Annotated in this window: 50 protein-coding genes, 1 tRNA gene and 1 pseudogene (1 of these 52 only partly in view); 22 read left to right on the top strand and 30 right to left on the bottom strand. The window is 65.8% G+C overall.

The features are described 5' to 3' along the window. Nucleotides 1–278, bottom strand: the start of a protein-coding gene (locus AC3WOS_RS17540) for a porin (protein WP_492717307.1). Its footprint begins 757 nt before the window's first position; only the first 278 of its 1035 coding nucleotides appear in the window; the start codon lies at nucleotides 276–278; the stop codon falls past the left edge of the window. Nucleotides 279–478: 200 nt separating this feature from the next. Between AC3WOS_RS17540 and pdxR the strand changes: the two genes are divergently transcribed. Together pdxR and AC3WOS_RS17530 are read left to right on the top strand one after the other, a co-directional pair. Further along, the gene (gene pdxR, locus AC3WOS_RS17535; RefSeq protein ID WP_492717306.1) at nucleotides 479–1858 is read left to right on the top strand and encodes a MocR-like pyridoxine biosynthesis transcription factor PdxR; all 1380 of its coding nucleotides are present in this window, start codon (nucleotides 479–481) and stop codon (nucleotides 1856–1858) included. Nucleotides 1859–1980: 122 nt separating this feature from the next. Next, entirely contained in the window at nucleotides 1981–3321 is a 1341-nt protein-coding gene (locus AC3WOS_RS17530) for an NHL repeat-containing protein (protein ID WP_492717305.1), read from the top strand. Nucleotides 3322–3352: 31 nt separating this feature from the next. Here AC3WOS_RS17530 and AC3WOS_RS17525 read toward each other — a convergent pair whose 3' ends face one another. Beyond that, complete coding sequence (locus tag AC3WOS_RS17525) at nucleotides 3353–3898, bottom strand: DNA-deoxyinosine glycosylase (RefSeq protein ID WP_492717332.1); 546 nt, start codon at nucleotides 3896–3898, stop codon at nucleotides 3353–3355. A 237-nt stretch (nucleotides 3899–4135) separates the two neighbouring features. Here AC3WOS_RS17525 and AC3WOS_RS17520 point away from each other — a divergent pair, with 237 nt between their 5' ends. Continuing rightward, nucleotides 4136–4573 carry an Mpo1 family 2-hydroxy fatty acid dioxygenase gene (locus tag AC3WOS_RS17520; RefSeq protein ID WP_492717304.1) on the top strand — a complete coding sequence of 146 codons (438 nt, stop codon included), beginning with the start codon at nucleotides 4136–4138 and terminating at the stop codon, nucleotides 4571–4573. A gap of 1 nt (nucleotide 4574) precedes the next feature. On the opposite strand, the gene AC3WOS_RS17515 is transcribed toward AC3WOS_RS17520, so the two are convergent. Continuing rightward, nucleotides 4575–4709: a hypothetical protein gene (locus tag AC3WOS_RS17515; RefSeq protein ID WP_492717303.1), complete on the bottom strand. Its 135-nt coding sequence runs from the start codon at nucleotides 4707–4709 to the stop codon at nucleotides 4575–4577. Nucleotides 4710–4872: 163 nt separating this feature from the next. On the opposite strand from AC3WOS_RS17515, the gene AC3WOS_RS17510 reads away from it, so the two are divergent. The 3 genes from AC3WOS_RS17510 to AC3WOS_RS17500 all read left to right on the top strand — a co-directional run bounded on the left by AC3WOS_RS17510 (nucleotide 4873) and on the right by AC3WOS_RS17500 (nucleotide 6732). Then, nucleotides 4873–5811: a DMT family transporter gene (locus AC3WOS_RS17510; protein ID WP_492717302.1), complete on the top strand. Its 939-nt coding sequence runs from the start codon at nucleotides 4873–4875 to the stop codon at nucleotides 5809–5811. After that, a complete protein-coding gene (locus AC3WOS_RS17505; protein WP_492717301.1) occupies nucleotides 5808–6296 on the top strand; it encodes a GNAT family N-acetyltransferase in 489 nt (162 codons plus the stop codon). Before AC3WOS_RS17510 ends, AC3WOS_RS17505 begins: the two co-directional genes overlap by 4 nt. 259 nt (nucleotides 6297–6555) lie before the next feature. Beyond that, a complete protein-coding gene (locus tag AC3WOS_RS17500) occupies nucleotides 6556–6732 on the top strand; it encodes a hypothetical protein (RefSeq protein WP_492717300.1) in 177 nt (58 codons plus the stop codon). Here AC3WOS_RS17500 and AC3WOS_RS17495 read toward each other — a convergent pair. The 8 genes from AC3WOS_RS17495 to hutU all read right to left on the bottom strand — a co-directional run bounded on the left by AC3WOS_RS17495 (nucleotide 6718) and on the right by hutU (nucleotide 18651). Further along, nucleotides 6718–8361, bottom strand: coding sequence for a glycine betaine ABC transporter substrate-binding protein (locus tag AC3WOS_RS17495; protein WP_492717299.1), 1644 nt, complete (start codon nucleotides 8359–8361; stop codon nucleotides 6718–6720). The genes AC3WOS_RS17500 and AC3WOS_RS17495 overlap by 15 nt on opposite strands. Before the next feature lie 68 nt (nucleotides 8362–8429). Next, nucleotides 8430–11111, bottom strand: coding sequence for a zinc-dependent metalloprotease (locus AC3WOS_RS17490; RefSeq protein ID WP_492717298.1), 2682 nt, complete (start codon nucleotides 11109–11111; stop codon nucleotides 8430–8432). A 141-nt stretch (nucleotides 11112–11252) separates the two neighbouring features. Continuing rightward, nucleotides 11253–12479, bottom strand: coding sequence for an imidazolonepropionase (gene hutI / locus AC3WOS_RS17485; protein ID WP_492717297.1), 1227 nt, complete (start codon nucleotides 12477–12479; stop codon nucleotides 11253–11255). Nucleotides 12480–12549: 70 nt separating this feature from the next. Beyond that, complete coding sequence (locus AC3WOS_RS17480; RefSeq protein ID WP_492717296.1) at nucleotides 12550–13125, bottom strand: HutD/Ves family protein; 576 nt, start codon at nucleotides 13123–13125, stop codon at nucleotides 12550–12552. Beyond that, nucleotides 13122–14525, bottom strand: a complete 1404-nt coding sequence (locus tag AC3WOS_RS17475) for a formimidoylglutamate deiminase (RefSeq protein ID WP_492717331.1) — start codon at nucleotides 14523–14525, stop codon at nucleotides 13122–13124. The genes AC3WOS_RS17480 and AC3WOS_RS17475 overlap by 4 nt, the downstream gene beginning before the upstream one ends. Then, nucleotides 14522–15310 (bottom strand): N-formylglutamate deformylase, encoded by a 789-nt coding sequence (hutG, locus tag AC3WOS_RS17470; protein WP_492717295.1) that lies wholly within the window; start codon nucleotides 15308–15310, stop codon nucleotides 14522–14524. The genes AC3WOS_RS17475 and hutG overlap by 4 nt, the downstream gene beginning before the upstream one ends. A gap of 37 nt (nucleotides 15311–15347) precedes the next feature. Beyond that, the gene (gene hutH, locus AC3WOS_RS17465) at nucleotides 15348–16910 is read right to left on the bottom strand and encodes a histidine ammonia-lyase (RefSeq protein WP_492717294.1); all 1563 of its coding nucleotides are present in this window, start codon (nucleotides 16908–16910) and stop codon (nucleotides 15348–15350) included. Between the two features lie 28 nt (nucleotides 16911–16938). Further along, a complete protein-coding gene (hutU, locus tag AC3WOS_RS17460; RefSeq protein ID WP_492717293.1) occupies nucleotides 16939–18651 on the bottom strand; it encodes a urocanate hydratase in 1713 nt (570 codons plus the stop codon). A 172-nt stretch (nucleotides 18652–18823) separates the two neighbouring features. Here hutU and AC3WOS_RS17455 point away from each other — a divergent pair, with 172 nt between their 5' ends. Continuing rightward, nucleotides 18824–19606, top strand: a complete 783-nt coding sequence (locus AC3WOS_RS17455; protein ID WP_492717292.1) for a hypothetical protein — start codon at nucleotides 18824–18826, stop codon at nucleotides 19604–19606. A gap of 249 nt (nucleotides 19607–19855) precedes the next feature. Here AC3WOS_RS17455 and AC3WOS_RS17450 read toward each other — a convergent pair. Together AC3WOS_RS17450 and AC3WOS_RS17445 are read right to left on the bottom strand one after the other, a co-directional pair. Next, a pseudogene (locus tag AC3WOS_RS17450) lies at nucleotides 19856–19969 on the bottom strand (BBE domain-containing protein); the annotation flags it as partial. 39 nt (nucleotides 19970–20008) lie between these two features. After that, nucleotides 20009–20407, bottom strand: coding sequence for a winged helix-turn-helix transcriptional regulator (locus AC3WOS_RS17445; RefSeq protein ID WP_492717291.1), 399 nt, complete (start codon nucleotides 20405–20407; stop codon nucleotides 20009–20011). 88 nt (nucleotides 20408–20495) lie between these two features. Between AC3WOS_RS17445 and AC3WOS_RS17440 the strand changes: the two genes are divergently transcribed. After that, nucleotides 20496–21356, top strand: coding sequence for an SDR family oxidoreductase (locus tag AC3WOS_RS17440; RefSeq protein WP_492717290.1), 861 nt, complete (start codon nucleotides 20496–20498; stop codon nucleotides 21354–21356). Between the two features lie 74 nt (nucleotides 21357–21430). Here the strand turns inward: AC3WOS_RS17440 and AC3WOS_RS17435 are convergent, their stop codons facing one another. From AC3WOS_RS17435 to AC3WOS_RS17425, 3 genes are all read right to left on the bottom strand, one after another. After that, a complete protein-coding gene (locus AC3WOS_RS17435) occupies nucleotides 21431–22819 on the bottom strand; it encodes an FAD-binding oxidoreductase (protein ID WP_492717289.1) in 1389 nt (462 codons plus the stop codon). 234 nt (nucleotides 22820–23053) lie between these two features. Next, nucleotides 23054–24223 (bottom strand): porin, encoded by a 1170-nt coding sequence (locus tag AC3WOS_RS17430; RefSeq protein ID WP_492717288.1) that lies wholly within the window; start codon nucleotides 24221–24223, stop codon nucleotides 23054–23056. 30 nt (nucleotides 24224–24253) lie between these two features. Further along, nucleotides 24254–24664: a type 2 periplasmic-binding domain-containing protein gene (locus AC3WOS_RS17425; protein WP_492717287.1), complete on the bottom strand. Its 411-nt coding sequence runs from the start codon at nucleotides 24662–24664 to the stop codon at nucleotides 24254–24256. Nucleotides 24665–24904: 240 nt separating this feature from the next. Between AC3WOS_RS17425 and msbA the strand changes: the two genes are divergently transcribed. Further along, nucleotides 24905–26737, top strand: coding sequence for a lipid A export permease/ATP-binding protein MsbA (gene msbA / locus AC3WOS_RS17420; protein ID WP_492717286.1), 1833 nt, complete (start codon nucleotides 24905–24907; stop codon nucleotides 26735–26737). Between the two features lie 17 nt (nucleotides 26738–26754). On the opposite strand, the gene AC3WOS_RS17415 is transcribed toward msbA, so the two are convergent. Both AC3WOS_RS17415 and ada read right to left on the bottom strand, forming a co-directional pair. After that, nucleotides 26755–27618, bottom strand: a complete 864-nt coding sequence (locus AC3WOS_RS17415; protein WP_492717285.1) for a 2OG-Fe(II) oxygenase — start codon at nucleotides 27616–27618, stop codon at nucleotides 26755–26757. Continuing rightward, on the bottom strand, nucleotides 27611–28708 hold the full coding sequence (gene ada / locus AC3WOS_RS17410; protein WP_492717284.1) for a bifunctional DNA-binding transcriptional regulator/O6-methylguanine-DNA methyltransferase Ada: 1098 nt from the start codon (nucleotides 28706–28708) through the stop codon (nucleotides 27611–27613). Before ada ends, AC3WOS_RS17415 begins: the two co-directional genes overlap by 8 nt. A 127-nt stretch (nucleotides 28709–28835) precedes the next feature. Between ada and hutC the strand changes: the two genes are divergently transcribed. From hutC to AC3WOS_RS17365, 9 genes are all read left to right on the top strand, one after another. Next, the gene (gene hutC, locus AC3WOS_RS17405) at nucleotides 28836–29600 is read left to right on the top strand and encodes a histidine utilization transcriptional repressor HutC (protein ID WP_492717283.1); all 765 of its coding nucleotides are present in this window, start codon (nucleotides 28836–28838) and stop codon (nucleotides 29598–29600) included. 376 nt (nucleotides 29601–29976) lie between these two features. Then, entirely contained in the window at nucleotides 29977–34554 is a 4578-nt protein-coding gene (locus tag AC3WOS_RS17400; protein ID WP_492717282.1) for a PAS domain S-box protein, read from the top strand. Nucleotides 34555–34556: 2 nt separating this feature from the next. Beyond that, nucleotides 34557–34985, top strand: a complete 429-nt coding sequence (locus AC3WOS_RS17395) for a response regulator (protein WP_492717281.1) — start codon at nucleotides 34557–34559, stop codon at nucleotides 34983–34985. Further along, nucleotides 34982–35371, top strand: coding sequence for a response regulator (locus AC3WOS_RS17390; protein ID WP_492717280.1), 390 nt, complete (start codon nucleotides 34982–34984; stop codon nucleotides 35369–35371). Before AC3WOS_RS17395 ends, AC3WOS_RS17390 begins: the two co-directional genes overlap by 4 nt. 225 nt (nucleotides 35372–35596) lie before the next feature. Beyond that, nucleotides 35597–35923, top strand: coding sequence for a thioredoxin TrxA (trxA, locus tag AC3WOS_RS17385; RefSeq protein WP_492717279.1), 327 nt, complete (start codon nucleotides 35597–35599; stop codon nucleotides 35921–35923). 139 nt (nucleotides 35924–36062) lie between these two features. Next, entirely contained in the window at nucleotides 36063–37325 is a 1263-nt protein-coding gene (gene rho, locus AC3WOS_RS17380) for a transcription termination factor Rho (RefSeq protein WP_182154088.1), read from the top strand. Nucleotides 37326–37729: 404 nt separating this feature from the next. Continuing rightward, nucleotides 37730–37999 carry a type B 50S ribosomal protein L31 gene (locus AC3WOS_RS17375; protein ID WP_492717278.1) on the top strand — a complete coding sequence of 90 codons (270 nt, stop codon included), beginning with the start codon at nucleotides 37730–37732 and terminating at the stop codon, nucleotides 37997–37999. A 113-nt stretch (nucleotides 38000–38112) separates the two neighbouring features. Beyond that, on the top strand, nucleotides 38113–39837 hold the full coding sequence (locus AC3WOS_RS17370; protein ID WP_492717277.1) for an ArnT family glycosyltransferase: 1725 nt from the start codon (nucleotides 38113–38115) through the stop codon (nucleotides 39835–39837). Between the two features lie 123 nt (nucleotides 39838–39960). Next, on the top strand, nucleotides 39961–40710 hold the full coding sequence (locus AC3WOS_RS17365; RefSeq protein ID WP_492717276.1) for a substrate-binding periplasmic protein: 750 nt from the start codon (nucleotides 39961–39963) through the stop codon (nucleotides 40708–40710). 56 nt (nucleotides 40711–40766) lie between these two features. On the opposite strand, the gene AC3WOS_RS17360 is transcribed toward AC3WOS_RS17365, so the two are convergent. Then, nucleotides 40767–41192: a hypothetical protein gene (locus AC3WOS_RS17360; protein WP_492717275.1), complete on the bottom strand. Its 426-nt coding sequence runs from the start codon at nucleotides 41190–41192 to the stop codon at nucleotides 40767–40769. 220 nt (nucleotides 41193–41412) lie between these two features. On the opposite strand from AC3WOS_RS17360, the gene AC3WOS_RS17355 reads away from it, so the two are divergent. After that, nucleotides 41413–41497, top strand: a tRNA-Leu gene (locus tag AC3WOS_RS17355). Nucleotides 41498–41656: 159 nt separating this feature from the next. Here AC3WOS_RS17355 and AC3WOS_RS17350 read toward each other — a convergent pair. From AC3WOS_RS17350 to AC3WOS_RS17330, 5 genes are all read right to left on the bottom strand, one after another. Then, nucleotides 41657–42211, bottom strand: a complete 555-nt coding sequence (locus AC3WOS_RS17350; RefSeq protein ID WP_492717274.1) for a TadE/TadG family type IV pilus assembly protein — start codon at nucleotides 42209–42211, stop codon at nucleotides 41657–41659. A gap of 40 nt (nucleotides 42212–42251) precedes the next feature. Continuing rightward, entirely contained in the window at nucleotides 42252–42722 is a 471-nt protein-coding gene (locus AC3WOS_RS17345; protein WP_492717273.1) for a TadE/TadG family type IV pilus assembly protein, read from the bottom strand. Further along, the gene (locus tag AC3WOS_RS17340; RefSeq protein WP_492717272.1) at nucleotides 42719–44179 is read right to left on the bottom strand and encodes a pilus assembly protein TadG-related protein; all 1461 of its coding nucleotides are present in this window, start codon (nucleotides 44177–44179) and stop codon (nucleotides 42719–42721) included. The genes AC3WOS_RS17345 and AC3WOS_RS17340 overlap by 4 nt, the downstream gene beginning before the upstream one ends. Nucleotides 44180–44445: 266 nt before the next feature. Further along, nucleotides 44446–45426, bottom strand: a complete 981-nt coding sequence (locus tag AC3WOS_RS17335) for a PA2778 family cysteine peptidase (protein WP_492717271.1) — start codon at nucleotides 45424–45426, stop codon at nucleotides 44446–44448. Further along, on the bottom strand, nucleotides 45426–45824 hold the full coding sequence (locus AC3WOS_RS17330; protein WP_492717270.1) for a PA2779 family protein: 399 nt from the start codon (nucleotides 45822–45824) through the stop codon (nucleotides 45426–45428). Before AC3WOS_RS17330 ends, AC3WOS_RS17335 begins: the two co-directional genes overlap by 1 nt. A gap of 338 nt (nucleotides 45825–46162) precedes the next feature. Here AC3WOS_RS17330 and AC3WOS_RS17325 point away from each other — a divergent pair, with 338 nt between their 5' ends. Then, a complete protein-coding gene (locus AC3WOS_RS17325; protein ID WP_492717269.1) occupies nucleotides 46163–46693 on the top strand; it encodes a lectin-like protein in 531 nt (176 codons plus the stop codon). A 352-nt stretch (nucleotides 46694–47045) separates the two neighbouring features. Here AC3WOS_RS17325 and AC3WOS_RS17320 read toward each other — a convergent pair whose 3' ends face one another. The 6 genes from AC3WOS_RS17320 to AC3WOS_RS17295 all read right to left on the bottom strand — a co-directional run bounded on the left by AC3WOS_RS17320 (nucleotide 47046) and on the right by AC3WOS_RS17295 (nucleotide 54649). Beyond that, complete coding sequence (locus AC3WOS_RS17320) at nucleotides 47046–48167, bottom strand: glycosyltransferase family 4 protein (protein WP_492717268.1); 1122 nt, start codon at nucleotides 48165–48167, stop codon at nucleotides 47046–47048. A gap of 21 nt (nucleotides 48168–48188) precedes the next feature. Beyond that, entirely contained in the window at nucleotides 48189–49343 is a 1155-nt protein-coding gene (locus AC3WOS_RS17315; RefSeq protein WP_492717267.1) for a glycosyltransferase family 4 protein, read from the bottom strand. Continuing rightward, a complete protein-coding gene (locus AC3WOS_RS17310; protein WP_492717266.1) occupies nucleotides 49340–50284 on the bottom strand; it encodes an NAD-dependent epimerase/dehydratase family protein in 945 nt (314 codons plus the stop codon). Before AC3WOS_RS17310 ends, AC3WOS_RS17315 begins: the two co-directional genes overlap by 4 nt. 9 nt (nucleotides 50285–50293) lie before the next feature. Beyond that, a complete protein-coding gene (gene gmd, locus AC3WOS_RS17305) occupies nucleotides 50294–51337 on the bottom strand; it encodes a GDP-mannose 4,6-dehydratase (protein ID WP_492717265.1) in 1044 nt (347 codons plus the stop codon). 258 nt (nucleotides 51338–51595) lie between these two features. Further along, nucleotides 51596–53914 carry an NADP-dependent malic enzyme gene (locus AC3WOS_RS17300; RefSeq protein WP_492717264.1) on the bottom strand — a complete coding sequence of 773 codons (2319 nt, stop codon included), beginning with the start codon at nucleotides 53912–53914 and terminating at the stop codon, nucleotides 51596–51598. 408 nt (nucleotides 53915–54322) lie between these two features. Continuing rightward, entirely contained in the window at nucleotides 54323–54649 is a 327-nt protein-coding gene (locus tag AC3WOS_RS17295; protein WP_492717263.1) for a transposase, read from the bottom strand. 1046 nt (nucleotides 54650–55695) lie between these two features. Here AC3WOS_RS17295 and AC3WOS_RS17290 point away from each other — a divergent pair. Together AC3WOS_RS17290 and AC3WOS_RS17285 are read left to right on the top strand one after the other, a co-directional pair. After that, entirely contained in the window at nucleotides 55696–56331 is a 636-nt protein-coding gene (locus AC3WOS_RS17290; RefSeq protein ID WP_492717262.1) for a hypothetical protein, read from the top strand. Between the two features lies 1 nt (nucleotide 56332). After that, nucleotides 56333–56661, top strand: a 329-nt coding sequence (locus AC3WOS_RS17285; protein WP_492717261.1) for a hypothetical protein, incomplete at its 3' end; no start/stop codon positions are given.

The following is a 56661-nucleotide window of genomic DNA, read 5'->3' as shown; positions in this document are numbered from 1 at the left end:
CCGACGGTGCCGGTGGCGGTATTGAAGCCGCTTTCCAGCCGGGTCAGCAGTTGCAGATCGGGCGTCAAGGCCTCGGCCGCCTGCATGCCGACCAGGCTGGTGCCCCATTCGCTGTTCGAGGCGCGCATGACGTGCCCGTTGTGCGCGCCGATGTGGTCGACGTAGGACAGCCCGGCGGTCACCGTACCGTACATGGTGGGGGCGTCGGTGGCATGGGCGGATGCCATGGCGATCAGCAGCGCGGCGCTGGCCAGGAGGCGGTGCAGCTTAGACGGCATAAGGTTGGTGAATGAATTGAACAGGTGTACAGTGTCGCAAGCTAGGGCCTGGGCCAGCAGAGCCAGTCCGGGCAACTTTCAGGGTGCCGGTTGGGACGCTTCCGTACCGGTTTTTACAGCCACTACAGGTCCCGATGGCGCCAGTTCTTCCGATTACCCTTGCGCTGCCGGCGCGTGGCTCCCGGCAAATCCTGCGTTCCATGCACCAGCAGATGCGGGCCGCCATCGTCGATGGCCGGCTGGCGGCCGGTTTGCGCTTGCCCGGCTCGCGCACGCTGGCCGAGCACTGCGGCGTTTCGCGCAATTGCGCCATGGCCGTGTACGACTTGCTGCTGAGCGAGGGATTGGTCGCGGCGCGGCCCGGCGGCGGCACGTTCGTATCCGACATCTACCCGGCCGATCCACCCCGCGCAACAAACGTGGCGGCCGACCGGACTGCCTTGCTGCTGCCGCGCTGGCGCAATGAGCCCACCGTGCTGCGACCGTCGCCGGCAGCGCAGTTCGAATACGATTTCATCGTGGGCTTGCCCGATACCACCCAGTTTCCATTCGATACCTGGCGCCGCCTGGACGGCCGCGCGGTGCGCCAGCTGGAGCGCGCGCCGGCCGAATACGCGGCGCCGGAAGGACGGGCGGCGCTGCGGACGGCGATCGCCAAGCATGTCTCGTTTGCCCGTGCCGTGGCCTGCGGCGGCGGCGACGTGCTGGTCACTTCCGGCGCGCAGCAAGCCTTCGACCTGCTGGCGCGCATTTTCATCGAGCCGGGCAAGACCAAGGTAGCGATCGAAGATCCGGGCTATCCGCCGTTGCGCTGGGCGCTGGAAAGCGCCGGCGCCGTGCTGGTCCCGGTGCCGGTGGACGCGCAAGGCATGGTGGTCGATCGCATTCCGGACGACGCGCGGCTGATCTGCGTGACGCCGTCCCACCAGTTTCCGATGGGGCAGGCCATGTCGCTGCAGCGTCGCATGGCCTTGCTGGCGTTCGCGCGCGAGCACGGCAGCCTGATCGTCGAAGACGATTACGATGGCGAGTTCAGCCATTCGTCGCAGCCGCTGGATGCGCTGAAAAGCCTGGACCGTGCCGACTCGGTGTTTTATGTGGGAACCTTCTCCAAGAGCCTGTTTCCCGGCCTGCGGCTGGGCTATGTCATCGCCCCGGCTTGGGCCCGTCCCGCCCTGGTCGGCGCCAAACAGCGCAGCGACTGGCATGGCGCGGTCGCGGCGCAGGACACCCTGGCGGCCTTCATCGACGATGGCTACCTCGCCCGCCACATCCGCAAAATGCGCCAGGTCTACAGCCAGCGCAAGCAGATCCTGATGCAAGCCCTGCAGCGCCATGTGCCTGGCAAATTGTCGGTGATCCCGGCCGCAGGAGGGCTGCATATCGCCGCGCTGCTGCCCGATGGCGACCCGGCCACACAGGTCGTCGCGGCGGCGGCAGCGGCGGGGATCCGCATCGAGCCGGTCAGCCAGTATGCGCTGGCCGCCGCGCCGCCGAACGGGCTAGTGTTTGGACTGGGCCTGCTTCCCACGCACCTGATCGATCAAGCCGTGCTGCGCCTGGCCAGGCACCTGCGATAGCGTCGTGGGCGCCTTGCGGCGGACTTGGATGGCGTGACGATGGGATGCGGTACCGGATGCGGCCGTCTGCAGATGCTACCATCGTGTAGAATCTTTGATAATTACAAATTATCTAACAATATATGAAAACAAATGCATCCGCGGCGACTTATATCGTTTTCTTGTGCACACTGCTGTCTGCTTGCGGCGGTGGAAATAGTTCTACGCCACCAAGCACTTCTTCATTAACGGGCAGCGTCAGCAATCTGACCGCATCAGGTCTGGTGCTATCGAATGGCACGGATACCGTTGCCGTAGCGCCGTATGCCACCAGTATCACGTTCCCAACAAAAATAGCTAACGGCACGGCCTACCACGTGAGCATCGCCAGCCAACCACCGGGTTTCACGGATATTTGCGTGCTCAATAATGGCGTCGGTACGGTGAGCAATTCCGGCGCCCCAGACATCGCGATTGCATGCCACGCAGCCAGCGCTGTGGTTACCACGTTCGCCGGCAGTGGCGTTATGGGTAGCACTGATGGGGCAGGAACCGCAGCCAGTTTCAACTCCCCTGGACGTCTCGCAGTCGATGCGTCAGGGAACGTCTACGTGGCCGATACCGGCAACCACCTGATCCGAAAAATTACGCCGGCGGGTGTCGTCACTACGCTTGCCGGGAGCGGCGTACCGGGCAATAAAGACGGCACGGGTACTGCGGCCAGTTTTAATAATCCAGGCGGCGTGGCAGTCGACCTCAAGGGTAACGTCTATGTGGCCGACTCGCGCAACAACTTGATACGGACGATCACGCCAACTGGCGTGGTTGCTACACTTGCAGGTAATGGCAGGTATAACAGTGCAAACGGTATTGGAGCGGCCGCCAGTTTTGCTTTTCCAACTGATGTCACGGTGGACGTTGCCGGCAACGTCTATGTCGCTGACGCGTCAAATAACATGATCCGCAAAATTACCCCAGCAGGTCTGGTGACGACATACGCAGGCCTAGGCAGTCCTGACATACCTGCATTCGGCAATGGTCCTGCCTATGCTGCGGCCTTCAGGTTTCCCGACGGTATTACCATCGATGCCACGGGTAACGCTTATGTCGCCGATAGCCAAAACAATTCGATTCGCAAGATCTCTGTGGCCGGTATGGTCAGCTCGATTGCAGGTGACATCTATGCCAAGGGAGGCAGTACCAATGGTGTGGGGACTGCAGCGACGTTTTCTGCGCCTAACGGCGTTGCGGTCGATGTTACCGGTAGCGTCTACGTGGCAGATTCCGGGAACAACTTGATACGTAAGATCGCCGCCACAGGAACGGTGACGACCATAGCGGGCAATGCCAGCGACAGTAGTATCAATGGTACCGGTGTCGCCGCCAGTTTTCGCAATCCTGTCGGGCTCGCCCTGGACGCCGCCGGCAATATCTACGTATCCGATTCAGGAAGCCACTTGATACGTAAAATTAGTGCGCAGTAAAGTGCTTGAGTCTGAGCTGAGACAAAGCGCGTCAGTATCCGCCTAGAACCTGCCACAGCCGCAATTTTTCCGCATACGGCAAGGTGTAAGCGGGACTGCTCGATGGCAGTTGCACGATGCGATAGCGGGCCGCGTTCTCGCCCAGCACCTTCAGGCCCAGCCGGGCCGCCGTCCCACCGTTAAAAGCGATGGTGGTCAGCGCAGGCAAATCGGCAAGCAACGCCAGCAGATCGTTGTCGTTGCGGTTGCGGATCTGGCTGTCCAGGCTGCCCGCGCGATGGGCTTCCGCCACCACGTCCCACAGTCCCACCTGCCGTGCCAGCAAGGTTTGCAGGCGCGACGCGTAATCGAGCTCCACCAGATCGGCGCCCGTCACTGCCGACATCAACTGCCAGAACCGGTTTTGCCGGTTACCGTAATATTCCTGCCGCGCCAGCGACTGTTCGCCCGGCAAGCTCCCCAGCACCAGCAAGCGGGTGCGCTGGTCGACCACGGGGTCGAAGCAGCGCTTGCGCGTGGTGGCGGTGTCCTGGGCGATGACGGGTGTGTCCCGGGCGACGGGCGATGGGGTGGACATGAACAGGTACTCGGTGGCGTACGGCCCCATGCTGCACGGCAGTGGCGCGGGGCGCTGGTGATCGGAATGCCCGCCATGGTAACACTGCCCGTCCATCCTTTCAGCCTGCCTGGGCGCCGCACCAGGGCAAACCGCCACCCCGCCTGCGGTCCGCCGTGTCGGGGAATTTCCGGTGTAGAATCGTCCGGCAAGCTGAACATAACTACAACAGAGCAACAACTATTGCCGGAGACGCCCATGCCCCCTAGCCGTACCATCGACACCCTGCTGGCCCAGTACAGCGAGAGCCACTTGAACCACATCAATGAATGGGTGCACATTGTCTGTGTGCCCGTGATCGTCTTCACCCTGCTGGGCCTGCTGTGGGCGGCCCATCCGCTGCTGGCCGTGGCCGTCGTCGCGGCGTCGCTGGCCTATTACGCCCGCCTGTCCAAGCCGTTCGCCGTGGGCATGTTCCTCATGGCCGGTTGCATGCTGGGCCTGCTGTCGGCCCTGCCGCCCCATGCCGTGCTGCCGCTGTCGCTGGCCATCTTCGTGCTGGCCTGGATCGGGCAGTTCATCGGCCACAAGATCGAAGGCAAGAAGCCGTCCTTCTTCGACGACTTGCGCTTCCTGCTGATCGGCCCCCTGTTCGTGCTGGGCTTCCTGTACCGCCGCCTGAAACTGGCCTATTGATTCAGGGCCGGCCCGCCACGGCAAACACGAGCTGCCCGCGGGCGGGGCCGTCGTCGGCCAGCAGGATGAAGGCCATTGTGCTCAGCAGCACGTAGCCGAGCACGGTGGCCACTTTGAATCGCAGCGAGGTAGGCATGCCTGTCTCCGGTGGTGAAAGATGGTTTTTTTATAATAGCCACTTTGGCTGACGGCGCGGCGCTATACGGCGCGCGGCTGCGGCGCATCAAATCCATGCGTGGCCAACTTGTCAAAAAAGTAGCCACCAAGCAAGTCCGCGGGAAGCCCGGTATACTGCGTTGATGTCCTCTCCTCTTTTGTTTCTCTCCGCCTGCCTGATCTGGGGTTCCACCTTCTTCGCCATCACCTTGCAGCTGGGCCAGGTGGCGCCGGCCGTGTCCGTCGTCTACCGCTTCGCCATCGCCTCGGCCGCCCTGTTCGCCTGGTGTCTGGCGCGCGGCGACCGCCTGCGCCTGCCGTGGCGCACCCAGGGCTGGATGGTGTTGCAAGGCTTCGCCACGTTCGGCCTGAGCTATATCTGCACCTACACGGCCGAGCAATACCTGGTGTCGGCCCTGGTGGCCGTGCTGTTCGCGCTGATGGTGTTCTGGAACCCCATCTGCTGCCGCCTGATCCTGGGCACGCCGCTCACGGCCCGCACCTGGACGGCGGGCGCCGCCGCCACGTGCGGGGTGACGCTGCTGTTCTGGCAATCCATCGGCGAGGCCTGGACGGCCATGGCCGGCGGCGGCAACGGCCATTTCCTGCTGGGCCTGGGGCTGGCCCTGTGCGCCACCATCTTCAGTTCCATCGGCAACGTGCTGGTGGTCAAGGTACGCCAGCAGTCCGACAACGTGCTGCTCACCATGGCCTGGTCCATGCTGTGGGGCACGCTGCTGGTGGCGGCCTGGGTGCTCGTCAGCGGCCAGCCGTTCACCATGCCCGCCACGGCCCGCTATTGGGGTGGCCTGTTCTATCTGGCCATCTTTGGCTCCGTGATCGCATTCGCCTGCTATTTCACGCTGATCCACCGCATCGGCTCGCACAAGGCTGTCTACATCGGCGTCGTCACGCCCGTCATTTCCGTGCTGCTGTCGATCCGGCTGGAACACTTCCGCCCCGGCCTGCTGGAATGGCTGGGCATGGCGCTGTGCCTGGCCAGCGTGGCCTGGGCCTTGCGCGCCGACGCACCACCCGCACCCACCATCAACCTCGACCTGGAAAGCGCCGCCTCAACATGACCACCTCCCAACTGACGATACGCCCTGCCACGCCGGCCGACGTGGATGCCATTTTCGGCATGATCCACGAACTGGCCGTGTTTGAAAAACTGGAACACCTGGTAGTGGCCAATCCCGCCATGCTGCACGAAGGCTTGTTCGGCGCCCATCCCGCCTGCGAAGCCATCGTGGGCGAGGAAGCGGGCGTGGTGGTGACGTTTGCCCTGTTCTTCCACAACTTCTCGACCTTCCTGTGCCGCAAGGGCCTGTACCTGGAAGACCTGTACGTCAAGCAGTCGTGCCGGGGCAAGGGCTATGGCAAGCAAATGCTGGTGGCGCTGGCCCAGCTGGCGGTGGAACGCAACTGCGGCCGCTTCGAATGGTCGGTGCTGGACTGGAACGAGAACGCCATCAACTTCTATCAAGGTGTGGGCGCCGACCTGTTGCCGGACTGGCGCATCTGCCGCGTCACCGGCGCCGCGTTGCAACAGCTGGCCTCGGCCTGACGGGCAAAAAAAGATCCCACGGGCGCCGCGCGCCGCGTGGGATTGAACCCATGTTGAGTGGGAGGGGAGATTGAATCAACGTCTCCACTATAAACTTGCGGCCGGCGGCGCGCGCACGTTCTTTACATTTGCTTACGCCAGCTCAATATTGCTTACACCTGCCCAACAATCGCCCGCCTTCCGGACCCGATTGATGCGGCACAAAGCCCGTCCCGTGGCGGCCCGTACCATGGATATTCATCTCGTCCGGGAGTCCGCCATGCACAAGTTGCCGCCCTTCGCGTTGCTGGTCTACAAGGCCTATCTGCGTTCCCGGCTGGACCGTTGCCAGCGCCACTTGCACACCATCGCCGCCCAGCGCGAAAACGATTTCCACGCCGAACGCCTGCTGCACCGCGAAGTGGCCGTGGTGCGCGCGAAACTACATATGCTGTGACAGGGCGCGGCCGGCCAGCCGTTCCAGCAATTCAAACGCGCCCTGGGTCAGCAGGGCCAGCACGGCGGCCGGGATGGCGCCGGCCAGCAGCATACCGTTGTCGTTCAGGGCCAGGCCGATGGTGATGCGTTCGCCGTAGCCGCCGGCGCCGATGAAGGCGGCGATGGTGGCCGTGCCCACGCTCATCACGGCGGCCGTCTTCACGCCGGCCAGGATCACAGGCAGCGCCAGCGGCAGCTCCACATGCCACAGCCGCTGGTAAGGCCGCAGGCCCAGCGCCAGCGCCGCCAGCCGCAATCCCTGCGGCACCTGCAGCATGCCGGTACACGTGTTGCGCACCACGGGCAGCAGCGCGTAGACAAACAGCGCCACCAGGGCCGGCACGGCGCCTATGCCGAGCAAGGGAATGAGCAGCGCCAGCAGGGCCAGCGAGGGCACCGTCTGCAGTACGCCCACCAGCGCCAGCACGGCCTGCCGCAGGCGCGGCGCATAGGCGGCCAGCACGCCAAGCGGAATGCCCGTCAGGCAGGCCAGGCCCACGGCGAGCAGCACCAGCGTCACGTGCTGGCGTGTGAGGGGCCATAACTTGTCGTCGAAGATTTTGGCCAGCAGGCCGTCGCGCGGGACCGGCACAGACGGCGTGCCCACCGTCGCGTTCAATGTCGAGGCGGATGGCGAATGGGCCGCCAGCCAACCGCGCGCCACGGCCGCAAAACTCTGGCCGCCGATTTCAGCAGCCGCATTCATGGCGATCATGTCGGCGGCGCTGATGCGCCCCTGCAGCCGCTGCAACGCTATCCAGGCGGCGGGAAAGCGGACCGCGGCATCCAAGCGGTACAGCAGCACGGCATCGTAGCGGGGAAAGTAGCCGCGGTCGTCATCGAGCACGCGCAGGCCGTACTGGCCGATCTTGGCGTCGGTGGAATAGATATCGATCACGTCCACCTGCCCCTGCTTCAACGCGTCGTAGGCGATGCCATGATCGAGGCCGGCCGGCTGCTGCGGCAGGCCGTAGCGCCGCGCCAGTCCGGGCCAGCCGTCGGCGCGGCCGATGAATTCGTGCGACAGGCCGAAGCGCAGCGACGGCAGGGCCGCCAGCGCGCTCAATTTGTGCGGGCCATCCGGGCCGCCGCGCATGGCCAGCGCGTAAGTGTTGTTAAAGCCCAGCGGCACGGCCACGCCCAGTCCCAGCGGCGCCAGCTCGCGTCCGATCTGTGCCAGCGTAGCCGGTTCCTTGTGGCGCAGGATTTCCTGGTCTATGGTGCCCAGGTATTCAGGGTAGAGGTCGATTTTTCCGGCCCGCAGCGCGGCCAGCACGATGGCCGTGTTGCCCAGTCCTGGCAGGTGTTCGGTAGAGGCATAAGGTGCAGCAGTCTGCGCCAGCAGCTCGCCCAGGATGTACGATTCCGTGAAGCGCTTGGAGCCGATGCGCAGCGTGCCCGCCGCGCTGCTTGCAGCTGATGCTGAAGCCGGTGGCGGTGCAGATGCCGATGCCGATCGCGATGCCGACGGCAGCGCCGCAGCCGGCACCGCTGCCTCGGCCGCGCACAGGCAGCCGGCCGCCAGCCAGCCCGCAACCAGGAAAAGCAGCCGGCCGGTCCAGCGTTTTGCATCCATCCGTTCGCGCACGCGCTCTCCCCTGTCGCTTCGTCAATCCGGCAAGCTTACCATCGCCGGGCCGACGCCGCGGATGCGGGTCAGGCGCCGGTGCGGAACATGGAGGCCTTGAGTGCCTGGTTCAGCGTTTCATAGCATTCGTCCAGGTGCGCCTTGTTCTCGCGGCTGCCCGGCTTGGCCAGCGCGGCGCGGATCTCGCGCTGCAGCTCGAGCCCACGTTCCCGCTGCAGGCTGCGCGCATCGGCCGGAGTGGATGCGGCCGGCCGCAGCAGCATATTGGTCAGCCGCTTCAAATGCTCGCGCTGCAGGTTGCGCCGCATGCCGGTGATCTCCTTGCCCGTCTTCAGCTCGCTCCACACGGCCGACTGCACGGTGCCATACAGCTCGTCGAGACTGAGCGCCTTCTTGCCGTCGTCCAGCTTCTCCTGCGCGTCGAGCACGCGGGTGGCCACCACGTCCGACAGCAGCTGGTCCAGCGCCGCCGTCTGCAACATCAGCACCCGCCCGCTCACCGACACGTCGGGCCGGCCGCGCGTCTCGAAGTGGTCGGGCCCCAGCCGGCTGATCATGGCCGGCGCGAACTTGAAGCTGTCGGCCTGGAACAGGCTACCCGTCAGCATCTGCAGCGCGGCCCGCTGGCGTGGCAGGGGCACCGGCGTGAAGGTGGCCCGTCCCGTGCCGGCGTGGTCGCGCAGATAGGTCAGGCCGCCCACGTACTTGACCACCACCGGCAGCGTGCGCGCGAACTGGATGAAACCGTAGTCGAAGCTGCGGCGCAGCGATTCGTAGCTCTCGCCCGGCTTGAGCTGGCGCGTCTGCAGGCGGTCCCACAGTTCGCGCGACAGGGCCAGGCGCCGCTGCACGTAGGCCAGCGGGTCGCTGCCCAGGTCGAAGGCGTTGACGTCGGGGTCGGCCGCGCGGCCGTCCACTTCCTGGTCGGTGCCAAAGGCCAGCTGCGGCTCGCTGGAACGGGCCGCGATCCTGGCCAGTTCATCCTTCTCCTTTTCCGGTGCGATGGGCTTGTAGGCATACTCGATGGCCCAGTAATCGTAAGGCCCCAGCGTGGAACCCACATACTCGCCCTGGCGCTCGCCCTTGACCGACAGGTTGAACGGCGCGTAATCCATCACCGAGCCGGCCATGCCGTTCCTGGCCGTGAAATCGGGGTCCTGCAGCTGCTTGAGGTCGTAGACGGTGGAGGAGCGGAAGTTGTGGCGCAGGCCCAGCGTGTGCCCCACTTCATGCATGACGACCGAGCGCACATAAGCCTGGGCCACGGCGTCGGCCTGCGGGCTGCCCAGGTCGAATTCGCCGCGCGACTCCAGCAGGTCCAGCGCGAAGCCCATTTCCTGGGCCGAGTCCAGCATGTAGTTGCAATGCGTCTCCCCGTCGCCGGCCGGCTGCGCGGCCACGCCGGCGCCGTTCTCGCCGATCACCCGGCGGGCATCGCGCGCGAACACGTCGGACATGCCGATGTCGGCATCGAGGATCTCGCCGCTGCGGGGATCGACCTGCACCGGCCCGACGGCAAACGCGGCGTCGCTGCCGATGAACCAGCGGATCGATGCATGGCGCGCGTCCAGCGTGTCGAAATGGTCCTGCTCCGTTTGCTGGCGCACGACGATGGCGTCCTTGAAGCCGATCCGTTCAAACGCGGCATTCCAGGCCAGCACGCCCTGTTCCACCGCCTTGCGGTATTTTTCCGGGATGTTCTTGTCCAGCCAGTAGACGATGGGCTGCTTCGGTTCCGACAGCGCCAGGGCCGCATCCTTCTTCTCCAGCCGCCAGCGCTCGATCACGTGGCTGGCCGTGGTGGGCGTGACGTCGTCCGTGAAATCGTGGGTGGTGGTGACGAAGTGGCCGATGCGGTCGTCCGCCGGCCGGGCGTGCATGGGTTCGGCCGGCAGCGGCATGAAGCTGTAGTAAAAACCGAGGAACATGCTGCGCGGGTCCGGCAGCGTGGTGGGCGGGCCGGGCAGCGGCAAGGGCTGGGCCGAGATGGGCGGCGGCGAAATCCTGGGCACGGCGTAGTGGGCACTCACCCGCAGGCCCGTCATGGCCTCATCGGCCCGCAGCGTGACGAAGCTGCTGTTGCGCGGGTCCAGCGCGAACGGCAGGCGGTAGGCATATTCAAGGCGGGTGCTGTAGCCGGGAATGTCGCTGAACAGCAGCGCATTGGCCTCGACCAGCACGCCGTGCGTTTGCGGATGGGGCGCGCTGGCCACGGGCGCGGCGGCCAGCAGGCTGTCCGAATAGGCCTGCGACACGGCCAGCGCCTGCGGCGTGCCGCCGCGCGCGCTGTAGCGGGTGTTCTTGGCGATCATCTGCACCACGTTGCCGATACGGTGGAAGTACACCACCTGGCTCTCGCCCATCTGCCCGCCGTACAGGCCACGCTCGCCGATGCCGTTGGTGGTGTTGATCGACATGAAGATGGGCCGGTCGAACATCTCCGGCCGCAGTTCCAGCCACACCTTCTCGTCCTTCTGGTACAGCGGCAGGAAGCCCGGGATATGGGCCGCGCCGCGCACCACGTCGGTGAAGGCCTTGGGCGCCGAGGCCGCGGCCAGCATGGCCGCCAGCGGATTGGCCGGCGCGGCGGCCGTGGCGGCCGGCGTATCGGTATGGGTAGTGGCGGGCGTAGCGGGCGCGCCAGGCGCGGGGCCGGGCGCAGGATCCTGGGCCAGGGCCTGGGCGGCCAGCGCCAGCAAGACGGTGGAAGCGAGGGTTTTCAGGGCGAACGACGGCGGCAACACGGGCATGGCGATCCTGGTACTGGCTAAAAGTCGGGAAAAACGCTCGTGATAATGTACCTGATCGCGCCGCCGCACGGACGGAAATTCGAGGATTCCCTCTAAATCGGCCACGCCGCCACCTGCGCCCCCCCCTCGCCACAACGGCCGCTAGATGCCCGGCGCCCGCAACAGCCCGCCGTTGACAACGCCCTGGCATGGGTTGAAGCCGATCGCGTACGACAGGTCGGCCGGACGGGCGATCTGCCACAGGGCGAAATCGGCGCGCTTGCCCACGGCCAGGGTGCCGATGGCGTCCTGGCGCCCCAGCGCGCGCGCCGCGTGGACGGTGCAGCCGGCCAGCGCCTCCTGCGGCGTCAAGCGCCACAAGGTGCACGCCATGTTCATGGTCAGCAGCAGCGACGTCATGGGCGAGGTGCCGGGATTGCAGTCCGTGGCCAGCGCCATCGGCACCTTGGCGGCGCGCAGGGCGGCCACCGGCGGCTGCACCGTCTCGCGCAGGAAGTAGTAGGCGCCCGGCAGCAGCACGGCCACCGTGCCCGCTTCGGCCATGGCGGCGATGCCCTCCGCGCTCAGGTGCTCCAGGTGGTCGGCCGACAGGCCGCCGTAGCGCGCCACCAGCTGCGCCCCGCCCTGGTCGGACAGCTGCTCGGCGTGCAGCTTGACGGGCAGGCCGTGGCGCCGCGCGGCCACGAACACGCGCTCGGTCTGTTCAGCGCTGAAGCCTATCCGCTCGCAGAACGCGTCCACGGCGTCGGCCAAGCCCTGTTCGGCCAGCGTGTCGAGCATGGCGCACACTTCGGCGATGTAATGCTCGGCGCGACCGGCAAACTCGGGCGGCAGCGCGTGCGCGCCCAGGAAGGTGGTGGCCACGCTCACCGGCAGTACCTGCCCCAGGCGGCGCGCCACGCGCAGCATCTTCGCCTCCGTTTCCAGCTCCAGGCCGTAGCCGGACTTGATCTCGATGGTCGTCACGCCTTCGGCCAGCAGGCTGGCCACGCGCGGGATGCTCTGCGCCAGCAGTTCGTCCTCGGTGGCGGCGCGGGTGGCGCGCACGGTGGACATGATGCCGCCGCCGGCGCGGGCGATGTCCTCGTAGCTGGCGCCGTTCAGGCGCGCCTCGAATTCGTCGCTGCGGTTGCCGGCATGGACGATGTGGGTGTGGCAGTCGATCAGGCCCGGTGTGAGCCAGCAGCCGCCGCCATCGTGCACGGTGCGGGCGAACTGGGGCGCGTCGGCCGGCAGTTCGGCGCGCGGACCCAGCCAGGCGATGCGGCCGTCGCGCACGGCGACCGCCCCGTCGCGCACTTCGCCATAGCCGTCGGCCATGGTGGCCAGGTGTACGTTGATGAACAAGGCGTCCCAGGCTGCTGTCATGCGTCGGTCTGCTTTCTACTGAACTGGTTTGCTTGAGTGCTCAAGCGGTTAATTGGAGTGTGGGAGGGCATCAATGGGGAATGATGTCGGCCACCAGCACGGTGGCCTGTATCGTGTCCATGGTCCAGGCCTGGTCCACGTCGAGCACCACGGCGTCGTAGCGCACCAGGGCAATGCGCTCGGTGGCGCTGCTCAGGGTCAGGCTTTCGCCTTCGGCCAGGAACAGCACGGTGGTGGCGCTGCGCCGCGCCAGGTCCTGCTGGCCGCTTACCAGGCGCCGCTCCAGCCGGTGGCGGCAGCGGCCGCGCCGCGTCATCACGTTGAAATCGGTCGTCAGGCCGCCCGTGATGGTGGCTTCGACGGCGGACTCGCCGGGGAATTCGATCAGCGGATCGCTGGGGCTGAGCACGAAGCGTTCGTGGCCGAAGTCCAGCAGCACGCCGTCGCCGTCCACCAGCGCCAGCGAGCGGTCGATGCCGGGGAACGGCGAGAACGGCCCGTCCTGGACGATGGTGGCCAGGCTGATGCGCCAGTCGAAGTGGTCGAAATCGGCGCCGGGCGGCATGACGACGATTTCCGTGGTGCTGCCGCCGCCGTTCTTCCATGGGGTGGGCCGTAGGCTTGCATACTGGATCAGCTGGGTCATCGGAACTCCCTCAGTTCGGCCAAAGTCTGCCTGAAGCGCGCGGCGATGGCCTGCTGCGCCACGTGCTGCTGCTTGCGCACTACCCACTGGCCGCCGACCATCACGTCCCGTACCAGGTTGTCGTTGCCGCTGAAGATGAAGGTGCCCAGCACCTCATCCAGCGCCAGCCCGAACAGGTTGGGATGATCGTCGTCCAGCACCACCACGTCGGCACGCTTGCCGGGCGCCAGGGCACCCAGCGGCCGTCCCGCCGCCTGCGCCCCGCCCTGCAGGGCGCCCTGCCACAAAAAGTCGCCCACATTGCGCTGCGCGGACGATACCGCAATATTACGCCGCTGCTGGACCAGGCGCTGCCCATATTCGAGCCAGCGCAATTCTTCCACCGCGCCCTGCGAGATATGGCTGTCGCTGCCGACGCCGAAGCGGCCACCCGCCGCCAGGTACTCCTGCAGGGGGAACAGGCCGTCGCCCAGGTTCGCCTCCGTGGTCGGGCACAGGCCCGCCACGGCGCCGCTGGCCGCCAGCGCCGCCACTTCGTCCGGCACCAGATGCGTGGCGTGAATCAGACACCAGCGCGCATCCACGGCCGCATTTTCCATCAGCCACTGCACCGGGCGGCGTCCGCTCCAGGCCAGCGACTGCGCCACTTCCGCCTGCTGCTCGGCGATGTGGATATGCACCGGACGGTGCGCCGGCAGCACCTGCAGCACCTGCCCGATCTGCTGCACCGTGGCCGCCCGCAGCGAATGGGGCGCCACGCCCACTTCCGTCTGGCCGTCGCGCAGCGGTTCCAGCGCCTCGATCACGGCCAGCACGTCGCGCACATCCGTGCGGAAACGTTGTTGCTCCGGCTTGAGGGCCTGTTCGCCAAAGCCGGAATAACTATACAACACCGGCAGCATCGTGATGCCGATCCCGGCCAACCGTGCGGCCGTTATCACCCGTTCGGCCGTCTCGGCCGGGCGGGGATAGAGGGCGCCGTCCGGCGTGCGTTGCACATAATGGAATTCGCACACGGCCGTGTAGCCGTGGCGCAGGCATTCCGAAAACAGCTGGGCCGCGATGGCCTCGATCTGCTGCGGCGTGATGTTGCGGGCGAAACGGTACATCAGCTCGCGCCACGTCCAGAAGCTGTCCGGGCCGTCGCCGGCCCGCTCCGTCTTGCCGCCCAGCGCGCGCTGGAAGCTGTGCGAATGCAGGTTGACCATGCCCGGCAGCGCGTACTGCGCCAGTTCCACGCCGGCCGGCTGGGCCGCATCGGGCGTGACGGCCGTCAGGCTGCCGGCCGCATCCCACTCCAGCAACACGTCCTGGCGCCAGCCTTGCGGCAGCAGGGCGTGGCGGGCGTACAGGGCGCGCCCGGTCGCCGCCGCCTGCGCTGCTTGCGCCCCGGCCGTCATGCGCCGGCCCAATCGGCCGCCGCCCGCGTCATCTGGCGCAGCAGGCCCTGGACCTGGTCCGCCAGATCGGGACGGTAGGCGAACGGCGCGCTCTCGTTCATGTAGGTGGACTGGCACATCTCCAGCTGGATCGCGTGCACGCGCGCGTCCGGCTGGCCGTAATGGCGCGTGATGTGGCCGCCCTTGAAGCGGCCGTTGACGGCCACCGTGTAGCGCTCCTGTGCCCTGGCGTGCGTGACGATGGCTTCCGTCAGGCCGGGCGCGCAGCTGGCGCCGTCGGCCGTGCCGAAGTTCAGGTCGGGCAGCTTGCCCTCGAAGAAGCGCGGCACGACGGACGCGATCGAGTGCGCATCCCACAGCACCACCTTGCCGTGGATGGCCAGCAGCCGGTCCAGTTCAGCACGCAGCTGGTCGTGGTAGGGCCGCCAGTACAGCCGCAGGCGGCGCTGCACTTCCGCCTCGTCCGGCGCGCCGCCCTGCGGGTACAGCGGTTCGCGGTGGAAGGTATCGAGCGGGCACAGGCCCGTCGTGTCCTGGCCCGGATACAGGTTGGTGTTCTCCGGCGGGCGGTTCAAGTCGATCACATAGCGCGACCAACGCGCCGCCAGCGTGGAGGCGCCCATCTCGCGCAGGAAGCCGTACAGCTGCACCAGGTGCCAGTCCGTGTCGGCCTTCTCCACGGCGGCCGGCGTCATGCGGGCCGCGATGTCGTCCGGGATGTCGGTGCCCACGTGCGGCATCGACACCAGCAAGGGAATGCTGCCAGCATTGAATTGAAAGTCCATCGTCATCTCTCCAGTCTTGGTCGCCCGCCTGCCGCCATCAGGGATGCAGCGGCGCGAACAGGTTCTTGCAGGACGCGCTCAGTTCGCCCTTCAGCACCATCTGCCGGGCCGCCTCGATATCGGGCGCGAAGAAACGGTCGGCGTCGAAGAACGGCACCTTCTGGCGCAGCTGGGCATGCACATGCTCCAGCTGGGGCGAGGTTTTCAGCGGGCGGTGGAAGTCGATGCCCTGGGCCGCGGCCAGCAGCTCGATGCCGACGATGACGGCCGTGTTGTTGGCCATGTCGTCCAGCCGGCGCGCGCCGAAGGTGGCCATGCTGACGTGGTCTTCCTGGTTGGCCGAAGTGGGAATGGTGTCCACGCTGGCCGGATGGGCCAGCGACTTGTTCTCCGACGCCAGCGCGGCCGCCGTCACATGGGCGATCATGAAACCGGAGTTGACGCCGGGGTCGCGCACCAGGAACGGCGGCAGGCCGGACAGGGTGGCGTCGATCAGCAGCGAGATGCGGCGCTCGGAGATGCTGCCGATTTCCGCGATGGCCAGCGCCAGCGTGTCGGCCGCGAAGGCCACCGGCTCGGCGTGGAAGTTACCGCCCGAGACGATGTTGGGCAGGCCGCCGGCCGCGTCCTGGAAGATCAGTGGATTGTCGGTGACGGCGTTCGCTTCGATCAGCAGGGTGCGCCCGGCGTTGCCGATCAGGTCCATGCAGGCGCCCATCACTTGCGGCTGGCAGCGCAGGCAGTACGGGTCCTGCACCCGCTCGTCGCCCACCAGGTGCGAGGCGCGGATCGCGCTGCCCGTCACCAGTTGGCGGTAGATGGCGGCGGCGGCGATCTGGCCCGGCTGGCCGCGCACCTCGTGCACGCGCGCGTCGAACGGCGAATCGCTGCCCTTGGCCGCGTCCAGCGACAGCGAGCCGGTCACCATGGCCGCTTCCAGCAAACGCTCGGCCATGAACAGACCGTGCAGCGCCAGCGCGTTCGACACCTGGGTGCCGTTGATCAGCGCCAGGCCTTCCTTGGCGGCCAATACCACCGGCGGTATGCCGGCGGCCTTGAGCGCATCGGCGGCCTGCATCAGCTCACCGTTCACGCGCACCTCGCCCACGCCCAGCATGGCCAGCGTCATGTGCGACAGCGGCGCCAGGTCGCCCGAGGCGCCCACCGAGCCCTTGGCGGGAATGGCCGGCATGATGCCCGCGTTGTACAGCGCGATCAGGGTGTCGACGATCAGCGGGCGCACGCCCGAGTAGCCGCGCGCCAGGCTGCCGATTTTCATCAGCATCACCAGCCGCACCACGCCGTCCGACAGCAGCGCGCCCGTGCCCACGGAATGGGACAGGATCAGGTTGCGCTGCAGCTGTTCCAGCTTTTCGTCCGGGATGCGGGTCTTGGCCAGCAAGCCGAAACCGGTGTTGATGCCGTAGGCCGCATCACCCTTGGCGACGATGGCCTGCACGGCGGCAGCCGATGCTTCGATCACGGGATAGGCTTCGGCCGCCAGCGTCAGGCGGCCGGTCTCGTTCCACACGGCGCGCAGCTCGGACAGCGTGATCTTGCCCGGCTTGAGGGTCCATGCGTTTTTGTGTGCTTGTTTCATCGTCGTGCTTTCTGAATTATTTGAGCGGTTACTTGATCATGGGGAGATTGAGGCCGTTGCGCTTGGCGCAGGCGATGGCCGTCTCGTAGCCCGCATCGGCATGGCGCATCACGCCCGAGCCGCAGTCGTTGACCAGCACGCGGCCCAGGCGGCGCGCGGCGGCGTCGGTGCCGTCGGCCACGATCACCACGCCGGAATGCTGCGAGTATCCCATGCCCACGCCGCCGCCGTGGTGCAGCGAAACCCAGGTGGCGCCGCCGGCCGTGTTGAGCAGCGCGTTCAGCAGCGGCCAGTCGGACACGGCGTCCGTGCCGTCCTTCATGCTTTCCGTCTCGCGGTTGGGGCTGGCGACCGAGCCCGTATCCAGGTGGTCGCGACCGATCACGATGGGCGCCTTCAGCTCACCGTTGCGCACCATCTCGTTGAAGGCCAGGCCGGCGACGTGGCGTTCGCCCAGGCCCAGCCAGCAGATGCGGGCCGGCAGGCCCTGGAAGGCGATGCGCTCGCGCGCCATGTCCAGCCAGCGGTGCACCTGCGCGTGGTGCGGGAACAGCTCCTTGATCTTGGCGTCGGTCTTGTAGATGTCTTCCGGATCGCCCGACAGCGCCACCCAGCGGAACGGGCCGCGGCCTTCGCAGAACTGGGGACGGATGTAGGCCGGCACGAAGCCGGGGAAGTCGAACGCGTTCTGCACGCCCTGGTCGAACGCCACCTGGCGGATGTTGTTGCCGTAGTCGACCACCTTGGCGCCCAGCGCCTGGAACTCCAGCATGGCCTGCACATGGGCGGCGCAGGAATCGGCGGCGGCGGCCTGCAGGCGCGCGTGGCGCTCCGGGTCCTGCTGCGCGCTCTTCCAGTCCGACACGCTCCAGCCGCGCGGCAGGTAGCCGTTGATCAGGTCATGGGCGGAGGTCTGGTCAGTCACCATGTCGGGAATCAGGCCGCCCTCTTTGGCGCGACGCACCAGTTCCGGCAGCACTTCGGCCGCGTTGCCCAGCAGGCCGATGGAGATCGCGTCGCCGCGCGCCGTGTGGTGCCTGACCAGCTCCAGCGCCTCGTCGATGGAAGCGGCCTGCTGGTCCAGGTAGCGGGTGCGCAGGCGGAAGTCGATGCTGGTCTGCTGGCATTCCACCGTCAGCGACACGGCGCCGGCCATGGTGGCGGCCAGCGGCTGGGCGCCGCCCATGCCGCCCAGGCCCGCCGTCAGGATCCAGCGGCCCTTCATGTCGCCGCCGAAGTGCTGGCGGCCCGCTTCCGCGAACGTCTCGTAGGTACCCTGCACGATGCCCTGGGTGCCGATGTAGATCCAGCTGCCGGCCGTCATCTGGCCGTACATGAACAGGCCCTTGCGGTCGAGCTCATTGAAGTGTTCCCAATTGGCCCACTTGGGCACCAGGTTGGAATTGGCGATCAGCACGCGCGGCGCATCCGCGTGGGTCTGGAACACGCCCACCGGCTTGCCGGACTGGATCAGCAGGGTCTGGTCCTCTTCCAGTTCGCGCAGCGAGGCCAGGATCTGGTCGTAGCATTCCCAGTTGCGGGCCGCGCGGCCGATGCCGCCATACACCACCAGATGCTTGGGATTTTCCGCCACTTCCTTGTCCAGGTTGTTCTGGATCATGCGATAGGCCGCCTCGGCGCCCCAGTTCTTGCAGGTGCGCTCGGGGCCGCGCGGGGCGCGGATTTCACGGCTGGCGTCGTAACGGGGATCGTGGTCCAGGGCGGTCGATGGGGTGGTCATGGTGGCTCCTCAAGGTGGTTGGGGGCGGCCGGGCGCGACACTCCACGCGCAGCCTGCGCATCCTTGAAGCATAAGTTGTCTATACAACTAAGTCAACCGAATTCTGCGTTGTTTCGGTGTGAATGGGCACCATCGGAAGCCCATCATGAATCGCATTGCGTTCATGTAGTTCATGAACTATTATCGAATCATGGTATTTCCCAACTCTCCTCGCAAGACGCGGCAAAAACGCCGCTTCGGTCATGCCGTGTCCCCTCTGGCGACGCCGGCACACGCTCAATCGCTCAGCTTGGAAACTCAGCAAAAGAACGGCTTTCCGAATGTGGGCGTCATCGTTTCTCCCATGACCGGTTTCAAAATTATGCGATCGAAATTGCGTCTGCTACGCGCCAGGAATCGCGCATGGATCACAGCAGCCCATCCAAGGAGTGCGATGAAGGAGCCTTTATTCATCGTCACGGGGGCAGAACTTGACGAACTCATCAGGCAACGATTCGAACATGAGCTCCCCAAACTGCTGTTGGAAGCGCGACCAGAGCCTGACCCGTTCGCCGCTGCGCGCGCCCGTGGCGAGGGATACAAGAGGGCCGAATTGGCCAAGCCGGAGAACTTGACGCTATCTGACGCCGCGCAACACATCGGACAATCGGAAAAATGGCTCAATACGCTGCGGCAACGCGGCGAATTTTATGCACTTGTCGAAGACGGGCGCGAACGTGGCTTCCGTTACCCGAGCTGGCAGTTTTCCGCGCAAAAGAGCCGTTTGACTCCCGTGCTGAAAGCGCTTGCCGTGGCGGGGGTTGAGTGCTGGGGTATGCATGCATTCATGCAGAGCCCATCCCAGGACCTGGATGGCCTGACGCCACGTGAGTTCATTCTGAATCGCAAGACTCCTGTAGACGTTCTCATACAACTCGTGGAACGCCGCTATGCCAAGGAACAGGGCGCGCAATGACATCGGGAAGGGTCTCGCCAGCGGCGACCTCATGCCCTATCCCGCCGGCTGACCTTTGGCGGCGAGCGCTTCCCTTCAAGGTGTAGATGGCATCTACTTCAGGTCGCGTTATGCGAACGCGGAATCAGTTGCCATCTTCGATCGGGTGCCACTAGTTCAAACTTCACCTTCCCTGGAACTGCTGAACGCTTCCGAAATGGGAAATTTTCTCAGTCGCTACAATATTGGTTTGATCTAGATCTACGCCAATTAGACGGCCGGCCGGATGTTCTGGTTGTTGCGGAACAAATTATCCGGATCGTACTGGGCCTTGATGCTGGCCAGCCGCGCGAAGTTGGGGCCGAAGGCTTCAACGATGCGCTCGCCCTCGTCCTGGGCGACAAGGCCCGGCGCGCCCGACCATCAATTTTGCAATGCGTTCTTGCGCTGCGCCATCATGATTTCCGGCAGGTTGGCTTCAATCCAATCGGCCAGCACTTCCACCTTGCGGCCGATTTCCTCGCCCAAGGGCGTCAGACGGTATTCAACGTGCGGCGGCACGACCGGGTAGGCGATGCGCTCGACAAAGCCGTCCGCCTCGAGCCATTGCAAGGTCTGCGCCAGCATTTTTTCGCTGATGCCGCCGATCTTGCGGCGTAATGCGCTGAAGCGGTGGGTGCCGCCGAGCAGGGCCACCAGCAACAGCACGCCCCAGCGGCTGGTAACGTGCTTGAGTACGTCGCGGGACGGACATTTTTCGGCGAATAGTTGACCACGCTGCATCAGTTCGGCCAGGCCGGGATTACCAGGTTCATTGCTCATTTACACTTACCTTTTTGTGCGTACTTACTAAAAGTTAGCTCTCGCACTATTATGCCGATTCCCACCATCGAAATAAAGGAAGATCATCATGATTGTTATTACCGGCGCCTCCGGCCAGCTTGGCCGGCTTGTCATCGCTGCCCTGCTGAAGAAAATACCCGCGGGCGAAATCGTTGCCGCCGTCCGCAACCCGGCAGCCGTTGCCGACCTCGCGGCCCGCGGCGTCCAGGTTCGCCAGGCCGATTACGACCAGCCGGCCAGCCTGGCCGCCGCCTTCGCCGGCGCGGACAAGCTGCTGCTGATTTCTTCGAGCGAGGTCGGTCGCCGGGTGCCGCAGCACCGCGCCGTCATCGACGCTGCCAGCGCCGCCGGCGTTAGATTACTGGCTTACACCAGCCTGCTGCACGCCGACACCTCGCCCCTGCCCCTGGCCGCCGAGCACCAGGAAACGGAAAGCCTGATCCGCGCCGCCGGCCTGCCTGCGGTGATTTTGCGGAACGGCTGGTACACGGAAAACTACCTGGCCGGCGTGCCCACCGCGCTGCAATACGGTGTCGTGTTGGGTTGTGCGGGGGACGGGCGGATCGCGTCGGCGTCGCGCGCCGACTATGCAGAGGCGATCGCCACGGTGCTGGCGTCGGACAATCAGGCCGGGCGCATCTACGAGCTGGCGGGCGACGATGCCTACACGCTTGCCGAGTTGGCGCACGCTATCGCCCACCAATCCGGCAAGGCCGTGGCGTACCAGAACCTGCCTGAAGGCGAGTTCAAAGCCGCCCTGATCGGCGCCGGCCTGCCCGACTATATTGCGGCGCTGTTAGCCGAATCCGACAGCGGCGCCGCCAAGGGCGGATTGTTCGACGGCAGCCGCCAGCTGAGCCAGTTGATCGGCCGGCCGACGACGCCGTTGACGGAGATGCTCCGGAAGCAGCTGGCAACGCCCGCCTGACGTGCGCGCGCGGCGCGGGAGCGGTCCGGTGGCACCGCTCCCGCTCGCGCCGCTGACGCTGGCGGCGGTCCCGCCTAGACAGCCGGCCGGATGTTCTGGTTGTTGCGGAACAAATTATCCGGATCGTACTGGGCCTTGATGCTGGCCAGCCGCGCGAAGTTGGGGCCGTAGGCTTCGACGATGCGCTCACCCTCGTCCTGGGTCAGGAAGTTGACGTAGACGCTGCCCGATGCATACGGCGCCGAGGCGCGGAAAAATTCGCGCGCCCACGAAATGCAGGGCGTGTCCTCGGCCGGATTGTCCCAGCGCGTGTGCACGTTCATCGCGTACAGCGCGTCGCGGTGCGGATAGGCCGTCGCATCGGGCGCCGGTGCGCTGGCCTTGCCGCCCAGCAAACCGAGGAAGATCTCGCACTGGGGCGACGGCAGGTTGCCCGCGTAACGCACCACGGTGTCGACGGCCTCGTCGCCCAGCTGCGTGAAATTGTGCGACTTCCAGTAATTGCGGGCGCCCGGCGCCAGCAGCGGGTCGAACATCTGCTGCCACGCCGTGTACGGCATGGCGCCCAGGTGCTCGCCCAGTGGCTGGCCGAAACCGCGCATCAGGCTGATAGCATCCTGCAACTCGGCCAGCGCCAGCGGCGAGAACACGGCCAGCGCCACGATGTCGGTGCCGTGCGCCTCGGCGGGCAGGAACGGCAGCGGCGGCGCCTTGCGCAGCACAGCCCACACCGTCAACTCCTCCGGCATGCGGTTGACGAAATCGCGGTACTGGGTCAGCACGCTCTTGGCCTGGCTGTGGGGGAACACGATCAGGCCGGCGCTCACTTGCGGCCCCACCGGATGGAGTAGGAATTCGAAATGGGTCACCACGCCGAAATTGCCGCCGCCGCCGCGGATGGCCCAGAACAGGTCGGGATGGTCGGAGGCATTCACGTGCAGCAAATGGCCGTCGGCCGTGACGATGTCGGCCGCCAGCAGGTTGTCGACGGCCAGTCCCCGTGTGCGGCTAAGCCAGCCGAAGCCGCCGCCCAGCGTCAACCCCGCCACGCCCGTGGTGGAGTTGATGCCCAGCGGCGTGGCCAGGCCGAAGGCCTGCGCCTCGTGGTCGAAGTCGCCCAGCGTGGCGCCCCCTTGCACCCAGGCCCGGCGCTGCAAGGGATCGACGCGCACCGCGCGCATGGCCGACAGGTCGATCACCAGCCCGTCGTCGCACAGGGCGCTGCCGGCGATATTGTGGCCGCCGCCGCGCACGGCCAGCCGCAGCCCGTTGTCGCGGGCGAAGGCCACGGCCGCCATCACGTCGGCCGCGCCGGCGCAGCGCACGATGTAGGCCGGACGGCGGTCTATCATCGCATTCCAGATGGTCCGGGCCGCGTCGTAGCCGGCATCGGCCGGCTGCAGCAATTGCCCCCTGAGGCTGGCGCGCAGGTTGTCGACCGCGCCCGTCGTTACTGTATTCATTCCGCACCTCCGCTTCGTCTCGTCCAACTGCCGGATTGTTGCTGCGGGCCAAATCACTGCCCGCGCGCCGCCCGTGTGCGTACGCCAACGTACCGGCAACCGTGTCGGAACCTGCCGCGCGCCAGAGTCATCTTCCATCATAGGCAGGCGGCACCGACTTGCAAGCAAGACGAAAAACGCCGCACGCTCCGGGCGGAACGTGCGGCGTGCGGCGTGCGCCGGGGCGGCGGCGGGCTAGAACAGGCCCTGCAGCGAAAGGGACAGCAGCCTGGAATCGCCGAAGAAGGGATAGGGGTAGTGCGACTTGTCCTTGCTCACGTCGTACTGGGCCTTGAGCGCCATGTTCTTGCGGAAGTCCCAGCGCAGCGACAGGTACTGGGTGTTGCGCGCCTCGATAGGCTCGGTCACCGTGGTGTAGCGCGAGAAGGTGTACATGGGGGTCCACGCGCCATACTGGTAGCCCACGCCGATCAGCGCGTACTTGTAGATGTTGTTGATGCCCTTGGCGGCGTCGGTCTGCTCGTAGCGATCCAGCTCGGACTTCACCAGCCAGTCCTTGTAGTCCATATTGGCCGAGATGCCCATGATGCGCGTGCTTTCGCCGTCGATCAGGGTGGTGCGCCCGCCGCCGGGCGCGTCCTGCCAGGTGGTGTCCTTGTACCACATCATCATGCCGCGCACGTCGAACACGCCGTTGTTGGCCGACACGTAGCCGCCCACCATGTCCTTCCATGATTCATGGGTGGGCGTGGTGTAGTAGATCAGCGTGTCGTAAGCGTCGTTGTGCTGGGTGTAGCCGCCGCCCCACACGTGGAAGGTGCCGGCCCAGTCGGTCGCGCCCAGCTGGGTGCGATACGTGACGTTGGCGCCCTGGTAGGCGTAGATCGGCCAGCCGTACACGTCCGGCGCCGGCCGCACCCACGGATAGGCGTAGCCGATGTACAGGTAGTCGCTGTAGTAGTAGAGCGGGATGCGGAACTGGCCGGCCTGCACCGTCCAGGCCGAGTCGGCCGACGGCTGCCACGTCAGGTAGGCCCAGTCCAGCGTGGGACGCGAGCCGCGGTTGGGATTGTTGGCCCGCACCAGCACCTGGGCCGTGGCCGACAGGGTGGGCGAGAATTCCTTCTTCAGCTGGAAGCCCACCAGCGATTCGCGGTCGAACTGCCAGCCCTCGCTGCGCTCGTAGACGGCCGCGTATTCCCAGTTCTGCACCGTGCACGGGCAGTTCCACTGCTGGTAAGTCCAGGGCGCGCCGCTGCCCTGGGCCGATCCGCTCAGCACCTTGGCGCCGGTCAGGTTGTAGAAGCCGGTCAGTTTCAGCGAGCCGTCGTCGCTGAGGTCGATGGCGGCGGCGCTGCCGGATGCCAGCAACGCGATCGCCCAGGCCATGATAGTTTTTTTCATCGAGCAGTCTCCAGTTCAGGACGGGGCGGTTCAGGGTACCGTGGCGATGACCTTGACGCTGTCATCGACGGCCGCTTTTTCAATGTAGCCGATGGCGTTCACGTTCTCGGCCACCGCCTTCTTCACTTCGGCGCTGGACTTGCACTCCTTGGGCGGCTTGCCCTTGGCCGTGAAGACGATCTTGGACCAGATGGCTTCCACCTGGGCCGGCGTCTTTTCCAGCACCTTCTTGTCGAACTCGGCCCGGATGGGGGAATTCTCGGCTTGCTCGATCGGCGTAAACAGCACCGATCCGCCCAGGAAGAACTGGGCCGCCTGCGAGGGGAACATGCGGGTGGCGGGGTTTTGCGGGTTGACGATGATGACCAGCTCCGCCTGCGCCGGCGCCGCCATGGCAGCCAGCAGCAACGTTGCGGCCGCCCACTGTATCTGTGCTTTCATCTAGCCTCCGGTTGTCGTTGCAACAGCCTGCACGGTATCGCCGCGGCGGGCCGTGCCTGCGCGCCGGGGACGATACCAGTCTAACGCCAGCCCGATTGAGCGCGCCCGTTGCGGCGGAAGAAAATTGATTTCAGGCACGCAAAGCGTTTCATTTGAACAACAGCCGCCGGTGGCCGTGCCGGCCAGGCGCCACCCGCATTGCGGGTACAATGCAGCCTTCCCCGACCATTGCCCACCATAGTGAACAGCCGCCTCCTCTATTTACGCCTGCTGCAGCAATTTCGCCCCTATGCCTGGATCGCCGCCGCCACCCTGACGGCCGTCGGCATCGCCTCGGCCACCGACGTGCTGCTGATACGCCAGCTGCAGAACGTGGTCGACGCGCTGGCCCCGGCCAGCAGCCTGACGCGCGGCGCCGGCCCGGCCACCGGCCTGCTGGGCGCCGTGCAGCATCTGCTGGGCATGCTGCTGCCACGCGACCCGGCCCGCGCCGCCCTGTGGACCATCCCCGCCATCATCGTCAGCCTGGCCGTGGTGCGCATGCTGGCCAGCTTTTCCGGCGACTACGGCGCCGCCTGGCTGTCGAGCCGGGTCCAGGCCAACCTGCGCGAAACCATGTTCGCCCGCATCCTGCGCCTGCCCAACCGCTATTTCGACGGCAGCTCCACCGGCACCACCCTGTCGCGCGTGGCGTTCGACGCCAGCCAGGTGGCCCAGGCCGGCCTGAACGTGATCAACGTGGCCGTGCGCGACTCGGTGGCCACGGTGGGCTACCTGGTGTCGCTGTTCAGCATCGACTGGCAGCTGGCCGTGTTCTGCCTGGGCCTGCTGCCGCTGGTGGCCATCATCGTCACCTTCGCCGGACGCCGCATGCGCCACCTGAGCCAGAGCGCCCAGCACGCCATGGGCGAGCTGACCAATGTGCTCGACGAAAGCATCAGCGGCCAGCGCGTGGTCAAGATCTTCGGCGGCCAGGACTACGAGCAGCGCCGCTTCGACCGCGTCGTCAAGCTCAACCGCCAGCTGGCCGTCAAGCACGCCTCCACGGCCGCCATGAACTCGGGCGCCATCATGCTGCTGGTGGGGATCACGCTGTCGTCGGTGATCTACTTCGCGCTGCTGCGGGCCCAGGCCGGCGCCCTGTCGCCGGGCGCCTTCGTCGCCTTCATGGGGTCCTTGATGGCGATGCAGTCGCCCATCAAGAACCTGACCAAGATTAACGAGCCGATGCAGCGCGGCCTGGCCGCGGCCGAATCCGTGTTCGGCCTGATCGACACGCCGGCCGAACCGGACGACGGCAGCCGCGCCATCGAACGGGCGGCCGGCCGGCTGGCGCTGGAACAGGTCAGCTTCCACTACCGCGCCGACGACGCCGAAGCGCGCCCCGCGCTGGACGGCGTCTCGCTCGACATCGCCGCCGGCGAGACGGTGGCCCTGGTGGGCAGCTCGGGCAGCGGCAAGACCACGCTGGCCGGCCTGCTGCCCCGTTTCTACGACGTGAGCGGCGGCCGCATCACGCTCGACGGCGTGGACTTGCGCGACTACCGGCTGGCCGCGCTGCGCCAGCAGATCGCGCTGGTGAGCCAGGACGTGGTGCTGTTCAACGATACGCTGGCGGCCAACATCGCCTATGGCGACCCGGCCCCGTCGGCGCAAAAGATCGAGGCCGCCGCGCGCGCCGCGCACGCGCACGAGTTCATCGTGCGCCAGCCGCAGGGCTACCAGACTTCCGTGGGCGAGAACGGCTTGCGCCTGTCGGGCGGCCAGCGCCAGCGCCTGGCCATCGCGCGCGCCCTGTACAAGGACGCGCCCATCCTGATCCTGGACGAGGCGACCAGCGCGCTGGACACGGAATCGGAGCGCCTGGTGCAGGCCGCGCTGGAAGTGCTGATGCAGGGCCGCACCACGGTCGTCATCGCGCACCGGCTGTCGACCATCGAGAACGCCGACCGCATCGTCGTGCTCGACGCCGGCCGCATCGCGGAAATGGGCAGCCACGAGGCGCTGCTGGCCAAGGGCGGGCTGTACGCGCGCCTGTACCAGACCCAAAAGAGCGTGCAGACGGCGTCGTAACAGGCAGGCTGCCGGCCTCAGGCCGCGTCGTGGAAAATCAATCCCAGCGTGTGGCGCAGGCCGGACCTGAGCCGGCTCACGCCATGGCGCATGCCGGCCCGGTACACGCCGCGCGCGCCCTGCGCCGGGCGCTGCGACACGGGGAAGATCACCATGTCGCCGCGCGCCAGCGGCACCACCTCCACCCGCGACTGCTGGCGCGGACGCTGCTCCGTCAGCACGAATTCTCCCCCGTCGAAATCCATCCCCGGCTGCGACAGCAGCACGGCCGCCTGCAGCGGAAACACGTGCTCGCCGTACAGGTCCTGGTGCAGGCAGTTGTAGTCGCCGGGACGATATTGCAGCAGCAAGGGCGTGGGCCGCTGCTGGCCGGCCGCATGGCAGCGGGCCAGGAATTCCGCATGGTCGGCCGGGAAGCGCGCATCGATCTGCAGCAGGTCGTGCCAGCGGTTGGCGATCGCGGCCAGCGGTCCGTACAGGGCCTGGCGCAGCGCCGCCACGGTGGACGGCAGCGGGTAGCGGAAATACTGGTACTCGCCGCTGCCAAAGCCATGCTGCGCCATCACGATACGGCTGCGGAACAACTCGCCCTGCCCGTACTGCGCCGCCATGGCCGCGCACTCGTCGGCCGTCAGCATGCCCGGCACGATGGCGTAGCCGTTCAAGTCCAGTTCCGCGCCGATGGCTTGCCAGTCCAGTCCCGCCACGTGGGTGGCGATGCCGACGGCCGCCCCGATGGCGCGCCGCGCGGCGGCACCTGCCGCGTCGGGCGTCTGGACAGCATCGGCGGCAGCCGCCGGGCTGGCGGCCCGCCCCGGCACTGCCTTGCGCGGCTGGCGCGGCGGCGCACCGGCGTCGAAATCGAGTTCACCGTTATTCACTGACCGCCTCTTCATCCTGTTCCATCACGGCGCTCTGCGCGCCCTCCCGCTCCAGCAGGGCCGCCTTGCGCTCCACGCCCCAGCGGTAGCCCGACAGCGCGCCGTCGTTGCGCACCACGCGGTGGCACGGCACGGCCACGGCCAGCGCATTGGCGGCGCAGGCGCCGGCCACGGCGCGCGCCCCGTTGGGCAAGCCCACCCGCTGGGCCAGCTGCGCGTAGCTGACGGTGGCGCCGGCCGGAATCTCGCGCAGCGCCTGCCACACGCGCTGCTGGAACGCCGTGCCGCGCACGTCGAGCGGCAGATCCAGCCCGACGCCGGGCGCCTCCACCATGGCCACCACGCGCGCCACCACCTGTTCGTAGGCCGGTTCGGCGCCCAGCAGCTCGGCCTGCGGAAAACGGTCCTGCAGGTCGCGCGCCAGCGCGTCCGCATCGTCGCCCATGAGGATGGCGCAGATGCCCCGTTCCGTGCTGGCCACCAGGATGGCGCCCAGCGAACAGGCGCCGATGGCAAAGCGGATCGCCGCCCCGCTGCCGCCGGCCCGGAAGGCGCGCGGCGTCATGCCCAGCACACCCGGCGACTGGGCATAGAAGCGGCCGCTGGAATTGAAGCCGGCCGCGTAGATGGCCTGTGTCACGGACGGCGCGCCGGCCAGCCCGTCCTGCAGGCGGCGCGCCCGCTCGGCCGCCGCGTAAGCCTTGGGCGTGATCCCCGTGTGGGCCTTGAACAGGCGGTGGAAGTGGAAGCGGCTCACGCCCACGGCCGCCGCCAGGCTGTCCAGGTCGGGCGCCTGCTCAGCCGCCGCGATCAGGCGGCAAGCCTGGGCCACGATGGCGCGCTGGCGCTCGGCCAGCGGCGGCTGCTCCGGCTTGCAGCGCAGGCAGGGGCGAAATCCAGCCTGCTCGGCCGCCTCCCGGCTGTCATGGAAGACCACGTTGCGGCGCAGGGCGGCACGGGCCCCGCACGAGGGCCGGCAGTACACGCCCGTGCTGCGCACCGAGTAATAGAACACGCCGTCGGCGCCGGCGTCGCGCTGCTGCACGGCTTGCCAGCGCTGTTCGTCGCTGGCGTAAGGGGTCTGGCTCATGGCCTGCTCCGTTGAATGATGATGGATGATGCCATGTTAGCGGCCGCCGCGCAGCCCCGCACTCCGTCCCTTGCTTTTGAATCGGCGCCAGCCCGGCCCTTACGGCAGCGCCCGCCCAAATGCTAAAATGACGCCGAGCCGCCCGTCCCAGGCCGGACTACGGAGAAACCGTTTGGACCAGTCAGCCCAGCAAGAGAACATCCCGATTTTCCAGCGCATCAAGGATTACCTGCTGGCCCAGATCGCCGCCGGCACGTGGAAGGAAGGCGACGTGATCCCGTCCGAGCAGGCCCTCACGCGCCAGTTCGGCGTCTCGCGCATGACCGTCAACCGCGCCGTGCGTGAACTGACGGCGGAACAGGTGCTGACCCGCCGCCAAGGCGCCGGCACCTACGTGGCGCAGCAAAAATACCAGGCCACCCTGCTCGAGATCAAGAGCATCGCCGATGAAGTGCGGGCCCGCGGCCACGTGCACCGTTCCAGCCTGCGCCTGCTGGAACGGGGCAAGGCCGGCGACCTGCTGGCCAAGCAGTTCGAGCTGACGCCCGGCCACCAGCTGTTCCACTCCGTCATCGTCCACTTCGAGAACGGGGTGCCGATCCAGGTCGAGGACCGCTGGGTCAACCCGCTGTGCGCGCCGGACTACATGGAACAGGATTTCAGCCACCTCACCCCCAATGAGTACCTGATGGCGGCCGCGCCCCTGCAAGGGGCCACCTACAGCATCGAAGCGCTGGCGCCGCCGCGCGAGATCGCCGAGATGCTGGCCATCGACACCCGCCAGCCCTGCCTGGTGCTCAAGCGGCAAACCCACTCGGCCGGCATGGTGGCCTCGCTGGCCACCATGTGGCACCCAGGCCACCGCTACCAGTTCGCCGGCAGCTTCACGTAATTTAATTTCAGTATTGGCCGCGTAATGAAATATTCTTTCATCGCGGCCCGGCCCGGCCAGCCCCTCATCCCACCCCGCCCAGCCCCCCCTTCCCGCAGCGTCCGGCATAGCACTTTTTTGCCGCCAAATTCTCACCCTTTGTCACCGGATCGCCTGTCATGACGGGCAAACTTGCGCCAGCGCAGGCGACGCCGGCACCGCCGTTCCGTACGGTAAAAGTTAACACTACGGGCAAATTTTCGATGCTATAGTTGACCGGAACCGAGGCTGGCGCCGGCGCGCGCCGGCATGCCGCCGCTTGAAAGGGAAGCCCTTGTCGCCCAACCGTCCAGCGCACCACCGCACACCGCACCGGCGCCACCTTCCGGGCTGGCTGATGGCCGGGTGCTTGCTGCTTGCAAGCTGGCAGCCGGCGGGCGCGGCGGAAAAAGTGGTGCTGCAGCTCAAGTGGCAGCACCAGTTCCAGTTCGCCGGCTACTACGCGGCCCAGGCCCAGGGTTATTACCGCGAGGCGGGCCTGGACGTGACGCTGCAGGAAGCCCGTCCCGGCGAAGACCCGGTGCAGAACGTGGTCGACGGCCGGGCCCAGTACGGCACCGGCGACAGCACCTTGCTGCTGGCCCGGGCCCAGGGCCAGCCGGTGGTGGTGCTGGCCGCCATCTTCCAGCATTCGGCGGCCGCCCTGCTGCTGCGGCGCGACGCCGACGGCAAGCGCTTGCCGTGGGCCGGCAGCCGCATCATGCTGGCGCCCGGCAGCGAGGAACTGACCGCCTTCCTGCGCCACGAGCGCGTGCCGCTCGAACGCATGGTGCGCCTGCCCTACAGCCGCAACGACGACAACCTGCTCGAAGGCCGGGTCGACATCCTGTCCGTCTACAGCACGGCCGCCCCCTATCTGCTCAGCCGCAGCAGCGTCAACTACGAACTGCTGTCGCCGCGCGCGGCCGGGATGGATTTTTACGGCGACAACCTGTACACGACGGAGACCGAGCTGCGCGAACACCCGCTGCGGGCCCAGGCCATGCGCGAAGCGACCCTGCGCGGCTGGCAGTACGCCATGGCGCACCGGGGCGAGATCGCCGACCTGATACGGGCCCGCTACCCCGAGCGCCACAGCCGCGAGCACCTGATGTACGAGGCGCAGCAGATCGCGCCCCTGCTGGAACAGGGCTTGATCGAACTGGGCTACAGCAATCCGGAACGGTGGCGCGCCATCGCCGCCCTGTTCACGGCCCAGGGCATGCTGCCGGCCGGCTTCGTGCCGGACGGCTTGCTGTACCGGCCGCCGGCGGCCGGCGGCACCCTCCACTACGCGGGCGCGGCCGGCGCCATCGTGCTGCTGGCGCTGGCGGCGGCCGCCCTGTGGCGCCTGCGCGCGCTCACGCGCGCCCTGCGCCAGGCCGAGGCCAGGCTGGGCGGCGCCCAGCGCCTGGCCAGCCTGGCGCTGGAAGGGTCGGGCGAAGGGACGTGGAACTGGCTGCCCCAGGAGGACAGTCTGGAACCGTCGGCCCGCTACTGCGAGCTGCTGGGCTATGGGCCCGGCGAATTCCATCCGGCGCCCGGCGCCTGGCTGGCCCACGTGCATCCGGACGACCAGGGCCGGGTGCGCGCCGAGATCGCCGCCTTCCTGGACGACGCCACACCACCGCACCAGCCCCAGCGCTTCATCAGCCAATGCCGCATGCGCTGCCGCGACGGCAGCTGGAAATGGGTGCAGGCCCGCGGCGCCGTGCTGGAACGGGACGGCGCCGGGCGCGCCGTGCGGGCCGCCGGCACCCTGGCCGACATCAGCGAACACATGGCGGCCGAGCAGGCCCGCGTGTGCGCCATCCTGGAGGCGACCCCGAACGCCATGCTGGTGGCCGACCGCGGCGGCCAGGTGCGCTACGCCAACCAGGCCTGCGCCCGCATCTTCGGCTACGACGGCAGCGCCATGCAGGGCCGCTCGATGGACCAGCTGGTGCCCGACGCCATGCGCAGCAACGGCCACATGCGCGAACTGCTCTCGCGGCCCCAGCTGCCGGGACGGGTGCTGACGGCCTGCCGCGCCGACGGCAGCCGCTTCCCCGCCATGCTGCACCTGTCGCCCATCGCCCTGTCCGGCCAGGACCTGTCGGTGGTGGCGCTGCGCGATATGACCAAGCGCCAGCGGGCCGAGGAAGCGCTCCATTCGAGCACGGAGCGCTACCGCCTGATCGTGCAGACGGCGGCCGAGGGCATCTGGATGTGCGACGCGCGCGACCGCACCAACTTCGTCAACCCCACCATGGCCCGCATGCTGGGCTACGACGTCGAGCACATGCTGGACCGGCCCATGACCGACTTCATGGACGCCCCCAGCGCCGAGCGGCTGCAGCAGCATCTGCGCCAGCGCGCCTCGGGCCAGCCGGAACAGGGCGACGTGTGCCTGTACCGGCGCGACCGCAGCATGCTGTGGTGCTTGCTCTCGACCACCGTCATCTACGCCGACGACGGCAGCTACGGCGGCACGCTGGCCATGCTGACCGACATCACGGCGCGCCGCGCGGCCGAAGCGGCCCTGCGCAGCTCGAGCCAGCGCCAGGCCTCCATCTTCAACGCCGTCACCAACGGCCTGGTGGTGCTGAACGGGGCCGGCCGCCTGGTCGACAGCAACGCGGCCGCCGCCCGCATGCTCGAGCACGGCGCGCCCGGCCTGTGGGATGCGCTGCGCGAGGACGGCACGGCCTACGACCCGGACAGCCATCCATTGCAGCGGGCCCTGGCCGGCGGCCAGCCCGTGCGGGACGCCGTGATGGGCTTGCACCTGCCCGGCGGCGCCGTGCGCTGGCTGTCCGTCAACGCCGAACCGATCGCCGACGAGCAGGGCCAGGTGTCGCTGGTGGTGGCCAGCCTGACCGACATCGGCGAGCGCAAGGCGGCCGAGGATGCGCTGCGCCGCAGCGAACAGCGGCTGCAGGAGATCATCCAGATGATGCCCACCGGCCTGTTCATCAAGCACCCGGACGGCCGCTTCCTGCTGATGAACCGGGCCTGCGAGCAGCAGCTGGGCTTCGCCTTCACCGACCTGCCCGACGGCGACGACAGCGTCATGCACAGTCCCGAGCAGCTGGCCACGTTCCGCCAGCGCGACCGCGAGGCGTTCGCGGCCGGGGTGCTGATCGACTACGAACAGACCATCTGGCACCGCCAGCTGGACCAGCAGCGCCACCTGCGGGTGCTGAAAAAACCCGTGTTCGACGAGCAGGGCCGGCCGGCCTACCTGATCTGCATGTCGCTCGACATCACCGACAGCAAACAGGCCGAGCAAGCCCTGCGCGAACTGAACGAACACCTGGAGGAACGGGTGGCCCAGCGCACCGAGCAGCTCGACCAGGCCAAGCGCCTGGCCGAGGAAGCGAGCCAGGCCAAGGGCCAGTTCCTGGCCAACATGAGCCACGAGATCCGCACCCCCATGAACGGCGTGATCGGCATGGCCTACCTGGCCCTGAAGACGGAGCTGGACCCGCGCCAGCGCGACTACCTGGAAAAGATCCGCTTCGCCGGCGAGCACCTGCTGGGCATCATCGACGACATCCTCGACATTTCCAAGATCGAGGCCGGCCGGCTCGACATCGAGCAGACCGACTTCGCGCTGGAACACGTGATCCAGACCCTGACCACGGTGCTGGCGCCCAAGGCCGCCAGCCGCGAGCTCACGCTCACCTTCGACCTCGACCCGGCCCTGCCGCCCGTGCTGCGGGGCGACCCGCTGCGGCTGGGCCAGATCCTCATCAACTACACCAGCAACGCCATCAAGTTCAGCGAACAGGGCGCGATCGACGTGGCGGTGCGCCAGCTGGCCGCCGACGCCCGCAGCTGCCTGCTGCGCTTCGAGGTTCGCGACCACGGCATCGGCCTGTCGGCGCAGGAAATGGACAAGCTGTTCCAGTCGTTCCAGCAGGCCGACGCCTCCACCACCCGGGCCTACGGCGGCACGGGCCTGGGGCTGGCCATCTGCAAGCAGCTGGCCCAGCTCATGGGCGGCGAAGTGGGGGTGGAAAGCGCGCCCGGCCAGGGCAGCACCTTCTGGTTCACGGCCCGGCTCGGCATCTCGGGCGCCACCGTGCCGGCCATCATCCACCAGGTGAGCGACGCGGCGGCCGAGCTGGTGGCGTCGGCCCGCACGGCCACCGTCATGCAGTCGCTCAAGGACGCCCGCATCCTGCTGGTGGAGGACAACAGCTTCAACCAGCAGATCGCGCTGGAAATGCTGGAGGACGCCGGCTCGTCCGTGTGCCTGGCCAACAACGGCGCCGAGGCGCTGGAACTGCTGCGCCAGGCCGCCTTCGACTGCGTGCTGATGGACGTGCAGATGCCGCTGATGGACGGGCTGGAGGCCACGCGCCGCATCCGCGCCGACCCGCGCCTGGCCGACACCCGGGTGCTGGCCATGACGGCCACCGCCACCAACGAGGACCGGGAACGCTGCATCGATGCCGGCATGGACGACTTCATCAGCAAGCCGATCCGGCCCGACCTGATGTACCAGACCATCGCCAGCTGGCTGCCGGAACGGGCCGCGCCGCTGCCGCCGTCGCCGCGCGGCGCGCCCGCCTTCCGCGCCACGCTGGGCGGCGACCCGGCCGTGATCGACCTGTCCATCCTGGCCCGGCTGCTCGGCTACGACCCGCACAAGGTGCGCAAGTTCGCCTTCAAGTTCCTGCACACCACCGAAGATGGCCTGCGCCAGATGGAGGCGGCGCTCGAGCGCGGCGAACTGCAGCCGGTGCGTGAGCTGGGGCACCGCATCAAGTCCTCGGCCCGCACCGTGGGCGCGCTGGGCATGGCCGAACAGTGCCTGCAGCTGGAACACCTGGCCGACGAGGCCACGGCGGCGGCCACGGCGCGCGCCGTGCTGGCCCGGCTGTGGCCCCTGCTGGACCAGGTGACGGAACAGATCATGACCCACACCACCTTCGCCGACGAGCGCTGACCGTGAACCTGCCCATGTCCCCCGCCCTGACCACCCCGCTGCGCGTACTGCTGCTGGACGACGACCGCTTCATGCTCGCACTGCTGGCCGAGATGGTGGCCGACCACGGCCCGCACGCCGTGCGCTGCGAGACGAGCAGCCTGCGGGCGCTGGAACTGCTGCGCCACGACGCGCCCGACCTGCTGATCTGCGACCTGGGCTTGCCGGAGCTGGACGGCATCGAACTGCTGCGCCTGATGGCCGAACAAGGCTATGACGGCAGCGTGGTGCTGCTGTCGGGACTGGACGTGGGCGTGCTGCAGGCGGCCGAACGGCTGGCCCAGGCCCACGGCCTGACCTTGCTGGCGGCCTGCACCAAGCCGCTGGCGCCGGAGCGGCTGGGCCAGCTGCTGGCCCAGGCGGCGGCCCGGCGCGCGGCGGCCGCGCCATGAGCGCCGTCCCCGGCTGCGTGCTGGTGGTGGACGACGACGCCTTCCAGCGTGCCATGCTGGCCGACATGCTCGACGAACTGGGCGTGACTATCGTGTTGCAAGCCGGCGACGGCGCGGCCGGGGCGGCGGCGCTGGACGGACCCGGCCCGCGGCCGGGGGTGGTGGTGGCCGACCTGTGCATGCCGGGCCAGGATGGCTTCCAGCTGCTCGAGGCGCTGGCCGCGCGCCGCTACGGGGGCGGCCTGATCCTGCTGTCGGGACAGCAGGAATCGGTGCTGCAGGCGGCCGGCGCCCTGGCCCGCTTCCACCAGTTGAACGTGCTGGGGGCGCTGGCCAAACCGTTGCGGCTGGAGGCGCTGCGCACGGCCCTGGCGCAGCTGGCTTGACGGGTCATTCAACTATTTCAGGCAATCCGCCCCCTTTCCTGAAAAATGGGTTATTATTTCAGCCATCCCCGCCTGCCGACCTTTCTTGCCACCCCTTCCGCAGATTGAATTCCAGCAGACCGCCTCCACTTGCCCTTGGTAGCCCGGCAACGTCGATGGCGCCGACAAGAATGGCTGAGCCCCAGGCGTAACCGATCCCACACTGACCCTCTGACTGAGGAAAACATGAGCGAAAATATCAAACACATCAGCGATGCCTCCTTCGACACCGACGTACTGAAATCGGACCGCCCCGTGCTGGTCGACTTCTGGGCCGAATGGTGCGGTCCCTGCAAGAGCATCGCCCCCATCCTGGAAGAAGTGGCCAGGGAATATGACGGCAAGATCCTGATCGCCAAGATGGATGTGGACGCCAACCAGGCCGTACCGGCCAAGTTCGGCATCCGCGGCATCCCGACCCTGATCCTGTTCAAGAACGGTGTGGCGGCGGCCCAGAAAGTGGGCGCCATGGCAAAAGGTCAACTGACCTCTTTCATCGACAGCAATATCTAAGTATCATGCAGCACACAGGCGGCGCTGCGCCCGCAGCGCCGCCGGATTGGCAGGGCGGCCCGTAGCGGCGTCCATGTGATTAACCCCACGCAATTCCCTCCCCTACCTTTACGTTCCCGTCACGGGACACTCAACACATATGCATCTATCTGAATTAAAGGCCCTACACGTCTCGGCGCTGCTGGAGATGGCAATCGGTCTTGATATCGACAACGCGGCCCGGCTGCGCAAACAGGAACTGATGTTTGCCATCCTGAAGAAGCGCGCCAAGTCCGGCGAACAGATCTTCGGCGACGGCGCCCTGGAAGTGCTGCCCGACGGCTTCGGCTTCCTGCGCTCGCCCGACGCCAGCTACATGGCCTCGACCGACGACATCTACATCTCGCCGTCGCAGATCCGCCGCTTCAACCTGCACACGGGCGATTCGATCGAAGGCGAAGTGCGCACGCCCAAGGATGGCGAACGCTATTTCGCGCTGGTCAAGGTAGACAAGGTGAACGGCGAATCGCCGGAAGCATCGAAGCACCGCATATTGTTCGAGAACCTGACGCCGCTGCACCCGAACGAGCCGCTGCGCCTGGAACGGGAAATGAATGGCCAGGAAAACATCACCGGCCGCATCGTCGACCTGATTTCGCCCATCGGCAAGGGCCAGCGCGGCCTGCTGGTGGCCTCGCCCAAGTCCGGTAAATCGGTCATGTTGCAGCACATCGCGCACGCCATCACGGCCAACCATCCGGACGTGACGCTGATCGTGCTGCTGATCGACGAGCGTCCCGAGGAAGTGACGGAGATGCAACGTTCCGTGCGCGGCGAAGTGGTGGCCTCCACCTTCGACGAGCCGGCCACGCGCCACGTGCAAGTGGCCGAGATGGTGCTGGAAAAAGCCAAGCGCCTGGTGGAAATGAAGAAGGACGTGGTGATCCTGCTGGACTCCATCACCCGTCTGGCGCGCGCCTACAACACCGTGATCCCCGCTTCGGGCAAGGTGCTGACCGGCGGTGTGGACGCCAACGCCCTGCAGCGTCCCAAGCGCTTCTTCGGCGCCGCCCGCAACATCGAGGAAGGCGGCTCGCTGACCATCATCGCCACCGCCCTGATCGAGACCGGTTCGCGCATGGATGACGTGATCTACGAGGAATTCAAGGGTACCGGCAACATGGAAGTACACCTGGAACGCCGCCTGGCGGAAAAGCGTGTCTATCCCGCCATCAACCTGAACAAGTCCGGCACCCGCCGCGAAGAACTGCTGATCAAGCCCGACCAGCTGCAAAAGATCTGGATCCTGCGCAAGCTGCTGTACTCGATGGACGAGATCGAAGCGATGGAATTCATCCTCGACAAGATGAAGGCGACCAAGACCAACGCCGAATTCTTCGACATGATGCGACGCGGCGGCTAACGCCGCATTGCGCCAAGGAGCTTGGCCCAGCAGGGCCAAGCCGTTCCGCAGGCGCGCAGCTACGCTGCACGAATTCCCTGCTCCACCGCGGCGGCTAACGCCGCATTGCGCCGGGAAAAGGCAAGAAAAAAAGGGGGGACGTAACACGGTTAACAACCGTGTTACGTCCCCCTTTATTTTTTCGGACCATAGTGACTGCGGAAAAAATGGGGACGTACCCCAATTTGCGCCGTATCAAATTGGGGTACGTCCCCATTTTTTCGCACGGCTTGCCCGCCCCTGGGAAGGGCTGTATAATCGTCGGTTGCATTAATTCAACCACTGGCAAGTGAGCGGCAATCGGGTCAAGAAGCTGGCCGACCGACGAAGTGCCGTTTGGCTACCTAACCATACCGAGGCTACAAATGAAGGCAGATATCCATCCAGAATACCGCGAAGTTGTGTTCCACGACCTGTCGTGCGACTTCAAGTTCGTCACCCGTTCGACCATCCAGACCCGCGAAACGATCAACCACGAAGGTAAAGACTACCCTCTGGTGAAGATCGAGGTGTCGGCTGAATCGCACCCGTTCTACACCGGCAAGCACAAGATCGTCGACACCGCTGGCCGCGTCGAGAAATTCCGTCAGAAGTTCGGTTCCGTCGGTTCCAAGACTTCCGTCGCAGCCGGTTAATTCCGCCGCGCAGACAAGAAAGGCAGCTACGGCTGCCTTTTTTTGTTTGTTGCCCTGTTTTCCTGCATACTCCCGTCTACCTTTTCTTGCGCCCCTATTGGCGCCCCTATTCGATGAAGCCTGTCCGCCTTCCCGCCGCCGCCACCCTCGCGTTGCCACGCTGGGCCCTGTTCGCGCTGGGCCTGCTCTACATCCTGCCCGGCCTGATCGGACGCGAACCGTGGAAGAACGACGACGCGGCCAGCTTCGGCGTGATGTGGACCATGGCCCAGGGCGGCTGGCAGGACTGGCTGTGGCCCAACATCGCCGGCCTGTCCCTGCCCGACGAGGGGCCGCTGGCGTTCTGGCTGGGCGCCGTGGGCATCAAGCTGTTCGGCTGGCTGCTCGGTGACGTGCTGGGCGCGCGCGTGGCCACGGTGGGCGTGTTCCTGCTGGGCGTAGCCTCGCTGTGGTACGCCACCTTCAACCTGGGCCGCCGGCCCGATGCCCAGCCGCTGCGGCTGGCCTTCGGCGGCCAGCCCGAACCGAAGGACTTCGGCCGCACCCTGGCCGACGCGGCCGTGCTGATCTACCTCGGTTGCCTGGGCTTGCTGCTGCACAGCCACGAGACCACTTCCGAGGCGCTGCAAGTGTCGCTGGTGGCCCTGCTGCTGTACCGCGCCGTGCGCTACATGGAGTTGCCGTCGCTGCGCAACGCGGCCATGACGGGCCTGGCGCTGGGCCTGCTGACGCTGACCCGGGGCTGGATGACACCCGCCTTCCTCACCCTGGCCCTGTTCCTGTGCACCCGCTTCCTGGAACTGCCGGCCGCGCGCAGCCTGCGCGACCTGCTGCTGGCCGTGGCCGTGGCCGCCGCCATCGCGGCCGTCTGGCTGCTGCCGGCCCAGCTGCTGCAACCGTATGGCCAGAGCCCGCTGCCGGGCTGGCTGGCGTGGAACGCGGGCCAGCTGGCCCTGCCCACCGTCCTGTCGCTGAAATTCTTTTACCGGGTCGGGCTGTGGTTCTTCTGGCCCGCCTGGCCGTTCGCCGGCTGGGCCGTCTATGCCTGGCGCCGCCAGCACCACGTGCTGCATATCGTCGTGCCCGTCACTTTCGTCACCATGGGCGCCCTGCTGGCCCTGTTCCACCCCAATCCCGAGCAAGGCCAGCTGCTGGTGTTGCTGCCGGCCCTGTCCATCATGGCCGCCTTCGGCCTGCTGACCATGAAACGGGGCGCCATCAACGCCATCGACTGGTTCTCCGTGATGGCGCTGACCTTGTGCGCGGCCATCATCTGGATCTTCTGGTTCGCCAAGCTGACGGGCTGGCCGGCCCAGGCCGCCAAGAACGCGCTCAAGCTGGTGCCCGGCTTCAAGCCGGAACTGGGCCTGGCCGCCTTCCTGGTGGCCGCCGCCGCCACGGCCGGCTGGATCGCCCTGGTGCACTGGCGCATCTCGCGCCAGCCGGCCGTGCTGTGGCGGGCCGTGGTGCTGTCGTCCGGCGGCCTGATCCTGATCTGGATCCTGCTGATGACGCTGTTCCTGCCGGACATGAACTACAGCAAGAGCTACGCCAGCGTGGCGCGCCAGATCGCCGACAAGCTGCCGCCCGGCGCGGACTGCATCGAAACCAATGTGGGCGCGGCCCAGCGCGCCTCGTTCGCCTACTATGGCCACTTGCCGTTCACGGGCGTGGCCGGCGGGCGCTGCCAGCTGTTGCTGCTGCAAGACAGCATCCACGTGCGCGACGACAAGGAAATCCTGCCCCAGCACCGGGGCCGGCAGTGGCAGTTGCTGTGGGAAGGCCGGCGTCCGGCCGACCGCGAGGAACGCTTCCGCCTGTACCGCCGGGCCGACTGACGCCCGCCGCCACCGTGCGCGCTTGACGCAAAGCAAGGTCTTGTCCGCGACAGCGGGCGGCCCTGCTGTTATGCTGGCAGCACAGGCCGGGCGCGCCCCGCCCGGCACACTGGCGAGCTACCCATGGTCACGCGCTTTCTCCGCCCGGCGGCGGGGCTGGCGGCCGCGCTGCTGATGCACGCCGGCCCGGCCCGCTGTGCCGACACCCTGACGCTGCTGACGGAACACGCGCCGCCGGCCAGCATGCTCGCGCACGGCCAGGTGACGGGACGGGAGACGGACAAGATCCGCGCCCTGATGGCCCGCACCGGCACCGCCTACCGGCTCGACCTGCTGCCCTGGAAGCGGGCTTACCACATGGCCCAGACCCAGGCGGCCACCTGCGTCTATTCCACCTCCCGCACGCCGGAGCGCGAAACCCTGTTCAAATGGGTGGGACCGACCGACCAGGCCGACTGGGTGTTCTATGGCCGGCTCGACCACACTTTCCCCCTGCGCACGCTGGACGATGCACGTCCGTTGCGCATCGGCACCTACAACGGCGACGCCCGCGACGCCTACCTGCGCAGCCGCGGTTTCCAGACCGAAGCGGTCAGCAACGACCTGGACAACCCGCAAAAGCTGCTGCTCAAGCGTATCGACCTGTGGGCCGTGGGCCGGCGGGCCGGCAGTCCCGGCCCCGACCGGCCGGCCTGGAACGGCGTCATCGGCCCCCTGCTGGTGTTCCACCAGGTCCAGGTCTATCTTGCCTGCAACCACAGCGTGCCGGACCAGCTGGTGGCGCGGCTCAACGGCGCGCTGGCCGAACTGCGGCGCGACGGCAGCTTCGTCCAGATCGAGCGGCAATATGCACACTGGCAACCGGCGCCATGACGGCCGGGGCGGATGCGGACCGCGCCGGGGCGCCGGCACGACCATGGGCGCAGGCGTCAGCGGCCGGCCACGTACACCCGTTGCGGGTCGAAGCGGGCATGGCCGGCGAACGGCAAGCGGTCCATATGGCTGACGGCGAGGCTGTCGCCTTCATCCCGGAACACGAACAGGGTGCCGTTCTCGGAGGAAAATACACCCGCCGCCAGGGGGAAGATTTCCACCCGCGCTTCGTTGCGCAGCTGGGTGAAATAACGGTGCCGGCGTTGTTCGAACGTCAGCACCAGCCCCGTTTCCAGCAGATACGGTTGGGCATAGGCGCTGAACTCCTGCGGCGCCAGTTTGTACGGCTCGGTGGCCGCGTAGTTCTTGCTGATCCTGACCTGGACGCTGTCGCCGGCCGCAGCCGGCTCCTGCGGGCCTGCGATGGCAGGGCCGGCCACTATCACGCCGGCCAGCACGGCTATCATCGTTATCCTGTTCATGGTATGCCTCCGACACAAACTTGCCCGCTAACGCAGGGCACACCGCGCTGGCGCGCGATGCATGCTTCATCGTAGCAGCTGGCCGCGCTTTTCCTAGCCAGAAATGGCGCCACGCAAGGCCGCGTGGTGCCGCCCGGCCCGCGCCACGGCCCGGCGCGCAAGATAAACGGGCGTCAGGGTTGCCCTGCTGTTGCAAATCAGTGATAATGCGTGTCGCGTTGCCTCGGTGGTGAAATTGGTAGACGCAGCGGACTCAAAATCCGCCGCCGCAAGGCGTGCCGGTTCGATTCCGGCCCGAGGCACCATGAACATGTATTACGCCGTAGCATCAAACATCAAAACCCGCATGCCTCAAGGCTTCGCGGGTTTTTTGTTGTCTGGCGTGATTTCGGCCGACATCACTCGATGCTGCCGAATGGCGCATTCCTGCCATAAGATGCCCATGCCGCAGCGCGGAACGCATGTCATGGGCACAGTGCATCGCCTGCCTGGTACCCCAAGGTGCCCGCCTTGGCAATCACCGTCGCCGTGGGCAGCGCCATGGTAAAGCCGGGGAATAAGGTCAATGGTGAATACGACACGGCGTTGCAATTACCGGCGTCGCCATCGGCTGCGCATATCCGTACCCGCACCAGGCGGATACAGTTATTGCCATTTGGATCTGTCGTACAGTTAAGCATATTGCGGGCTGGGCATGCAGGCAACAGGCTGGCGGACATGGGTGTCATGGTCAACGTGCCGTTGCCGTCACGCGCGATGGACAAGTAATCAATGCGGAGATGCGCATCGGTTACCGGCAATCCCAGCATCAGCGGCCCAGATGAGTTACGGAATATTGCGCTCCGGCGCACCTGGCTCATCGCGTTTTCATTGCTGAAGTCGGTGACCGTTGCAGCGCTGGCGGCGCGGCGCGTCACTTCCTGCAGCGTATTCCATAGATAGATGGCGCGCGCCACCTCCAGCACCCCAAACAGCAGGGTAAACAACACGAGCGAAACGAGGGCAAACTCCACCAGCATGGCGCCGGCCTGCGTGCCCGCCCGCGCGGCTATAGCTTGCCTATTTGCCCACATAGCGCATTGAGGCGTCGGCCGTCAGGACCAATCCGTCGCCAACCAGAAAGTCGGCCGTACTGCCAAATGTCGTGTCAAACATTTCGATCGATATCAGAACCCGGATCGTGGCCGGCGCGTTGAACCCTGGGCAAGGTCCCCCATCGCATGTCACGCCGACAACAGGGGCGTAAGTGCCTGGGTTAAGGCCCGCAATTTCTTCGTTGACAATAGCGGCCGCCAGCGCCGCTTCGTTTTGCGCCTGGCCGGGCGTTCTCATTTCAACGAGCGGCACTGTCGACAAATACACGGCCGCATCATGCGCTGCGCGCTGGGCCACCTCATAGTGGTAGAACACCCGTCCCAGGAACAACATAGGCGCCAACAGAAGAATCAGGATGGGCAGTGTCAGCGCCGCTTCGACGGCGGCCACGCCGCGCTGGCGGCGCGCGGCAAAATGTTGTAATTGGCGTTTCATTGGTACAGCACCACAGGTCCGGCGAGCGACTGTTCCGGCACGATCCCGGCAAACTCGGCGAAAAGATTGGTGGCCGTGGCAGGCACCGTCATGAAGAATTTCCCAATAGCAAGCACGGTCGCGCTGGTCGTCGCACCGGCTGCAACGGGACAGGCCAGTAACGGGATGTTCAACACGCGGCGGTTGCGCACGCCTGGTCTGCGCGCAATCGCGGGGGCCTGGAAGTTGGCGCCCGCACCGGCCATGTATGGCGTGGGTTGTGGGTAGGCAACGGCGGTGGGCGCACCTGCATACAAGGTCGTCCATGCGCCGGTGGCAAAGGTGGTGTAGCCGCCGTACGGCTCCGGTAGCGCCTGGGGAAACGGGACCGCCTTGGCATACGACCAGAGCGGACCATACATGGCGGCCGAATTGGCGCCCGACCCCGACGGGGGCAGATCAGCCTTGGTCCACAGTTTGTTCGCGTCTTGCTGCCTGTCCGATGCCTGGCCATTCCGTGCCGTCCCCATCCACGGGACGGCCGCGTTGTAGACATAGGATTTGATGTTGAAGTCCGGTGGCGCCGCATTGGGACTGCACAGGCCGCCCGGATACTGGTCGAAGCGGGAATTGAATTGCTGGAAGAGCTGGGCTAACGGAAATGGACTCTGTACCGTAATGGTCCCGCCCATCAAGCGTCCGATTTGCATACTGCCCGTACAGATAAAGGGGCCCACGACGGCCGTGGCCAAATTGGCGGCAGACCCGATTGTTCCAGCCGGATCAACGGGGTCGACCAGAAAATTCGCCGGCGTACTGGCGTTGGGATTGAGCTGCATCAGGTCATAGGGGACGCCACGCCGGAAACCATATTCGACCAGCTCCACGTTCCCCCCATTGTTGCGCGAAGCCTGCGCCGTGGGCGACATGGCGCAAATGGCCAGCGGTGTCGCCATGATGGTCGGCCGGCCCGCAATGGCACGGCCGCTGACGCTGGAACTGGCAAGCTCGGCCGACAGCACTTTCATGAACGCGGCGTGCACTGTGCCCGTCGCAGCAGTCAACGCGCTGGTATCGGCCTTGACATACAGCAGCCCATCCGGCGCGGCCTGGGCCGTTCCCGCGTCCACCCATGCAGCGTCCGGTGCGGCTGGGTCGCTGCTGAACCGGAGCGCGGCATCGGTCCAGTTTAGCGGCTGGGTGTTGTACTGGTAGTGCAAGCGTCCCGCCGCCACGGCTGCCTGCGTCACGGCATTGGCCACGCCGGCGGAGGTGCCGGCCAGTTCGCCAGCGGCGGCGGCGGCGGCGGCATCGGCGATCCCTTGCAACTCCATCCTGCGGTTGTACAGTTGCGCCAGATCCAGGGCAAAGCCCATGAAGCCCAGCATCACTGCCAATAGCAACATAAACATGATCGCCACCGCCCCCGCCTGGCGCTGGGCGGTGCTGTCATAGCGCGCTCTGGTGCAACCGTTCATGACGTCTCCTTCCCGCTGAGCGACTGCCTGCGCCTCCGTTCTTGCAGACGAAGGCTGGCAACCGATTTTATCGGCGGCAAGAATGTGGCCAATTGATGAGAGTCAACAGAGTAGAGCGCGCTGCCGGCCCGGGCCGCCCGTATTCGGGCAGAAAAGTACTGACTGGCTCAGCGTTTTCCGCATTGCCACGCCCCGTGCGCCCCCGTACCGCCGGCAGCGCTGTAACGGCCGGGCTTACCTGGCCGCCCCTGGCGGAACGGACGCCGTCACTGCCGCGTCGGGCCGGGCTGGCCCTGGCGCTCGGCCCGCTCGATGGTGTCCAGTGTGGCCTGCGCTTCGGCCCGCCATGGGCCGCCCAGCGCCAGCGCGCGCCCGGCGGCCTGGCGCGCGCCCGCGTAATCGCCCTGCTCGCTCAGCACCACGGCCAGGTTGTTGTAGGCCGGCGCACTGTCCGGATGGGCCACCGTGGCGCGCCGGAAGGCGTCGGCCGCGCCCGCCCGGTCGCCGGCCCCATAGGCCGTGTTGCCCAGGCCCAGCAGCAAGCCCAGGTCGCCGGGCCAGCGCCGCGCGGCGGCCGCATAGCTTTGCCGCACGGCGTCCGGCTTGCCGCCCTGCTCCCACGCCACCAGGGCGTCCAGCACGGTTTCCCTGGCGCTGGTGGCCGGCAACTGGCCCGGCGCCAGCGCCACCATGCCCCAGTAGCCGCTGCGGGCCCACGTGTGCTCGAAGGTGGACATGGCCATGACCATGTGCTGCGTCGTGCCCGAATGGAGCACGATATCGCCCTGGGCCAGGTCGTAGCCGATCACGACGGCGTAATGCCAGCGGGGAAAGATGGGCAAGCTCAGGTTTTGCAGCACCAGCACCGGGTGGCCGGCCTGCAGTTCGGCCAGCAATGCTTCCAGGCGCGGCGCGATGGTGACGCCCAGCGCGCCGTTGCGGCGGGCGGCGGCCAGCATCTCCACTTGCAGGCTGCCTTCCCGTTCGGCCAGGTAGACTTGCGGCACCAGCGCGTCGGGCGCGACGGCGATGCCGGCCGCGCCCAGCGCCATGGCCAGCGCGGCCGGGCCGCACTGGTAGCGTTCCTGGGCAAAGAACGGCGTCGCGGCCAGCTCCAGCCGCGACGCGGCACCGGGCGGCGGCGCCGCCCGCAGCGCCCGCGTCTGCGTGGCGCAACCGCCCAGCAGCAGGGCCGCCAGCAACAGGGCCGGCATCAGGCGGGCGCGGCCCGCCCCTGCTGCTGCCATCAGCGGTGCGCCGAACGGGTGAATGGGAAGACCTTGGTCAAGCCCAGGATGTCGGTCACCAGCAACAGCACGAAGATGAACACGAGGGCGCCCAGGATACCGTCGCCGCCAGCCGGCAGGCTGTCGATCTGGTGCGCCACGGAGGCCACTTCGGTATCGCTCAGGGCGGCGATGCGGGCCTGGGCGTCGGCCGGCTCGATGTGGTAACGCTGCAACTCGGCCTGCACGTCGGCGCGATTGAGGGCGGCGGCCAGGCTGGCGCGCGCCTGGTCGGCGTTGGCGGCAGCCACCACTTGCTGGGTGCTCACCAGCGCAGCTTGCGCCGGCTGGGCGATACCCACGCTGACAAAAGCGATCAACGCGGCATGGACACACAACTGCTTGAATGGATGGGGCATGGTGTTCTCCTTATTGTGGCAAAGGTTCTAGCGTAGCGGGAAGTAAATTTCCGTGACGCACGAATGGTCTTGCGGGAGCACATTATCGATCCAGCGATCCAGCGGCGCTGTGCTGGCCATGCCATTGTACGAAGGAGCCCGGCCGATGTCGATTGGCACGGCTGGCCAGGGGCCGCGGCGGCACCACCACAGGGGATGACATGCAGATGGATACTGACGCAATCTTGCCACAACGCCCAGGTTGCAGTTGACGATATAAAATCGGCAATTTATTATCAACAATTCATCAGTCGCCGATTCTCCTTTCGTCCCTCCCCCTCTTTCGATACGGAGTCACCATGTCCATCCTGAAACAACTTGCCCTGTCCACCCTGCTGCTGACGGCCGCCGCGGCCCAGGCCGTCACCCCGACCGGCGTGACCGGCGATTTCGGCGGCCACCACTACATCGAGCTCAATACCAGCAACTGGACTGACGCCGAAGCGGCGGCCGTAGCCATGGGGGCCCATCTGGTGGCCGTCAACAGCCAGGCGGAAAATGACTTCCTGATCAGCACCTTTGGCAGCAACCATGCGCTGTGGATCGGCTTCCAGCGCACCGGCCCCAATCCCGCCGACTTCGCCTGGACCAACGGTGACGCCGTCACTTACACCAACTGGGCCGGCGGCGAGCCGAACAACCTGGGCGGCGAATACTATGCCCACACTTACACCAACGGGCAATGGAATGACCTGGCCGACAACAGCGGCTATGCGGGCGCCAAGTTCGGTGTGGTGGAAGCCGTGCCTGAGCCGGGTACCTATGCCATGCTGGTCGCCGGCCTGGCCCTGCTGGGCTGGACGGGCCGCCGCCAGCAACGCCAGGGCTGAGCCGCATCCGGGGCGCCGGCGCGCCGGTCAGTGGTGAACTCTCGCCGCCCGCGCCGTCGTTGCGTCGCATGAAACCGTCGATAACTGGTCAGACCGGTGTTACGGACCGGAAACGGGGGCAGAGAGTCCAGCGCCATGGTAGCGCCCGCCCGGCGCCCGTGTTTGCGCCAAATCAAATTCCGGTCAGAAAACTCAGAGGCTGAGCGTTTTTCGGGCGTGACCGAGCAGCGCGCCAGAACGTGACCGATCAAGGCGCAAAGCACAGCCATAGCTCGGGCTATGGCGAGCATTTGCAACGCCGAGCGGGCACTTTCTGGCGTGATGAGCGGGCATGAACGAAAGACTCTCAGCCTCAGGGTTTGCGCGCGGCCAGCACGTCGCGGTACAGGGCCGCGTAGTTGGCCGCCATCTGTTCGGCCGTAAACAATTCCCAGTAGCGGGCAGTGGCGCGCCGGCCCATGGCGGCCGCCAGTTCCGGCTGCTCCCACAGGGTGCGCATGGCGGCCCCGAAGGCGGCCGGATCGTTGGGCGGCACCACCAGTCCCGTGTCCTGGTCGATGTTGATGTAGGTGGTGCCGGTGCCGATCTCGCTCGAGATCATGGGCTTGCCGTACATGGCCCCTTCCAGCAGCGAGATGCCGAACGCCTCCGAGCGCAGGTGGGAGGGGAACACCATCGCGTAACACAGCTCGAGCAGCGCCACCTTGTCCTCCTCTTCCAGCGCGCCCACGAACAGCACGTGGTGCAGGCCCAGGCGGTCGGCATGGGCCTTCAGTTCCTGCTCGATGGGGCCGGCGCCCACGATCACCACCGGATAGTCGATGCTGGCCATGGCGTCGAGCAGGATGTGCAAGCCCTTGTAGTAGCGCAGCACGCCGACGAACAGGAAGAAGCGCTCGCCGCACAGGGCGCGCCACTTGTCGCGCGTGGCCTGTGCCGGCCGCGGATAGATGGCCTGGTCCAGGCCATAGGTGATGGTGCGCGTCTTGTGCTGGTAGCGGCTCAGCACGGGCGACGACGCCAGGTAGTTGGGCGAAGTGGCCACGATGGCGTCCACGCTGGCCAGGAAGCGCTGCTTGAGCGGCGTGTAGAGCCGCAGCAGCTGCTTCTGGCGCACGATGTCCGAGTGGTAGGTCACCACGCTGGGCTTGTCGATCCGGGCCAGGAAGTGGGCCAGGTCCATGAACGGCCACGGGAAGTGGTAATGGATCACGTCGGCCTGGCGCGCCAGCCGCGCCAGCTTGCCGATGGCGGCCAGCGAAAAGCCGGTGGAAGCGATCTCGAAATCGAGCGGCACCCGGTGCACCAGGTGGCCCTCGAACGTCAGTTCGGCCGGCTCGGGCTGGCGCGTCAGGGTCAGCACCTCGTTCTGCACGCCCAGCCGGCCGGTGCCCGCGCACAGCTGGCGGATCACCTGTTCGATGCCGCCCCAGCTGTCGGGGTAATAGGTCTTGTAAAAATGGAGCACGCGCATGGGCAAGGGGACGCTAGTAGGTCACTGGGTAAGGATGGATTGGTAGACGGCCACCGTGCGGCGCGCCGTCTCGGCCCAGGTCAGTTGCAGTGCGCGGCGCTGGCCGGCGGCGATGCAGCGCGCCCGCAACGCCTCGTCGCGCAGGATGGAGAGCATGGCCGCCGTCCACTCCGGCACCGACAGCGGATCGGCCTCCAGCGCGGCGCCCTGGCACGCTTCGGGCAGCGAGGTGGCGTTCGACGCCACCACGGGCACGCCGCTGGCGAACGCCTCCAGCACCGGCAGGCCAAAGCCTTCGTACAGCGAGGGGAACAGGAAGGCGCCGCAGCCCGCATACAGCTGGCGCAACTCGCCCTGGTCCGTCACGGCCGACAGCCAGCACACGTTTTCGCCCTGCTGGCGGGCGGCCGCGATGCGCCGCACCAGCTCCTCGCTGCGCCAGCCGGGCGCGCCGACGATGACCAGCTGGCGCGCCGCCCGCACCACGGGCGGCAACGCCAGGTAGGCTTGCAGCAGCCGCTCGATATTCTTGCGCGGCTGCAGCGTGCCCACGGTCAGGAAGTAACCGGGCCGCAGGCCGTGCCGCTCCAGCGTGGCGGCCACCGCGGCTGCATCGGGCGCCTCGAACCAGGACGGCGCTACCCCGTGATACACCACGCTGATGCGGCGCTCGTCCACGCCAAAGCACTCGACCAGCTCGCGCACCGAATATTGGGAACCGGTGATCACATGGTCGGCCTTGCGGGCGGCCTTGGCCTGCAGCCAGTTCTTCAGCCGGCGCAGGCGCGGGCTGCACCATTCGGGATGGGAAATCGGCAGCGCGTCGTGCAGCGTGGCCACCACCGGACAATCCATGCGCACGATGCGGTAGTCGGTGGCGTGGAACAGGTCCAGCGGCTGGCCATCCTGGCCCAGGTCGCGCACGGCCAGCCGGGCGCTGGACGGCAGGATCAGGTCGCCGATGGTGGCCAGCGCGAACGACAGCGGCAGCGGCCGGCCCACACGCAGGCACTCGGGCGCACCGGGCGGCGCGAACGACAGCGGCTGCACGGTGCAGCCGGCCCCCGGCAGGTTGGCCAGCAGGGCCTGGGTGTAGACGCCGATGCCATCCAGGCGGCCGCCCGTCAGCTCGGGCTCCAGCGTGGTCGTGGACAGGCCGATGCGCAACGCGCTCACGCCTGGTACATCCAGCGCAGCGTGTCGGCCAGCGGCGGCGGCGCCAGCGCGCCCACCACGGCGGCCAGGCGGCCATTGTCGCCCGTCAGCCGTTCCACTTCGTTGGCCCGCACGAAGGCCGGGTTGACGTGGACGTTGATGCGGTAGCCGGCGATGTCGGCCATCATGTCGAGCACCTCGCCCAGCGAATGGGCGCCCCCGGAGCAGATGTTGAAGGTCTGGCCGGCCGGGGCGGCCGCCAGCAGGGCGCGGTAGCTGGCCGCCACCATGCGCACGTCCGAGAAGTCGCGCCACACGTGCAGGTTGCCCAGCTCGATGTCGGTGGCGCGGCGGCGGAAGTGGCCGACGATCTTGGGCAGCAGGAAGTTCTCGTGCTGGCCCACGCCCGTGTAGTTGAACGGCCGCGTCACGATCAGGGGCAGCTTGTCCTGCCACAGGCGGGCCATGTATTCCATCGCCAGCTTGCTGACGGCATAGTCGTTGGCCGGCGCGGCCGGCACGTCCTCGCCGATCACGGGCACGCTGGTGTTGCCATAGATGTTGGCGCTCGAGGCCAGCAGCACGGCCGACGGCTGGTGCGGCTGGGCGGCCAGCGCTTCGAGCAGGTGGCGGGTGCCGACCACGTTGACGCGGTAGAACTGCTCGACGTCGGCATGGCCGACGAAGGCGATGCCGGCCAGGTGGGCCACCACATCGGGCTGCACCTGCTGCACCATGGCCGCCACGGCGGCGCGGTCAGTCAGGTCGAGCGCAAACAGATGTGATGCGAAACCGGGCGCGACCGGATGGCCGGGCGTGGTGGTGCCGAACACTTCATAGCCGGCCGCGCGCAACTCCTGCTCCAGGTAGCGGCCCGTGAAGCCGGCCAGGCCGGTGACCAGGGCGCGCTTGCCGGCGCCCTCCTGCGTGGGCGCCATCAGGGCCAGCGGTGCGGCTGCCATGGCGTGCGCCTAGAACGAGAAACCGGCCGCGTTGCGGCGCAGGTCGGCCTCGACCATCATCTGGCACAGCTGTTCGAGCGTGGTCTGCGGCTTCCAGCCCAGTTCCGTCAGGGCCTTGGCCGGGTCGCCGATCAGCAGCTCCACTTCGGCCGGACGGTAGAACTTGGGGCTGACCCGCACCAGCACCTTGCCGGTGCGGTTGCAATGGCCCGTCTCATGGTCGGCCGTGCCCTGCCATTCGATGGCCACGTCGATCGCCTTGAAGGCCATGGTGACGAAATCGCGCACGGTCTCGGTGCGGTTGGTGGCCAGCACATAGGTGTCGGGCTGCTCGGCCTGCAGGATGCGCCACATGCCTTCCACGTATTCCTTGGCGTAGCCCCAGTCGCGCTTGGCGTCCAGGTTGCCCAGTTCCAGCACGTCGAGCTTGCCCAGCTTGATCTTGGCCACGGCATCGGTGATCTTGCGGGTGACGAACTCGCGTCCGCGCAGCGGCGACTCGTGGTTGAACAGGATGCCCGAGCAGCCGAAGATGCCGTACGACTCGCGGTAGTTGACCGTCATCCAGTGCGCATACAGCTTGGCCACGCCATACGGGCTGCGCGGATAGAACGGGGTGTCTTCCTTCTGCGGGATAGCCTGCACCTTGCCGAACATTTCCGAGGTCGATGCCTGGTAAAAGCGGATCTTGGGATTGACGATGCGGATCGCCTCGAGCAGGTTGACGGGACCGATGCCGGTGATTTCGGCCGTCGTCACCGGTTGTTCGAACGACACGCCGACGAAGCTTTGCGCCGCCAGGTTGTACACCTCGTCCGGCGCCGCGTTCTGCAGCAGGCGGATGCTGGAACCGAGGTCGGTCAGGTCATACTCCACCAGCTTGAGACGGGGATGCGACTGGATGCCCAGTTCCTCGATACGCCAGAAATTGACCGAGCTGGTACGGCGGTAGGTGCCAATCACTTCATAACCTTTTTCCAGCAGCAGTTCTGCCAGATAGGCGCCGTCCTGGCCGGTAATGCCCGTGATGAGCGCTTTCTTCGTGTTTTGCATGATATTCGGATCCGATGCTGGGAATGGCGGGAGGACGGCCTGCGCCCTCGAACAACCCGGTATTGTAACAGAGCGTCACCGCCGCACTTCCTGCTCCATATGGCAATTACAACAGTTACATCTTGTTACAGGGCAATATTTTCGATCATTAAAGCATTGTTTGATTTGCATCAATAGTCGCCGCGCGCGCGGACGGCCGGCGCAAAAAAGGCTGGCGCCCTCGCGGGCCGCCAGCCTGGCGCCGGTACGGGGACCGGATCAGCTCTTGCGTTCCGCCACCGCGTCCACCACGCACAGGGCCGTCATGTTGACGATGCGGCGCACCGTGGCCGACGGCGTGAGGATGTGCACCGGACGGGCGCAGCCGAGCAGGATGGGGCCGACGGCGATGCCGTTGCCGGCCGCCGTCTTGACCAGGTTGTAGGCGATGTTGGCCGCGTCGATGTTGGGCATGACGAGCAGGTTGGCGTCATGGGCCAGGTTGGAGCCGGGCATGATCTTGCCGCGCAACTTGGAGTCGAGCGCCGTGTCGCCGTGCATCTCGCCGTCCACTTCCAGCTCCGGCGCCTGTTCCTTGATGATGGCCAGCGCGGCCCGCATCTTCTGCGCCGACTCGCTGTTGGACGAGCCGAAGTTCGAGTGCGACAGCAGGGCCGCCCGCGGCGACAGGCCGAAGCGCACCATCTCCTCGGCCGCCATGATGGTGATCTCGGCCAGCTGCGCGGCGGTGGGGTTCTCGTTGACGTGGGTGTCGACCATCACCAGCTGGCGCTCGGGCAGGATCAGCACGTTCATGGCCGCGTACACCTTGGCGCCGGCCCGCTTGCCCAGCACCTGGTCGATATACTTCAGGTGCAGGTCGGTGGTGCCGAAGGTGCCGCAGATCATGCCGTCGGCGTCGCCCTTGGCGATCATCATGGCGCCGATCAGGGTGTGGCGGCGGCGCATTTCCAGCTTGGCGTATTCCTGGGTCACGCCCTTGCGCGCCGTCAGCTCGTAGTAGGCCTTCCAGTAGTCGCGGTAGCGCGCGTCGAAATCGGGGTTGATGACGTCGAAATGCACGCCCTGCTTGAGGCGCAGGCCGAACTTCTGGATGCGCGTCTCCAGCACGGCCGGACGGCCCACCAGGATGGGGCGCGCCAGGCGCTCGTCGACCACCACCTGCACCGCGCGCAGGATGCGCTCTTCCTCGCCCTCGGCATAGACGATGCGCTTGAGGTCGGCGTGCGTGTTCTTGGCCACCTGGAACAGCGGCTTCATGAAGGTGCCGCTGCGGTAGACGAACTGCTGCAGGCTGTCGGCGTAGGCTTGCAAGTCCTTGATGGGACGGGTGGCCACGCCGGACTGCTCGGCCGCCTTGGCCACGGCCGGCGCGATCTGGATCAGCAGGCGCGGGTCGAACGGCATCGGGATCAGGTACTCGGGGCCGAACGACAGGTTGCTGATGCCGTAGGTGGTGGCCACGATGTCGCTCTGCTCGGCGTGGGCCAGCTCGGCGATGGCGTGCACCACGGCGATCTCCATCTCGCGCGTGATGGTGGTGGCGCCGCAATCGAGGGCGCCGCGGAAGATGTAGGGGAAGCACAACACATTGTTGACCTGGTTCGGGTAGTCCGAACGGCCGGTGCAGATCACGGCGTCGTCGCGCACGGCCTTGACGTCCTCGGGCAGGATCTCCGGGCTCGGGTTGGCCAGGGCCAGGATCAGGGGGTTGGGCGCCATCTGGCGCACCATGTCCTGTTTCAGCACGCCGCCGGCCGACACGCCGAGGAAGATGTCGGCGCCGGGGATCACTTCGGCCAGGGTGCGGGCCGGGGTGTCGCGCGCGAAGCGCTCCTTGTCCGGGTCCATCAGTTCCGTGCGGCCCTTGTAGACCACGCCGGCCAGGTCGGTGACGAAGATGTTCTCGAGCGGGAAGCCGAGGTCGACGATCAGGTCCAGGCAGGCCAGCGCGGCCGCGCCGGCGCCCGACACCACCAGCTTGCATTCCTTGATGTCCTTGCCCACCACTTTGATGCCGTTGAGGATGGCCGCGCCGACGATGATGGCCGTGCCATGCTGGTCATCGTGGAACACGGGGATCTTCATGCGGTCGCGCAGCTGGCGCTCGATGTAGAAGCACTCGGGCGCCTTGATGTCTTCCAGGTTGACGCCGCCGAAGGTGGGCTCGAGCGAGGCGATGATGTCGCACAGCTTGTCGGGGTCCGATTCGTTGATCTCGATGTCGAACACGTCGATGCCGGCGAACTTCTTGAACAGCACGCCCTTGCCTTCCATCACAGGCTTGGCGGCCAGGGGGCCGATGTTGCCCAGGCCCAGCACGGCCGTGCCGTTGGTGATGACGGCCACCAGGTTGCCGCGCGCCGTGTACTTGTAGGCATTGGCCGGATCGATGACGATCTCCTCGCAGGGCGCCGCCACCCCGGGCGAATAGGCCAGCGCCAGGTCGCGCTGGTTGGTCAGTTGCTTGGTGGGGGTGACGCTGATTTTGCCGGGGCGCGGTATCTCGTGATACTCGAGTGCGGCAAGGCGCAGTTGTTGGCGAAGTTCCTCTTTTTGATCAGATGACGAATCCATGCTGTGCAGCCTTCCTGTTTGTTCGGTCGGAAAGCTTACGATTTTATCAGACGGATTCTTTCAATTAAGTAGGTATTTTTACCAAGTGCTATAACTGTTTTGTATGGAAATACCCTACAGCAATCAAAAATTGCATATCAATAAGTCAAAAATACAACAAACATTGCCGCCCAACCATTGCCTTTAAATTAAGTTTTTTGGCGATCAAGATGAACTACAGACATCAAGCCGCGGCGCTCCACCATGAACTTCACGATTGTGGCCTCGAATGGCACGCATATCATGCTACACGCCAACACCAGCGCGCCTCGGTATTTTTCTGGCGCCGCTTGGCGGGACTCCAGCCGGCGGACATCGCGGCGTCATTAACTAGGGAATTTCCCCCTTGCCCCGCGACTGCTTGGGTACTTATATGAAGCGAGCATCGACCATCTGGCAGCCTCGCGAGATAACGCCATGTTTGGCAAGCTGGCGGTTGACCGCGTCGAAAATGCTTGCGCTGCCGCCGACCTGAATCAGGCGCTCCTTGAACGTCCAGATCATGGTCCGGCCCGGAATCTGGCTGCTCGCGCGCAATCCGACGAAGCGCTGGAAACTCAGACGGTCAAGCAACTGAGATTCCATCTGCGCATCGGAAAAGTTGAGCAATTGCTGAATCAGTAGCGACCGTACCATTAGTTCGGTCGAGAAAGGCGGACGACCGCCGCGTTCACGGCTTGGCCATGGCGCATGCATGATCGGTCCAGGAAGGCCTGAGTCGAAAAGTTCAGCGGCTGCTCCAGCAGCCGTAGTGCGTCGCCAAGCTTATTCAGCTTCGCTTCGCGTTCTTGGTCGGCAAACGCCCTTGGAAGAAAGTCGAAATTATCATAACGACATCACGCCATCTTTGGAGAGAATTTCAAGGTGTCCGATATTTGCTCCCGGCCAGATATGCGACAACTTACTTAACATATTTAAAGCTTATGAAATATATAACATTGTACCAAAGTAAAAATATATATTTTGATAATTATGTTGACTTATCTTCCCATTAAACTTATTGTCTAACAAATACATATAGACTTTTGCATAAGCACACAACCATCGCAACCATATGTAATTGGTTATCCGTGCTTTGTTTATTTGTCACTACTATGATACCGATTTAAACTAAAACCTTTAGAGGGATAAGTGAAAAGAATACTTTACCTATGTTTAACAATACTGTGCTTAAATTTTAATGCAGCTAAAGCGACCGATACTTTAATTCAAGGAAGCATTCTAAAAAATAACGGCAGCATTACATCCATCGACGGAAAATACACGCTAATTATGCAGACCGATGGCAGCTTTCTTGTCTATCGGTCCGATGGAGTTGTTATCTACCGAATGGCAAAGCATGGGACGCACGCAGTACTGGAGGCAGATGGGCGCTTAACTGAATATAATGGATCCCAGGTTATTTGGAGAAGCAATAATCCTCCTAGGACCTGCACACCCGTTTACCAATGCCATTTAATTAAGATGTTGCCGGATGGTTCTTTAATGGTGTATTGGCACAATCAACTTGGGGATCAATGGATGTCTGAATGGTACACTTCCGCCGACCCTGATTATGCAACTATCCAAGCGGGCGTTAGATATCCGCCGACCCCGGTGAGACCCCCAGGACCTGTTCCTCAATTTACCCCGCCAATATCATATCCTGCTACACAGGGCGCGTGCAATATCGTGACAGATAGAAACTGTCCAAACGATGGCCCTCAGCTTTAACTATCTTTCGAATTAGGTTTGGTGATATTATGAAAATCAAGGATATAATTAAAATATTTTTTTTTGCGTCTATAGCAGTTTACAGCCAAGCCCATGCATTAGGTTCAGTAAGCAGGGCCTGCAGATTTGACCAGATTCCAATTGACCTACAACGCGCAGCTTCACTGTTTTTTTACGCAATAGGTGCAGATACCGATGTTTTGGTTCTTCCGCTAAGAGATGCAGATACGCAGAGCCAGTACTGGATTCTTGAATCGTTGACGACTGACTATGGAAATGTACGTTACTATTTGTTTTCCGCTCGCATAGTTTATGAGTGGGTTGAATTGCAGGCGGGACAAAATGGTAGTGGCGAAATTGTGGGGTACAAGTTCAGGGACAGATTGGATAGTGCCTGGACACAACAACAAATTTCTGCTGCAATGAGGGCGTCTCCAGAATTTGCACCTTTCTATCTAAATCGACAACTTCTTTATAGTGCGCGCGCCGGAAGTCCAAAAATTGTCGAAAGGCTCGGGGCTGATGCGGTTAGACACTTCTTGGTCAAAGGCAGGCATCGAGCAGTGGACGCGCAAAGCGGAGCTTTGGTCAATGTAAGCGATTCGCAAGCAAATACGTGCAACCTTTCCGATCTTGGTATCGGAACTAGTTTAATGGATCGATAATATGAAAATAGTTTTTTTGTTTCTTGCTTTTATATCAGGCACGTGTCTTGCACAGGATTTACCTAAGGTCTTATTGGAGTTGGGCGAAAAAGGCGAGGGAATCATTACAGATGCCGAGTTATCGAAAACTCAAAAAGATTTTTTTGAAAAAAACCTAATCAAGGACCGGGATGGGGTGATCCTTTTGAAATCTGATTCGGAATATCAGAAATTAATTGAAACTTTTAAAAAACATCCAGACATAAAGCGTGAGTTGCCCAGCGATTTTATTTCTGCAGCTGAAAAATTAAAATTGTCAGGATATTCTTTTTTTGGCATATTGTATGAAGA

It is taken from the genome of Rugamonas sp. FW305-51 (genome assembly GCF_058786935.1).
Note: the sequence above shows the minus strand (reverse complement) of the source record. Positions and strands in the feature narration are given on the sequence as shown.

Bases quoted from the DNA above. Each gene is read 5' to 3' on its own strand.
- pdxR (WP_492717306.1), top strand. From the start codon at position 479: ATGCACCAGCAGATGCGGGCCGCCATCGTCGATGGCCGGCTGGCGGCC.
- AC3WOS_RS17530 (WP_492717305.1), top strand. From the start codon at position 1,981: ATGAAAACAAATGCATCCGCGGCGACTTATATCGTTTTCTTGTGCACA.
- AC3WOS_RS17525 (WP_492717332.1), bottom strand. From the start codon at position 3,898: ATGTCCACCCCATCGCCCGTCGCCCGGGACACACCCGTCATCGCCCAG.
- AC3WOS_RS17520 (WP_492717304.1), top strand. From the start codon at position 4,136: ATGCCCCCTAGCCGTACCATCGACACCCTGCTGGCCCAGTACAGCGAG.
- AC3WOS_RS17515 (WP_492717303.1), bottom strand. From the start codon at position 4,709: ATGCCTACCTCGCTGCGATTCAAAGTGGCCACCGTGCTCGGCTACGTG.
- AC3WOS_RS17510 (WP_492717302.1), top strand. From the start codon at position 4,873: ATGTCCTCTCCTCTTTTGTTTCTCTCCGCCTGCCTGATCTGGGGTTCC.
- AC3WOS_RS17505 (WP_492717301.1), top strand. From the start codon at position 5,808: ATGACCACCTCCCAACTGACGATACGCCCTGCCACGCCGGCCGACGTG.
- AC3WOS_RS17500 (WP_492717300.1), top strand. From the start codon at position 6,556: ATGCACAAGTTGCCGCCCTTCGCGTTGCTGGTCTACAAGGCCTATCTG.
- AC3WOS_RS17490 (WP_492717298.1), bottom strand. From the start codon at position 11,111: ATGCCCGTGTTGCCGCCGTCGTTCGCCCTGAAAACCCTCGCTTCCACC.
- hutI (WP_492717297.1), bottom strand. From the start codon at position 12,479: ATGACAGCAGCCTGGGACGCCTTGTTCATCAACGTACACCTGGCCACC.
- AC3WOS_RS17480 (WP_492717296.1), bottom strand. From the start codon at position 13,125: ATGACCCAGCTGATCCAGTATGCAAGCCTACGGCCCACCCCATGGAAG.
- AC3WOS_RS17475 (WP_492717331.1), bottom strand. From the start codon at position 14,525: ATGACGGCCGGGGCGCAAGCAGCGCAGGCGGCGGCGACCGGGCGCGCC.
- hutG (WP_492717295.1), bottom strand. From the start codon at position 15,310: ATGGACTTTCAATTCAATGCTGGCAGCATTCCCTTGCTGGTGTCGATG.
- hutH (WP_492717294.1), bottom strand. From the start codon at position 16,910: ATGAAACAAGCACACAAAAACGCATGGACCCTCAAGCCGGGCAAGATC.
- hutU (WP_492717293.1), bottom strand. From the start codon at position 18,651: ATGACCACCCCATCGACCGCCCTGGACCACGATCCCCGTTACGACGCC.
- AC3WOS_RS17455 (WP_492717292.1), top strand. From the start codon at position 18,824: ATGAACTATTATCGAATCATGGTATTTCCCAACTCTCCTCGCAAGACG.
- AC3WOS_RS17445 (WP_492717291.1), bottom strand. From the start codon at position 20,407: ATGAGCAATGAACCTGGTAATCCCGGCCTGGCCGAACTGATGCAGCGT.
- AC3WOS_RS17440 (WP_492717290.1), top strand. From the start codon at position 20,496: ATGATTGTTATTACCGGCGCCTCCGGCCAGCTTGGCCGGCTTGTCATC.
- AC3WOS_RS17435 (WP_492717289.1), bottom strand. From the start codon at position 22,819: ATGAATACAGTAACGACGGGCGCGGTCGACAACCTGCGCGCCAGCCTC.
- AC3WOS_RS17430 (WP_492717288.1), bottom strand. From the start codon at position 24,223: ATGAAAAAAACTATCATGGCCTGGGCGATCGCGTTGCTGGCATCCGGC.
- AC3WOS_RS17425 (WP_492717287.1), bottom strand. From the start codon at position 24,664: ATGAAAGCACAGATACAGTGGGCGGCCGCAACGTTGCTGCTGGCTGCC.
- ada (WP_492717284.1), bottom strand. From the start codon at position 28,708: ATGAGCCAGACCCCTTACGCCAGCGACGAACAGCGCTGGCAAGCCGTG.
- hutC (WP_492717283.1), top strand. From the start codon at position 28,836: ATGACGCCGAGCCGCCCGTCCCAGGCCGGACTACGGAGAAACCGTTTG.
- AC3WOS_RS17400 (WP_492717282.1), top strand. From the start codon at position 29,977: ATGGCCGGGTGCTTGCTGCTTGCAAGCTGGCAGCCGGCGGGCGCGGCG.
- AC3WOS_RS17390 (WP_492717280.1), top strand. From the start codon at position 34,982: ATGAGCGCCGTCCCCGGCTGCGTGCTGGTGGTGGACGACGACGCCTTC.
- trxA (WP_492717279.1), top strand. From the start codon at position 35,597: ATGAGCGAAAATATCAAACACATCAGCGATGCCTCCTTCGACACCGAC.
- rho (WP_182154088.1), top strand. From the start codon at position 36,063: ATGCATCTATCTGAATTAAAGGCCCTACACGTCTCGGCGCTGCTGGAG.
- AC3WOS_RS17375 (WP_492717278.1), top strand. From the start codon at position 37,730: ATGAAGGCAGATATCCATCCAGAATACCGCGAAGTTGTGTTCCACGAC.
- AC3WOS_RS17370 (WP_492717277.1), top strand. From the start codon at position 38,113: ATGAAGCCTGTCCGCCTTCCCGCCGCCGCCACCCTCGCGTTGCCACGC.
- AC3WOS_RS17365 (WP_492717276.1), top strand. From the start codon at position 39,961: ATGGTCACGCGCTTTCTCCGCCCGGCGGCGGGGCTGGCGGCCGCGCTG.
- AC3WOS_RS17360 (WP_492717275.1), bottom strand. From the start codon at position 41,192: ATGAACAGGATAACGATGATAGCCGTGCTGGCCGGCGTGATAGTGGCC.
- AC3WOS_RS17350 (WP_492717274.1), bottom strand. From the start codon at position 42,211: ATGCTGGTGGAGTTTGCCCTCGTTTCGCTCGTGTTGTTTACCCTGCTG.
- AC3WOS_RS17345 (WP_492717273.1), bottom strand. From the start codon at position 42,722: ATGAAACGCCAATTACAACATTTTGCCGCGCGCCGCCAGCGCGGCGTG.
- AC3WOS_RS17340 (WP_492717272.1), bottom strand. From the start codon at position 44,179: ATGAACGGTTGCACCAGAGCGCGCTATGACAGCACCGCCCAGCGCCAG.
- AC3WOS_RS17335 (WP_492717271.1), bottom strand. From the start codon at position 45,426: ATGGCAGCAGCAGGGGCGGGCCGCGCCCGCCTGATGCCGGCCCTGTTG.
- AC3WOS_RS17330 (WP_492717270.1), bottom strand. From the start codon at position 45,824: ATGCCCCATCCATTCAAGCAGTTGTGTGTCCATGCCGCGTTGATCGCT.
- AC3WOS_RS17325 (WP_492717269.1), top strand. From the start codon at position 46,163: ATGTCCATCCTGAAACAACTTGCCCTGTCCACCCTGCTGCTGACGGCC.
- AC3WOS_RS17320 (WP_492717268.1), bottom strand. From the start codon at position 48,167: ATGCGCGTGCTCCATTTTTACAAGACCTATTACCCCGACAGCTGGGGC.
- AC3WOS_RS17310 (WP_492717266.1), bottom strand. From the start codon at position 50,284: ATGGCAGCCGCACCGCTGGCCCTGATGGCGCCCACGCAGGAGGGCGCC.
- gmd (WP_492717265.1), bottom strand. From the start codon at position 51,337: ATGCAAAACACGAAGAAAGCGCTCATCACGGGCATTACCGGCCAGGAC.
- AC3WOS_RS17300 (WP_492717264.1), bottom strand. From the start codon at position 53,914: ATGGATTCGTCATCTGATCAAAAAGAGGAACTTCGCCAACAACTGCGC.
- AC3WOS_RS17295 (WP_492717263.1), bottom strand. From the start codon at position 54,649: ATGCATGCGCCATGGCCAAGCCGTGAACGCGGCGGTCGTCCGCCTTTC.
- AC3WOS_RS17290 (WP_492717262.1), top strand. From the start codon at position 55,696: ATGAAAATCAAGGATATAATTAAAATATTTTTTTTTGCGTCTATAGCA.